This window comes from Klebsiella sp. 7-CIP_Kleb., assembly GCF_050378655.1.
Lineage (GTDB): Bacteria > Pseudomonadota > Gammaproteobacteria > Enterobacterales > Enterobacteriaceae > Klebsiella > Klebsiella quasipneumoniae.
Map to the genome: position 1 here is coordinate 447,723 of NZ_JBNRLJ010000001.1, position 56,781 is coordinate 504,503.

The following is a 56,781-nucleotide window of genomic DNA, read 5'->3' on the forward strand; positions in this document are numbered from 1 at the left end:
TTTCCGGCGGCCAGCGGCAGCGGGTGGCGATTGCCCGGGCGCTGATCCTCGAGCCGGCGATCCTGGTCCTTGACGAAGCGACCTCGGCGCTCGACGTCACCGTTCAGGCGCAGATCCTCGCCCTGCTAGAGCAGCTACAGCAGCAGCTTGGTCTGAGCTATCTGTTCATTACCCACGATCTGGCGACGGTGAGGCGGATTGCCGACAGCGTCACGGTGCTGCGCGCCGGCCAGGTGGTGGAGCATGGCGACGTTGGCCGCCTGTTCGCCGCCCCGCAGCAGGCCTACACCCGCGAGCTGATCGCCGCTATCCCCCAGGTTTCCCCCCGCTTAGCGCAGCCCTATACGGAGAACGCATAATGCCTAAACGCCTCGGCTTTTTTACCCGTCTGCTCGATCAGGGCTCTGCGCAAACGCGGTACCGGCTGGCGGCCGAACAGATCCGCCACGCGGAGCGCGTCGGCTTCGACAGCGCATGGATTGCCCAACACCATTTTCATGAACAGGAAGGCGGCCTGCCTTCCCCGCTGGTGTTTCTCGCCCACGTGGCGGCGCAGACTGACCGCATTCGCCTCGGTACAGCCATTATCACGTTGCCGATGGAAAATCCGCTACGCGTCGCCGAAGACGCGGCGGTGCTGGATTTACTCACCGACGGGCGTCTGGAGGTGGGGTTTGGCTCCGGCGGCACGCCAACCTCATTTCTGCCCTTCGGCCTGACCAGCGAGCAGCGCGGAGCGGTGTTTGCCGACCATCTGCACCTGATCCACAGCGCCTGGCGCGGCGACACCCTCAGCCACCCTGACAACCATCTCTATCCGCCGGCGCCGCAGCTGGCGGCGCGAATCTGGATCGCCACCTTCTCGGTGGAGGGCGCCATCCGTGCCGGTCAGGCGGGACACGGGCTGATGCTGTCCCGCACGCAGCCCCGGCCGCCCGGTGAGCCGCGCCTGCCGCTGGACGCCATTCAGAACCCGATCATCGACGCCTATCTGTCGGCGCTGCCGGACGGCGTTGCGCCGCGGATCCTCGCCTCGCGCACCGCCTTTGTCGCTGACAGCCACGCCCACGCCCTGCAGGTCGCCGAACCCGGCCTGCGCAAACAGGCGGCACAGCACCGGGAAGCGGGTCATCGGATAGAAGGTGACAGTGTCACTGACTATCTGCAGCAGCTGGATGCCCACGTCGGCGATCCTGAGCATGTTATCGCCTCCCTGGCGCAAGACAGCGTACTGGCCCGCGCTACCGATATTTCGTTTCAGGTGCACTCGGTGGAGCCTTCGCACCGGGATACGCTGCGTTCCATTGAGCTGATCGCTCAGCATATTGCCCCCCACATCAGATAAGGAGTCACCATGACGCTGAGTCAGGATATTCTGGCCGAACTGGCGGAGATCGCCATCGGCTCCCCGCTCGATCAGGCGCGCGCAGTCCGCGACGCCGCCACCCGTCACGCCCAGGGAAGTTATGAAGTGCTGTTCAGCCAGCAGGATACTGACTTTCCTCTTGATGAACGCTTCGCCGTGGCCGCGAAGGTGGCGAAACTGCACCAGGCGGACGCGCTGGCGGCGCACTATGCCGGCTTCGGCCTTGCCGACCCGACCACGGACCGTCTGGTTCCGGCGCTGGCCTTTGCCCGCCTGCTGACCTTCACTCCTGTCGAAGCGACCCCCGCCGCGCTGCTGGCTCTGACAAAAGCAGGCTGGAGCCTGCGGGGCATCGTCACCCTGGCGCAGCTGGTGGCCTTTATCGGCTTCCAGAGCCGCCTGCTGCTGGGCCTGCGGGCGCTCAACCATCAGCCCATCGTCAGCGCCGACACGCCGGTGGTGGCCGGGTACTGGCACACCACCCCACAAACTCAAAGCGGCAAAGCGGCCCCGGTGCGTTTCACCCGTGATGAACTGCATTGGGAACCCTGGCTGGCGGATAAACCGCTGGCGGAATTTAGCCCTGAAGAACAGGCGATCCTGGCAAAATATGGCCATAGCGATTCGCCTTACTTCCGCCTGCTGGCGCGCAACCAGCCGGTGCTGGAGCAGCGGACGCTGACTGATAAAGGCATTTTCTATACCCCAGGGGGGTTGCCGCGCGCCGAACGTGAACTGGCCGCCACGGTGGCCAGTAAAATCAACGGCTGTATTTACTGCGCCTCGGTACATGCCCGCAAAGCGGCGCAGCTGGCGAAGGACGAGACCGCCGTCGACACGCTGCTGGCGGTGACGCCGGGAGACGATCTGCGCGGCGGGCAGTCGCCGCGCTGGCAGGCGGAGATCGATGCCGCCGCCGCGCTGTCGGTGACGCCGCCCGCGCTGAAAGCCAGCCATCTGGCTGCGCTTGATGAGCAGGGCTTAGATACCCTGGCCCAGCTGGATCTGCTGCAGTCAGCGGCCTTTTTCGCCTGGGCCAACCGGCTGATGCTGACGCTCGGCGAACCCTGGCGTGAGTAAGCGTCGTTAGCAAGCCTGTCGGCGCTGATGGCGACCGTAGATGAGCAAGGCGCTCATCGCCAGAAACGACAGCGTGGCGGCGGGAAGCGCCACGCTGTTCCAGCCGAACCCCCGGGCAATCATCATTCCGCCGCAGAAGGCGCCGATGGCGCTCCCGAGGTTAAAGGCGATCTGCCCCCCTGCCGCCCCCAGCATCTCGCCGCCTTTGGCGTTCTGCAGCAGCAGGATCTGCAGCGGCGCCGACAGGGCAAACAGCCCGGCACAGCAGAAAAACGCCAGCGTCAGCGAAGCGACTTTATGCTCCCCGAAGGCAAAGATCAGCAGCAGCGTCACGGCGATCGCCCCGTCAGTCATGGCCGCGATGCGCAGCGGACTGTAGCGCCCGGAAATTTTACCGCTGAACAGATTGCCAACCACCATACCCAGCCCCGCCAGCATCATAATCAGCATCATCCGGCTTTCGGCAAAGCCGGAGACGTTGAGCATAAAGGGCTTGATATAGCTGAACCACGCGAACACCCCGGCGTTACCGAACATGGTGGCGGCAAAAATCAGCCACGGCGCCGGGGAAGCCAGAAAACGGAACTGCTCGCGCAGCCGCGTGCTGGCCCGGTCATACAGCGTGGGCACCCAGCAGCAGATGGCCAGAAACACCGCGACGTTAAACACCGCGATAAGTGCGAAGGTATAGCGCCAGCTAAAGTGATGCCCAAGCCAGGTGCCGCCTGGGACGCCCACCAGGTTAGCGATCGTCATGCCGCCAATCATCCCGGCCACCGCGGCGGTCACCTTCCCTGGCGGCGCGATTTTCGACAGGATAATCGCGCCGACGCCAAAGAACGCCCCGTGGGGAAACCCGGAAACCAGCCGGCCTAGCGCCAGCATGGCGTAGCTACTGGAGAAGGTAAACAGGGTATTGCCGAGAATGCACAGGGCGGCGAGAAACAGCATCACCGATTTCAACGAAAACCGACTGGAGAGCAACGCCATGATCGGCGCGCCGATCACCACGCCGAAGGCATACCAGGCAATCATATTGCCGGCGGCGGGAATGGAAATCCCGACATCGCGCGCCATGTCCGGCAGCACGCCCATAATGCCAAATTCCGCCATGCCGAGTCCGAAAGTGCCCAGCGCCAGTGAAAAAATCGTTTTTTTCATACATCTTATAGGGGTATTGAGAGACGGCCGGCATTATTGACCATCCCGCCTCGCCACACCAGCTAAAAACGCCCGACGGCAGTATCCTCCATATAACGGCCTGATTCGTTCATGCGCTCGCCAGCGCCACTGTTGGCTTTCCTGCCGACGGCAGAGGCGCCTGGCGGTGGATAATCCCCTGTAAAAATTGGTGGGCACGCAGGGATACATCGCGGATTGATCTCAAGTTAACTTGAGGTTGTAAAGTCGAGACATCGTTCACCTCGGGAGAATCATCCATGCAAAATGTTGATGTCGGCTTTACCCATGTCGCCTTTACCGTCCGCTGTCTGGCCAGCAGCATCGATTTTTATACCCGCTATACGGCGATGACCGTTATTCACCAGCGCGAACCCGACCTCCCCTCGGCGCGTAAAGTGGCGTGGCTCAGCGATCGCACCCGACCTTTCGCCCTGGTGCTGGTGCAAAGTGATGACCCTGCCGACACGCCGCTGGGTCCGTTCGGCCATCTCGGCGTCGCCTGCGCCACCCAGGCGGAGATCGATGAGAAAGTCGCTCAGGCGCGGCGGGAAGGCGTTTTGCGTCGGGAACCGGAGCAGTTGGGCGATCCGGTAGGCTATTTCGCTTTCTTTGCCGACCCGGACGGTAACACCCTTGAGCTGTCGTGGGGGCAGCGGGTGGGACTGGAAGTCATCGCCGCGGGGAGCGCCCGCTAACCCGTCCCGGGCGGAATATTTTCCACCGCCTCGCCGGTGAAGGATTACACTTCAAAGGGATACCTCGGCAACACGGAGCATGGCGATGGGTAATAAGAAAAGCGGTAATCCGGTCGACGCGGCGGTGAAGATCGCCCCGCTTGACAATAAAGCGTATGAGAAGGCGTTGCGCAAGCTCCACGTGGAGCTGGTGAAACTGCAGCGCTGGGTGGTGCATAAAGGGTTGAAGGTGTGCATCGTCTTTGAAGGCCGGGACGGCGCCGGCAAAGGCGGCACCATTAAGGCGATCACCGAGCGCGTCAGCCCGCGTATCTTCCGGGTCGTCGCCTTACCCTCGCCCACCGAACGCGAGAAAAGTCAGCTCTATTTTCAGCGCTATATCAAGCATCTCCCGGCGGCTGGGGAAATCGTGATTTTCGATCGCAGCTGGTACAACCGCGCCGGCGTCGAACGCGTGATGGGCTTTTGTACCCCGGAGGAGGTGCAGAAATTTCTCGACGGCGCGCCGATGGTGGAGCGCGGCATGGTCGAGTCGGGCATTATCCTGCTCAAGTACTGGCTGGAGGTCTCCCCGCAGGAGCAGGAGCGGCGCCTGCGGGATCGCATCGACGACGGGCGCAAGATCTGGAAGCTCTCGCCGATGGACATCAAGTCTTTCAATCGCTGGGATGAATATACCGCCGCCCGCGACGCCATGTTCGCCGCTACCGACACCGCCTGGGCGCCGTGGTTCGTCGCCCGCTCCGAGGATAAAAAGCGGGTGCGTCTGAATATCATCACCCACCTGCTGTCGCAGATCCCCTACGAAGCCTTGCCAGTGGAGCATGTCACGCTGCCGAAGCGCAAAATTGGTAAAATGAAACAGACCAATTTTCCCTTCCGCTTTATTCCGGAGAAGTTCTGATTATTTCCCGCCGCGCTGGTAATACCAGCGCCGGGTTTATTACTATAACCATTAATATTTCAGGCGGTTACTTTCCTCTGGAAGCTGCCTCGCAAAATAAACATTAAAATTACTGCTGGCATTTATCTTTTAGTGAGTAAAGTGAATAATCACAGAACCAACCGCAAGGAGCCTATGATGAAAAGTAATACGCTACGTAAAAGACCCACTGACGTACCCGTCCAGAAGGTGTCAGTACAGCCAGGTAAGGATTTACGAGAAGCAGATAAACAGAGACAGCACAAGGAATTCATTGCCGCAATGAATGAATTTATTGCAAAAGGAGGCACTCTTACTGATGATGAATTTTTCAGGGTACTATGATGCTTGAACAATTCAATGTTTATCGAAATTGTTCTGCTCAGACAAATAAAACCCTGCCATATTATATGATTGTGCAGAATGATTATTATGCAGAACTGGCCACGAGAGTCATTATTCCTTTAATGCGACCACAACAGTTACCACGCTGGCATCAGCATGTCGTACCAAGGATAAATATTGAATTTGACAGCTTTTTACTTTGTACGCCAATAATCAGTAAATTAAATAATAAACGGATCCAGCCACAGGATTTCGTCTGCAATCTGAGTCATGCGCGCCAGGGCGTTATCGATTCAATCGATACACTTATCACGAACTGCTGACTGCCGGGAACCCGCTCCGACATCTCCGGAGCGGGTTTCGCGCCGTGAAGGCTTACTTCATCCCTTCGCGACTCTCTTTCATCGCTTCAAGGCGTTCGACATCGCGATACCAGCGCGGGTGGTGTTTCTTCGCCCAGCGGCGGCTGACTTTGCCTTCAATCATCCCCTTAATCGACCCCTTCACCCAGAACGCCATATACATATGGATAAGGATGGCGTGGATCAGAATAATGGCCGAAGTGGCGTGTATCAGCAGGCTATAGCGAATCACCGGAATCGGGAAATATTGGGCAAACCAGGGCCGCCAGATAATCACCCCGGTCACCAGCAGCACGAAAATCATGCTCATGATGGTCCAGAACATCATCTTCTGCCCGGCGTTATATTTACCGACCCGCGCCACCTTATGCTCGTTGCCTTTCAGCACCTCGACGATACCTTTCAGCCACGGAATATCCTGTTTATCCGGGATGTTGTGGTGGACAAAACGCACGAACATAAACATCAGGGCGACAAAAATCAGCACCCCAAAGAACGGGTGCAGGATACGCCCCATCTGCGGCGTGCCGAAGGTTTCCGTCAGCCACTGCAGCGTCGGGAAGAAAAACGATATTCCCGACAGCGCCACGAGGAAGAAAGCGATTACCACCGTCCAGTGACAGGCGCGATCGATAAAGGTCGTGCGCACTATCATCTTCGATTTACTCATCATGCTCCTCCTCGTCGTCGTCAACTTCCTTGTTCGGCCCGATACCGATGTAGTGATAGATAAGCCCGGCAAAGGTGGCGATAAAGCCCGCCGCCGACAGCGGCTTCAGCGCCCCCTTCCACAGATTGATACTGGTATCGATCTGCGGTTCCTTCGGCAGCTTGTGATACAGCTCGGGCTGGTCGGCATGATGCAGGACGTACATCACGTGGGTGCCTCCGACGCCCTGCGGGTTGTAAATCCCGGCCCTGGCATAACCGCGTTTTTTCAGCTTAGCCACCCGCTCCTCGGCCACCTCCAGCATCTCTTTCTTCGTACCGAAGTGGATCGCGCCGGTAGGACAGGTTTTCACGCACGCCGGTTCCTGACCGACGCTGACCCGGTCCACGCACAGGGTGCATTTATAGACCCGGTTATCCTCTTTATTGAGACGCGGTACGTTAAAGGGACAGCCAGCAATGCAGTAGCCGCAGCCGATGCAGTTTTCCTGCTGGAAATCGACGATGCCATTGGCGTACTGAATAATCGCCCCGGCGGATGGGCAGGCCTTCAGACACCCCGGCTCTGCGCAGTGCATACAACCATCCTTGCGGATAAGCCACTCCAGCTTGCCGTTCTGTTCGGTCTCGCTAAAGCGCATTACCGTCCAGGATTTGGCGCTAAGATCCGCCGGGTTATCGTACACCCCGACGCAGTGCCCCACGTCATCGCGGATGTCATTCCACTCGGAGCAGGCCACCTGGCAGGCTTTACAGCCCACGCAGGAGGAGACATCGATAAGCTTGGCGACTTCCGCCTTATGGTCCCGCGCGCGCGGCGCGGGGGTGATCGGGTTGGTCGCGGAGCGTTTAATAATGTCTTGTGTTTCCATCGCCATTGAATCGCTCCTTACGCTTTCTCGATGTTGACCAGAAACGCCTTATATTCCGGCGTTTGCGAGTTGGAATCGCCAACGTTCGGCGTCAGGGTGTTAGCGATATAGCCTTTGCGAGCCACGCCTTCAAAACCCCAGTGCAGCGGGATCCCGACGGTCTCCACCTGCTGGCCGTTGACGTTGAGCGTTTGCAGGCGACGCGTCACCACCGCTACCGCGCGAATAAAGCCGCGCTGGCTGCTGACTTTAACCCGGTCGCCGTTGGCAATCCCTTTCGCTTTTGCCAGCCCTTCGCTAATTTCGACAAACTGTTCCGGCTGCGCGATGGAATTGAGCAGCGCATGCTTGGTCCAGGTATGGAAATGCTCGGTCAGACGATAGGTGGTCCCGACATACGGGAACTTATCCTTCTTACCTAAGCGGATGGCGTCCTCTTCATACAAACGCACCACCGGGCTGGAGACCACCTTCGGGTGCAGCGGGTTAGTGCCAAGCGGGGTTTCCATCGGCTCGTAGTGTTCCGGGAACGGTCCTTCCGCCAGCTTATCCAGCGCGAACAGGCGACCCAGCCCCTCCTGCTGCATGATAAATGGCCCGGTGTTACTCCCCGGCGGCGCGGTATTGAAGTCCGGAATATCATTCCCGACCCACTTGCTGCCGTTCCACTGGATCAGCATCCGCTTCGCATCCCACGGCTTGCCGTTGATATCGGCCGAAGCGCGGTTATAGAGCACCCGGCGATTAAGCGGCCACGCCCAGGCCCAGCCCAGCGTATTGCCCAGACCCGAAGGGTCGGCATTATCGCGATTCGCCATCTGGTTGCCCTGCTCCGTCCAGCTGCCGGCATAGATCCAACAGGAAGACGCCGTCGTCCCGTCGTCACGCAGCAGCGCGAAGCTGTTCAGCAGCTGGCCTTTTTTCGCCACCAGGGTGCCGTTGGCGTCATAAAGATCCGCCAGCGCGTAGCCGTTGTTCTCTTTCGCGACTTCTTCCGATTCCGGATGGTCCGGCTGCTTATAGCGCCAGCTCATCTTCAGCAGGGGTTCCGCACCCTTCCCGCCTTCGGTGCGGTACAGTTCGCGCAGGCGATGGTAAATCCCGGCCAGGATCTCGCCGTCGTTACGTGCTTCACCTGGGGCATCCTGACCTTTCCAGTGCCACTGCAGCCAGCGGCCGGAGTTGGCGATCGAACCGTCCTCTTCGGCAAAGCAGGTCGATGGCAGGCGGAAGACTTCCGTCTGAATCGTCGACGGGTCGACGTCATTAGACTCGCCGTGGTTCTGCCAGAAAGTGGAAGTTTCGGTGACCAGCGGATCGATAACCACCATATACTTCAGCTTGCTCAGGCTGCGAACCACTTTGTTTTTGTCCGGGAAGGACGCGACCGGGTTAAAGCCCTGGCAGATATAGCCAGTGACTTTGCCGTTATCCATCATGTTGAAGTATTTGATAACGTCGTAAGCCTGGTCCCACTTTGGTAACCACTCAAAGCCCCAGTCGTTCTCTTTTTGCGCCGCCTCGCCGTAGAAGGATTTCATCAGGCTGACAAAGAATTTCGGGTAGTTGCTCCAGTAGTTCACCTGGTCCGGTAGGGTCGCTTTTGGCGTGTTGGCCGCCAGGTACGTCTGCAGATCCGGCTGCTTTTCAGAAGGCAGGGTCAGGTAGCCTGGCAGGCTGGTAGACAGCAGGCCAAGGTCGGTCAGCCCCTGAATATTAGAGTGACCGCGCAGGGCATTCACGCCACCGCCGGCCATGCCCATATTGCCGAGCAGCAATTGGATCATCGCCATGGTGCGAATGTTCTGCGCGCCGACGGTGTGCTGCGTCCAGCCCAGGGCATACAGGAAGGTGGTGGTGCGATCGGCGGCGCTGGTTGAGGCCAGCACATCGCACACCTTGAGGAAGTCCGCTTTCGGCGTACCGCAGATGTTTTCGACCACCTCTGGCGTGTAACGGGAAACGTGCTGCTTCAGCAGATTCCACACGCAGCGCGGATGGCTTAGCGTCTCATCGCGTTTAGCGTAGCCGTTTTCATCGAACTGGTAGTTCCAGGACGATTTATCATACTGGCGTTTGTCCGCATCATAGCCGCTGAACAGCCCCTCTTCGAAGGCAAAATCATCCCGCACCAGCAGGCTGGCGTTGGTGTAGTGCTTCACGTACTCGGCATTGATTTTGTTATGTTCGATCAGGTACAGCAGCACCCCCGACAGGAAGGTAATATCGGTACCGGAGCGAATCGGCGCATAGATATCGGCCACCGACGCAGTGCGCGTAAAGCGCGGGTCGACGACGATAAGCGTGGCGTCGTTGTTGTTCTTCGCCTCCATCGCCCAGCGGAATCCCACCGGGTGGGCTTCCGCGGCGTTACCGCCCATCACCACCACGACGTTCGCGTTTTTGATATCCACCCAGTGGTTAGTCATCGCACCGCGACCAAATGTTGGAGCAAGACTTGCTACCGTTGGTCCGTGTCAGACGCGCGCCTGGTTGTCTACCGCCAGCATGCCGAGCGATCGCACAAATTTTTGCGTCAGCATGCCGGTCTCATTACTCGCCGCCGAGGCGCACAGCATACCGGTGGAAAGCCAGCGGTTAACCGTCGCGCCCTGCTCGTTCTTTTCCATAAAATTGGCGTCGCGGTCGGCTTTCATCAGCCGGGCAATGCGGCTGAAGGCTTCATCCCAGGAGAGTCGCTGCCATTTATCGGATCCCGGGGCGCGGTACTCCGGGTAGCGCAGGCGGTTATCACTGTGGACATAGTCCAGCAGGCCGGCGCCTTTCGGACATAGCGCGCCGCGGCTCACCGGATGGTCCGGATCTCCTTCGATATGGTAAATCGCTTCTTTAGCGTTTTTCGCGCCGTCGCCGAGGCTATACATTAATAGCCCGCAGCCAACGGAGCAGTAAGTGCAGGTGTTGCGGATCTCTTTCGCACGCAGCAATTTGTAGTTGCGTGCCTGAGCCAGCGCCATTTTGGGGGCAAAGCCCAGGGCGGCAGCTGTGGTTCCGGCCATACCGCCTGCGCAGATCTTAAAGAACTTTCTGCGGCTGACGTCCATTGCATTCCTCCATGCAGGATGTTGATTCATCGCGCGGAGGAAACTAACAGTAAAATCCCGGGAAAATTTGCGTCAAATCAAGGAGCAAAACCCACTCCCCCTTAATCGCCAGCCGCGGCCGTTTTCACTAATCCCCAGGGGTTACCCATGGCGGAAAATTTCACCCCGCGGCGGTCAAAAGATGATATATATGCCGGCTGCATTCGCGTAACCCTCAGGATAAGCATGGAGAAAAAGAGAGCCACGACTATCGGCTTCGCCGCCATTATTTTATGGAGCACGATGGTCGGATTGATTCGCGGCGTCAGCGAAGGACTGGGACCGGTCGGCGGCGCGGCGATGATTTACAGCCTCAGCGGCCTGCTGCTGATTTTTACCGTCGGTTTCCCTAACCTGCGCCAGATCCCGCGCCGCTATCTGCTGGCCGGCAGCGTGCTGTTTGTCAGCTATGAAATCTGCCTCGCGCTGTCCCTGGGCTATGCCGCCAGCCGTCAACAGGCCATTGAGGTGGGGATGGTCAATTATCTGTGGCCCAGCCTGACCATCCTGTTCGCCATCCTGTTTAATGGTCAGAAAAGCAGCTGGCTGGTGATCCCCGGTTTGCTTCTCGCCCTGCTTGGCGTCGGCTGGGTGTTGGGGGGTGAGCACGGCCTGCAGCTGGAGGAGATTATCAGCAACGTCATCTCCAGTCCGCTCAGCTATCTGCTGGCCTTTGTCGGCGCCTTTATCTGGGCGGCCTACTGCACGGTGACGGCCAAATATGCCGGCGGCAAAAATGCCATTACCCTGTTCGTCCTGTTAACCGCGCTGACGCTATGGCTGAAGTTTCTCGCCACGCCGCAGCCGCCGATGGTCTTCAGCTGGCCGGTCAGCATCAAGCTGCTGACGGTAGCGGTGGCGCTCGGTCTGGCCTACGCCGCGTGGAACGTGGGGATCCTCCACGGCAACGTCAGCCTGCTGGCGGCGGCCTCCTACTTCACCCCGGTGCTCTCCTCCGCGCTGGCGGCGATCCTGCTTAGCGCCGCGCTATCATGGTCGTTCTGGCAGGGGGCCGGGATGGTGTGTCTCGGCTCCCTGCTCTGCTGGTATGCAACCCGCCGTTAGCCGAGATCGCCGCCCGCCACCGGGAGGGTGACGCCGGTGATATAGCTGGCCTCATCGCTGGCGAGAAACAGGATCGCGTTTGCCTGTTCCGCCAGCGTGCCGTAGCGGTGCATCAGACTGCTGGCCACCGTCTGATCGACCACCTGCTGATACCACGCCTTCTCCTGCTCACTGGGCTGCTCGTCGTTACGCGGCGTCAGGCGCGGCGGCGCCTCCGTCCCGCCCGGCGCGACGGCATTGATGCGGATGCCGCTGCCACTGTACTCCATGGCAATCGACCGGGTCAGCGCATTGACGCCGCCTTTCGCCGCCGAGTAAGGCACCCGGTTGACCCCTGCTGTCGCCACCGACGAGATATTGACGATGCAGCCTTTGCCCTGCTTCAGCATCCACGGTAGCGCCGCGCGGCAGCCCCACAGGGTAGGAAACAGCGAGCGGCGGATCTCTTTCTCAATCTGCTCCGGTTGGTATTCGGCAAACGGCCGCGCCCAGATGGTCCCCCCGACGTTATTGATTAACACATCGATGCGGCCAAAATGCGCCACCCCGTCGGCAAACGCCTGCTCGGCGCTCGGCCACTGTTCCAGGTCCGCCTCCAGCGCCAGCACCTGACTGCCGGACTGATCCAGCGTCGCCGCCAGCTCATGCACCCTGGGCGAACGATCGATGAGCAGCAGAGCCGCGCCTTCCGCAGCCGCCTGCTCCGCGGTTTGTCGGCCAATGCCCTGGGCCGCGCCGGTGATGGCGACCACTTTATCGCTAAAACGCATACTGCCTCCTTATGCCGCCGCGCTCTGGCTGGCGATAAATTTCTCGTACCAGAAGCCCGCCGGGGTGATCCCTCGCTCACGCAGCGCCGTGGCGACCGCGTTGACCATCGGCGGCGGTCCGCAAAGGTAGATATCGACCTCGCCATTATTCAGCATGGCGTCGTCAAGATGATCGGTGACGAAGCCGCGCTGCGGGCAAGGACTGTTTTCCTCCGCCACTACCGGTAGCCAGCGAAAGTGGTTTAACTGCTGACGGAATGCCTCCAGCGCCTCGGTCTTCACCAGATCCGCGTCGCGCGTGACGCCATACATCAGGGTCACCGGGCGCGCGGCGTTCTGCGCCTGCAAGGTCTCGAGCATGGAGAGCAGCGGCGCCAGCCCGGTACCGCCGGCCAGCATCAGCAGCGGACGTTCGCCGTGGCGCAGATAGAAGCTGCCCATCGGGCCGCTGAGGGTAAGACGATCGCCGGGCCGCGCCTGCAGGGTTAACCACTGGCTCATCATGCCGCCGGGCACGTTACGGATCAGGAAACGCCCTTCTGCCGAGCCTGGCCGTGAGCTGAAGGAATAGGCGCGAACGTGCGGCGTGCCTGGCACCTGAATGTTGACGTACTGCCCCGCCAGGAAGTCCAGCGGCTCATCGAGGGCGACCACCAGCTCGATGGCGGTATCGGACAGACAATTCACCTGTCGCACCTGCGCCCCGGTGTTCGTCAGGGCGGTTTTACACTGCGCGGCGGCCACCGGCACATCGACAACGCAGTCGCTGGTCGGCACCATCTGGCAGGTCAGCACCTGGCGGGCCTGCGCTTCCTCATCGCTTAACGCCTCGTCGAGATACTCCTCGCCGAGATCGTATTCCCCGCTGGCGCAGTGGCATTTGCAGGTGCCGCACACGCCGTCCGAGCAGTCCATCGGCAGATTCACCTTCTGCCGATAGGCAGCATCCAGGACTTTCTCTCCGGCATGGCATTGAATAAAGCGGGTGATACCGTCCTCAAAATTAAGAGCAATAGTGAAGGTCATAGGCGCCTCTTAAATGTGGTAAACGTCAATCACCTGACGGATATAGTCGTTATTCAGGCGCACGGTTTTGCGCACGATCTGCGGCCGGCCGTCCTGCTCGGTCAGCGTGCAGCAGGTGGCGCCGAAAAAGGCATCGGTGTGCTGATAGCGGTGGCTCCAGGTCACCCAGCTGTAACGCACCTCCAGCCCCTCGTCGCTCTCCCCCAGCAGTTCGACGTTGCTGATGATATGGGTGGTCCGCGGCTCCGGCGTGCTGGCCCCGGAGCGCTCGGTTTTAATGCGGTAGACGCGATCCTCCAGCCCTTCCCGGTTGGGATAGTAGATAAGCGAAATCTCTTTTTGCGGGTCGCGCGTCAGCTGATCGTCGTCGCCCCACGCCGGCATCCAGTAGATCACCTGCGGGCTGTAGCAGCTGAGCCATTCATCCCACTGACGGTCATCCAGCAGACGGGCTTCGTGATAGAGAAACTGGCGTACCTGTTCGAGGTTCAGCATCAGGCCACCTCCACACGCTGGGTGATCGACTGGTCATAGCGCTGCTGCTCTTGTTCAATCGCCGCGAGCATCAGCGTCTGCCAGTGATGGTGATGGGCGATGTACAGCGCCTCGTCCTCCGATTTCACGCCGCTTAAGCGCGGATTAAATCCGGCGTGCTGCGCATGCTCATCCGGACCATCGACCCAGCGCAGCGCGCCGCGGCTGAGATCGCTCCACGCCAGATTTTCACCGAGATAGCCGCGCTGACAGGCGCTGAACTCTTCGAGATCGTCCGGGGTGCCCATCCCGCTAACGTTAAAGAAATCTTCATACTGGCGGATACGCAGGGCCCGCGCCTGGTCGGATTCCCCCTTCGGGGCAAAGCACCAGATAGTGACTTCGGTTTTGTCGACCGCAATCGGGCGGATTACGCGGATCTGGGTAGAAAACTGATCCATCAGGTAGACGTTGGGATACAGGCACAGGTTGCGGGTTTCGTTGACCATCTGGTCGGCGCGCCGTTCGCCGAATTCCGCCTGCAGACGCTCGCGATGGGCATACACCGGGCGCACCTCCGGATTCAGCGCCCGGGTCCACAGCAGCATATGGCCGTTATCAAATCCGTAGCCGCCGCCGAGGCTTTTTGACCAGCCGTTGGCGTCCACCGCATGGGTGCCTTGCGCTTCATAGTTGCGTCGCGACATGGTGGAGGCGTAGTTCCAGTGCACCACGCTGACATGGTAGCCATCAGCGCCGTTCTCCGCGCCCAGCTTCCAGTTGCCTTCGTAAACGTAGCTCGACGAACCCTTGAGCACTTCCAGCCCCTCCGGCGCCTGGTCGACGATCAGATCGATGATTTTACAAGTTTCCCCGAGATAGGCTTCCAGCGGCTGCACGTCGGCATTGAGGCTGCCGAATAAAAAACCGCGATAGGACTGAAAACGCGGCAGCTTTTGCAGGTCGTGAGATCCTTCCTGTTTGAAGGTGTCAGGATAAGCGCCGGTGCTTTCATCTTTGGCTTTTAATAATTTGCCGTTATTGCTGAAGGTCCAGCCGTGAAACGGACAGGTAAAAGAGTTTTTATTCCCGGTTTTCCTTCGACATAACATGGCGCCGCGATGAGCGCAGCTGTTAATTAACGCATGCAGCTCATGCTTTTTATCGCGGGTAATAATCACCGGCTGACGCCCCAGCGTCAGGGTATAATAATCACCCGGTTCGGCAATTTGGCTTTCATGGGCGAGAAATACCCAGTTACCTTCGAAGATATGCTTCATTTCAAATTCAAACAGCTGCGGGTCGGTAAATATCGACCGATGGCAGCGGTAAATATGATTTTCACGATCGACAATTAAGGCGTTGTTAATTTTGTCTTTAAGCGCTGATAGCGTTTTTTGCATGAGTCAGTCCCTCCTGCAGTATTCAGGATGAAATAAACCGGGTGAATTGTTAGCTTTCAGGTGCAATGTCTGGCCCGGGCAACCGCGTGCCCGGGGCCGTTACAGCAGATTACGCTTTGGCGCGCAGGCGGGCGCCGCGCTGCTCTTCGTCGGCGCTGAGCGCTTTACACAGGGTGAAATCAAAACAGACCTCAGTGTGCTCTCCCTCAAGGTCGCGCTGCGCGATAGTCTCGCGGTCCGTCACTTTAATCGGGTCGGCAATCAGACCGTCGCGGGTGGCGAAGGCAAAATCATCCCACAGGTATTTATCGCCGCTGAGGTTGATCTGGCTGGTGAGATGTTTATGCCCCGGCGCGGAGACGAAGAAGTGAATATGCGCCGGACGGTTGCCGTGGCGGCCTAACTGATCCAGCAATTTCTGCGTTGGTCCATCCGGCGGACAGCCGTAGCCGGAAGGCAGGATGCTGCGCACGCTATAGCGGCCATCGGCGCCGGTACGGATCCGACGGCGCAGGTTGTATTCGCTCTGGCTCGGGTCGAAGAAGGAGTAATTGCCGAGGGTATTGGCGTGCCAGATATCGACGATGGCGTTGGCCACCGGCCGGCCCTCCGTATCTTTGACCTGGCCATGCAGCCACATCACTTCCCCTGGGTCGGCGCCATCATCCATCCGGGCGTGACCTTCGGCCAGCGGCGCATTGGCCAAATACAGCGGCCCTTCGATGGTGCGCGGGGTGCCGGTTTCCCGGCGCGCCGCTGCGTCAATGGCATCCTGACGCAGGTCGAGGAAATGCTCCAGACCCAGCCCTGCCGCCAGCAGCGCCGCCTCCTGACGACCACCCAGCGCATGCAGATAGTTCACCGCATGCCAGAACTCTTCTTCGGTGATGTTATAGTCGTCGATCAGCGTACAGATATTCTCCAGCAGACGGTGAATAATGGCTTTAAAACGTTCGTTTCCGCCAGGGACATGTAAACCCGCCCCTTCACGTAATAATTTCTGCACGGCTTCTTGTTGTACGAAAGCATTACTCATTATTATTCTCTCTTATCGTTGTAGGGTATTTACCGGGTCACCCCGGCATGAGGTCAGGTGTTATTATTAGCTATCATCGTCACGAACAGACGAGGGATGGCGGCACAGCGCCTCGACGCGAATATCCATAAAAGGATACAGCGGCAATCCCATTAATATTTGATGTAACTCTTCGGTATCTTTGACATCGAAAATACTGACATTGGCGTAAAGACCGGCGACGCGCCAGATATGTCGCCATTTGCCTTCCCGCTGTAATTGTTGCGAATAGGCTTTTTCGCGTTGTTTTATTTCCTCCGCTTCGGCGACGGGAAAGCCGAGCGGTATATTCACGGTCATATCCACTTTAAATAGCATCTGTTTCTCCTGTTTCCCGCTACGCCTCGCGGGTGTAAAAACGCAGTTTGTCTTCATCCAGCTCGACGCCAAGACCCGGGATTTGCGGGAGCACCACCTCGCCGTCGGCAAAGGAGAGCGGTACGCTGACGATATCGTCTTTCAGCAACAGCGGGCCGAACATTTCGGTGCCCCACTGCAGCGGCAGCGTCGACCAGGCGTGTAGCGAGGCGACAGTCCCGACGGTCCCCTCCAGCATGGTGCCGCCATACAGGCCAATACCCGCCGCCTGGGCGACGCGGGCCAGCGCCAGTACGCTGTTCGGTCCGCCGGCCTTGGCGATTTTCAGCGCGTAAGCGCCAGTAAAGCCCTGCTGCGCCAGTTGATAGCCATCGTAAGCGGTGGCCACCGCTTCGTCGGCGAGGATCGCGGTTTCAATATGCTGGCTTAACCGCACCAGCGCCGCGTTGTCGTGGGCGCTGACCGGCTGTTCGATGAGGTCGACGCCCATCGCCGCCAGCTCGCGGCAGCCTTTCGCGCCGGTTGCGGCGTCCCAGGCCTGATTGACGTCGACGCGGATGCTGGCGCGATCCCCTAGCGCCTCCACAATGGCGCGAGTATGGCGCAGGTCGGTCGCTAATTCGCGTGCGCCAATTTTCAGCTTGAAAGCCTGATGGCGCCGCTCGGCTAACAGTTTTTCCCCTTCGGCAATATCTTTCGCGGTATCGCCGCTGGCTAACGTCCACAGCACCGGCAACGCCGTTTGCAGCGCGCCGCCGAGCAGCGCCGACACCGGCAGCCCCAGCGCTTTGCCCTGGGCATCCAGCAGCGCGGTTTCAATGGCGGACCTGGCAAAAGTGTTGCCTTTAATGGCGCTGTTCATGCGGGCGGTCAGCGCATTCAGGTTATCAGCCGGTTGCCCCAGCAGCAGCGGCGTCAGGTAATGCGTTATCGCCGACGAGATAGTCTCCGGGCTCTCGACGCCATAGCTCAAGCCGCCGATGGTGGTGGCCTCGCCAATGCCGCAGATGCCGTCGGAGCGGGTAAGGCGCACGATCACCAGCGTCTGACATCCCATGGTGGTCATCGACAATTTATGTGGCCGGATGGTTGGGACATCCACAATCCAGCTCTCAATACGTTCTACGGTGGCAGTCATTTTCGCTTCCTGATGAGATGTATAACTTTTTGTACCCACATCCATAACGGGGAGGGCTATGCCATTGACAATAGGGTTCGGCCTGGCGGATGGTCAACGGCGATAATCGAAATGTTGTGCGATTATCGACGCGTTTGTTAAAAGACGGTTATTAATGTGATCGTGGTGGTAAAACCGGCACAATTCAGCGCGCCCCATTTTGCGCAAGGTATAGTGATCTGCCGTGAGCTTTACGCTGCAACGGAGAAGGATGCGATGAGCGACAATATCCCCAATACGCTGAGCGCCAGGCAGGCCGAGCACGATCCCAACTTTATGCTGTCTCTGGCCCGCGGTCTGGAGGTGCTTAACGCCTTCACCCCACAGCGTCAGCGGCTGACCATTTCCCAGTTAAGCCAGAAAACGCAAATTTCCCGCGCGGCGGTACGCCGCTGTCTGTATACCCTCGCCGCGCTGGGCATGGTCCATAGCCCGGATGGCCGCCATTATGAGCTGCTCCCCCGGGTGCTGGCGGTGGGCCATGCCTATCTCGCCGGCACCCCGCTGGCGAAAGTGGCGCAGACGGCGCTGGACAGCCTCGGCAAAGCCCTCGGCGAATCCTGTTCGGCGGCGACACTCGACGGGGATAACGTGCTCTATATTGCCCGCGCGGCGGTGAATAATTTATTGAGCGTCGATATCGGACGCGGCAGTCGCCTGCCGGCGTGGGCGACGTCGATGGGTCGGGTATTGCTCAGCGCGCTGCCGGAAGAGCAGCTGGAGGTGACACTGTCACGTGCCGTGCTCATTCGCTACACCCCACACACCCTGTGCGATATGGCCGGGCTACGCGCGGAGATTGATCGGGTGCGCATGCAGGGCTATGCCCTCGCCGACCGGCAGATAGAGGTGGGCCTGTGCTCGCTGGCGGTGCCGGTGCTGTCGCGTCATGGCCAGGTGGTGGCCGCGCTGAATGTCGGGGTGCCGGCCGCGACGGTCAGCGCCGCGGCGTTAAAAGAGAAAGCCCTCGCCCCGCTACGCCGCGCGGCGATGGACCTGTCGCTACAGCTATAGCGCCGTCTGCGGCTTCGTCACCGTGGCGAGGCTGCGCCAGATCCCGGCGGCCAGCAGCAGAAGCATGACCCCCGCTGTCGCCAGCACCAGACTGTGCGCCTGGGTAAAGGCCGCCTTCGCCGCCGCCATCAGCGCCTCCGCCACCCCGGCGGGTAGCGCCTGGGTCAGGCTGACCGCCTCGCCGATCGATGACGACGCCCGCTGCGCCATGGTCTCATTCAGCCCGGACGGTAGCACAATAGTGGCGCTGTAGCTGCGGGTCAGGATCAGGCCGAACAGGGCAATGCCGAGGCCAGCGCCCAGCTCATAGGCCATGGTTTCGATCGCCCCGGCCGCCGCCGCTTTCTCCTTCGGCGCCGCCGCCATAATGGCGGAGCTGGAGGCCAGCAGCGCGCTGGCGACGCTAAAGCCGAGCAGCGTCATCAGCCCCCAGGCCAACCATTGCTGAGTGCTGAAATCGGTCAGCGCCAGGCCCAGAAAGCTGAAGGCGCTGAGCAACATCCCGCCGGTCGCCACCTCGCGCAGCCCGAGCTTCGACACCAGCATCCCGGCAATCGGCCCGCTAAAGCCGCTGGCCACCATCACCGGCAGCATAAACATCCCCGCCTCGAACGGCGTTTTCTGATGCACAAACTGCAGCTCCTGAGCCATCAACAGCTCAAAACCCACCAGGGTAATCAGGGCGGTCATCGCCATCATCACCCCGCTTAAAATAATGCGATGAGTGAACAGTCGCATATCCACCATCGGCCGGACCGCCGACAGCTGTTTGCGGATAAACCAGGTGAGCATCGCCGCCCCGCCGATCGCCACCAGCGCGGTGAGCCACAGCGCCAGCTGGCCCTTCAGGGCCGATTTGGCGCTAAACACCAGCATCAGGATCGCCGCAATCAAAATGAGCGCCTGCAGCAGGTTCAGCGGCTGGTCGCGACGCGCGGGCTGACGCGGCACCACTTTGGCGTTAATGGCGATAACCACCAGCACAATCGGCACGTTGATCAGGAACACCGATCCCCAGTAGAAATGCTCCAACAGCATGCCGCCCACCAGCGGGCCAAAGGCCGCGCCGCCGGAGCCCACCGCCGCCCACAGCCCCAGCGCCATATTGCGCTGGCTGGCCTCGGCAAAGGTGCTGCGGATCCCGGCCAGCGTCGCCGGGACGATCATCGCCGCCCCCACCGCCAGCAGGGCACGGGAGGCAATCAGCGTCAGAGCCGTCGGCGACAGTGCGGCGCACAGCGAGGCGACGCCAAAAATAGCGCTGCCGAGCAGCAGCAGACGTTTAAAGCCGATTTTATCGCCAAGGGCGCCCATCGGCAGCACCATCCCGGCCATCACCAATGAATAGATATCAATGATCCACAGCAGCTCATTGCCGCTGCTGCCCAGCGCGACGCTGAGGGTCGGCGCGGCCACATGCAACACCGTGGCGTCAATCGCCACCGGAATATAAACCAGCAAAATCGCCATCAGCGTCATCCATTGCCGTGACATAGCTTGTACCTCAATGTTAGAACTTGGACACACGTCCAGGATGGCGATCCTGCCGGATTGTTGAACGCATGTCCAACTTTTTGTTACACTCGGCCAAAGCCAGATATCAGCGGGGTTCTATGCACTATTTACAGCGGGATGAGCGACGGGAAGGGATTATGCAGGCCGCCATGCGCCTGGCGCTGCGCGGCGGCTTCAGCGCCATGACCGTGCGGCAGATCGCCCGCGAAGCGCAGGTGGCCGCCGGGCAACTGCACCACCACTTCGCCTCCATCGGCGAGCTGAAGTCCCAGGTGTTCATCCGTCTTATCCGCGAGATGCTCGACATGCCGCTGGTGGCCGAGGACGCCAGCTGGCGCGAGCGGTTATTCTCGATGATCGGCAGCGAGGATGGCCGGCTGGAACCCTATATCCGCCTGTGGCGGGAAGGCCAGGTTCTGGCCGACAGCGACCCGTACATCAAAGCGGCCTACCTGCTGACCATGACCATGTGGCATGCCGAGACCGTGGCGATCGTGGAACAGGGTCTCGCCTGCGGAGAGTTTCACTCGAGCGAGCCGCCGGGGGATATCGCCTGGCGTTTTATCGCCCTGGTGTGCGGCCTCGACGGAATTTACGCCCTCGGCACCCAAACCCTGGACGAGACGGCGTTTAGCCGTTACGTCAATAAGATGATTACGCTGGAGTTATTTTAGTTAAATTTTACATTTAGTAACAATTAATCCCGCTACGCTCTCCACGTGCTCTCCGACAGCACGTTTTTTTTATCTACGCTTTTTAGATAACGCCAATTAAGGGTTATTCACCGTCACCTTGTATTCAGCTGTTGACCTTATTTATTTACTCCATTCCGGGCAATTAGAGGGCAATATGTCGGTACAAAATGAGAAAGATAATCATTACCTTTTGAAAAGCTGGCGGCCAGAAAATAAGGCCTTCTGGGAATACAAGGGTCAGGCCATTGCGAGAAGAAACCTCTGGATATCAGTCATCTGCTTACTACTTGCTTTCTGCGTATGGATGTTATTCAGCGCCGTGGCGGTCAACCTTAATAAGGTCGGTTTTCATTTCACTACCGACCAGCTTTTTTTATTAACCGCACTTCCTTCACTTTCCGGCGCGATATTACGGGTCCCCTACTCCTTTATGGTACCCCTCTTCGGCGGGCGCTACTGGACCGTATTAAGTACAGTGATCCTAATTGTGCCTTGTATTTGGTTAGGCGTGGCGATCCAGAATAGCGCTACTCCATTCTGGGTATTTATTGTTATTGCGCTGCTGTGCGGTTTTGCCGGGGCTAATTTTGCTTCCAGTATGGGAAATATCAGTTTCTTTTTTCCCAAAGCCAAACAGGGCAGCGCGCTGGGGGTCAACGGCGGCTTGGGCAATCTCGGGGTCAGCGTGATGCAGATGGTCGCCCCGGCGGTGATCTTTCTGCCGATCTTCACCTTCCTCGGCGTCCATGGCGTCACCCAGCCCGATGGCTCGACCATGGCCCTGAGTAATGCGGCGCTCGTCTGGGTACCCCTCCTGCTGCTTGCCACCGCTGCCGCCTGGTTCGGTATGAATGATATCGCCAGTTCGAAGGCCTCGATTCGCGATCAGCTTCCCGTACTCAAGCGCCCGCATATGTGGCTGTTGAGCCTGCTCTATCTGGCGACTTTCGGCTCATTTATCGGCTTCTCCGCCGGCTTCGCCATGCTGGCGAAAACCCAGTTTCCTGCGGTCGACATTCTCAAGCTGGCTTTCTTTGGACCGTTTATTGGCGCGCTGGCGCGCTCATTCGGCGGGATCATCTCCGACCGTCTGGGCGGTGTGCGGGTGACGCTGGTCAATTTCGTGCTGATGGCGCTCTTTACCGGTCTGCTGTTCCTCACCCTGCCGGGCAGCGGATCCGGCAGCTTCCTCGCCTTCTACGTGGTGTTTATGGGGCTGTTTTTAACCGCCGGACTCGGCAGCGGCTCCACCTTCCAGATGATCGCCGTCATCTTCCGTCAGCTCACCATCGACAGCGTGAGGCAGCGCGGCGGCAGCGAAGAAGAAGCGCAGCACGAAGCCGTAACCGATACCGCTGCCGCGCTGGGCTTTATCTCGGCAATTGGCGCCATCGGCGGCTTCTTTATCCCGAAAGCCTTCGGCACCTCGCTGGCGATGACCGGTTCGCCGGTCGGGGCGATGAAGGTCTTCTTCGTTTTTTACGTGGTTTGCGTATTGGTGACCTGGCTGGTCTACGGCCGACGTAAACCCGCTTAACCATAACGATTTATCTGCCGGATGGCGGCTTACGCCTTATCCGGCCTACGCGTTCGTTCGCTCATCCGGCCGGGTGGCACGATGCCGGACATCATCGGAGCAGGAGAAATGTCATGAGTAAACTACTGGATCGCTTTCGCTACTTTAAGCAGAAAGGCGAGACCTTTGCCAACGGCCACGGTCAGGTCTACAACAACAACCGTGACTGGGAAGACAGCTACCGTCAACGCTGGCAGTTCGACAAAATTGTCCGCTCCACCCACGGCGTGAATTGCACCGGCTCCTGCAGCTGGAAAATTTATGTCAAAAACGGTCTGGTGACCTGGGAAACCCAGCAGACCGATTATCCGCGTACCCGCCCGGATCTGCCGAACCATGAACCACGCGGCTGCCCGCGAGGCGCCAGCTACTCCTGGTATCTCTATAGCGCCAACCGTCTGAAGTACCCGCTGGCGCGTAAACGGCTGATTGCGTTGTGGCGCGAAGCACTGGCGCAGTTTCCCGACCCGGTGCAGGCCTGGGATAGCATCATGCAGGATCCGGCCAAAACCTCCAGCTATAAAGCGGCGCGCGGCAAAGGCGGCTTTGTCCGCTCCAGCTGGAAAGAGCTGAATCAGCTTATCGCCTCCGCCAACGTCTGGACCATCAAACACTACGGTCCGGACCGCGTCGCCGGGTTCTCGCCGATCCCGGCGATGTCGATGGTCTCCTACGCCGCGGGTACCCGCTATTTATCCCTTATCGGCGGCACCTGCCTTAGCTTCTATGACTGGTACTGCGACCTGCCCCCCGCCTCGCCGATGACCTGGGGCGAGCAGACCGACGTGCCGGAATCCGCCGACTGGTACAACGCCAGCTACATTATCGCCTGGGGCTCCAACGTGCCGCAGACCCGGACCCCGGATGCCCACTTCTTCACCGAAGTGCGCTACAAAGGCACCAAAACCATCGCCATCACTCCGGACTATTCGGAAGTGGCCAAACTGTGCGACCACTGGCTGGCGCCGAAGCAAGGTACCGACAGCGCGCTGGCGATGGCCATGGGCCACGTGATCCTCAAAACCTTCCACCTTGATAACCCGAGCGATTACTTTCTTAACTACTGCCGCACCTATACCGACATGCCGATGCTGGTGATGCTTGAGCCGCGCGACGATGGCAGCTATGTGCCAGGCCGCATGCTGCGCGCCTCCGACCTGCTGGATGGACTGGGCGAAACGAATAACCCGGAATGGAAAACCGTCGCCTGCACCGCCGACGGCGAACTGGTGGCGCCAAACGGTTCCATCGGCTTTCGCTGGGGCGAAAAAGGGAAATGGAACCTCGAACCGCTGGCTGACGGCAAAACGGTGGAGCTCACGCTGTCTCTGCTGGATATTCGCGACAGCGTGGCGTCAGTCGCCTTCCCCTACTTCGGCGGCAATGAAAACCCGCATTTCCGCAGCGTGCCGCAGGCACCGGTAACCCTTCATCCGCTCCCGGTGAAACAGCTGACGCTGGCCAGTGGCGAAAGCGGCCTGGTGGTCAGCGTATATGACCTGATTCTGGCTAACTACGGCCTGGACCGAGGGCTTGATGATGTCAATGCGGCGAAAGATTTCGCCGAGGTTAAAGCCTATACCCCGGCGTGGGCGGAGCAGATCACCGGCGTGCCGCGCCAGCATATCGAACAAATCGCCCGCGAGTTCGCCGATACGGCGCATAAAACCCATGGCCGTTCGATGATTATCCTCGGCGCCGGGGTAAACCACTGGTACCACATGGATATGAACTACCGGGGGATGATTAACCTGCTGGTGTTCTGCGGCTGCGTCGGCCAGAGCGGCGGCGGCTGGTCGCACTATGTCGGCCAGGAGAAGCTGCGCCCACAGACCGGCTGGCTGCCGCTGGCGTTCGCGCTGGACTGGAACCGCCCGCCGCGGCAAATGAACAGCACCTCCTATTTCTACAATCACGCCAGCCAGTGGCGCTATGAAAAACTGACCGCGCAGGAGCTGTTGTCGCCGCTGGCCGACGCCAGCAAATTTAGCGGCAGCCTTATCGACTTCAACGTCCGCGCGGAACGGATGGGCTGGTTGCCTTCTGCGCCACAGCTCAACGTCAACCCGCTGGCCATCAAGCAGCAGGCCGAGGCCGCCGGGCTATCGCCCTCGGCGTTCACGGTGCGGTCGCTAAAATCCGGCGAGATCCGCTTTGCCGCCGAGCAGCCGGACAGCGGCAAAAACCATCCGCGGAACCTGTTTATCTGGCGCTCTAACCTGCTGGGATCGTCCGGTAAGGGGCATGAGTACATGTTGAAATACCTGCTCGGGACCGACAGCGGTATTCAGGAGGATGAACTGGGCGCCAGCGATGAGGTGAAACCTGAGGAAGTCGAGTGGCAGACGGCGGCTATCGAGGGCAAACTCGACCTACTGGTGACGCTGGATTTCCGCATGTCCAGTACCTGTCTCTTTTCCGATATTGTTCTACCGACCGCCACCTGGTACGAAAAAGACGATATGAACACCTCGGATATGCATCCGTTTATCCACCCGCTTTCCGCCGCCGTCGACCCGGCGTGGGAGGCAAAGAGCGACTGGGAGATTTACAAAGATATCGCCAAATCCTTCTCGCAGGTCTGCGTCGGCCATCTCGGGAAAGAGACCGACGTGGTGCTGGTCCCGCTGCAGCATGACTCTCCGGCTGAGCTGGCGCAGCCGTTCGAGGTGCTTGACTGGCGCAAGGGCGAATGCGATCTGATCCCCGGGAAAACCGCTCCGTCGATTGCCCTGGTGGAGCGCGACTATCCCGCCACCTGGGAACGCTTCACCTCTCTCGGGCCGCTGCTCGATAAGCTTGGCAACGGCGGAAAAGGCATCTCGTGGAATACGCAAAGCGAAGTCGATTTCCTCGGCAAGCTTAACTACCTCAAGCAGGACGGTCCGGCCAAAGGCCGGCCGCGGATCGACAGCGCCATTGACGCCTCAGAAGTTATTCTCAGCCTCGCGCCGGAAACCAACGGCCAGGTGGCGGTGAAAGCCTGGCAGGCGCTGGGAGAATTTACCGGTCGCGACCACACTCATCTGGCGCTGAATAAAGAGGATGAGAAGATCCGCTTCCGCGATATTCAGGCGCAGCCGCGCAAGATCATCTCCAGCCCAACGTGGTCCGGACTGGAAAGCGAGCACGTCTCCTACAACGCCGGTTATACCAATGTGCACGAACTGATCCCGTGGCGCACCCTCTCCGGGCGGCAACAGCTGTATCAGGACCATCCGTGGATGCGGGCTTTCGGCGAAAGCCTGGTGGCTTATCGCCCGCCCATTGATACCCGCAGCGTCAGCCAGATGAAGGCCGTGCCGCCGAACGGTTTTCCGGAGAAAGCGCTGAACTTCCTGACCCCGCACCAGAAATGGGGGATCCACTCCACATACAGCGAAAACCTGCTGATGCTGACGCTGTCGCGCGGCGGGCCGATCGTCTGGCTCAGTGAAACTGACGCCAGAGAGCTGGGCATTGAAGATAACGACTGGATTGAAGCGTTCAACGCCAACGGCGCCCTCACCGCCCGGGCGGTGGTGAGCCAGCGCGTGCCGCCGGGGATGACCATGATGTATCACGCTCAGGAGCGGATTATGAATATCCCGGGTTCGGAAGTGACCGGCCGCCGCGGCGGCATTCACAACTCCGTTACCCGCGTCTGCCCGAAGCCGACGCACATGATCGGCGGCTACGCCCAGCTGGCCTATGGCTTTAACTACTACGGCACCGTCGGCTCCAACCGCGACGAGTTCATCATGATCCGCAAAATGAAAAATATTGCCTGGCTGGATGACGAAGGTCGCGATCAGGTACAGGAGGCGAAAAAATGAAAATCCGTTCTCAGGTTGGAATGGTGCTGAATCTGGACAAATGCATCGGCTGTCACACCTGCTCGGTCACCTGTAAAAACGTCTGGAGCAGCCGGGAGGGCATGGAGTACGCGTGGTTCAATAATGTGGAAACCAAACCGGGCATTGGCTACCCAAAAAACTGGGAAGACCAGGAGAAGTGGCAAGGCGGCTGGATCCGCGGCATCAGCGGTAAACTGACGCCCCGCCTCGGCAATCGGGTTAGCGTGCTGTCGAAGATATTCGCCAACCCGGTGCTGCCGGCGATTGACGATTACTACGAACCCTTCACCTACGATTACCAGCACCTGCACAACGCGCCGGAGGGAAAATATCTGCCTACCGCCCGCCCACGCTCGCTGATCAGCGGCGAGCGGATGGATAAAATTGACTGGGGCCCGAACTGGGAGGAACTGCTCGGCGGTGAGTTCGAGAAACGCGCCCGCGACCGTAACTTCGAAGCCATGCAGAAAGAGATGTACGGCCAGTTCGAAAACACCTTTATGATGTACCTCCCGCGCCTGTGCGAGCACTGCCTCAACCCGAGCTGCGTGGCCACCTGCCCGAGCGGCGCCATCTACAAGCGTGAGGAAGATGGCATCGTGCTGATAGACCAGGACAAATGCCGCGGCTGGCGGATGTGCATCAGCGGCTGTCCATATAAAAAAATCTACTTTAACTGGAAGAGCGGTAAGTCGGAAAAATGCATCTTCTGCTATCCGCGCATTGAGTCCGGGCAGCCAACGGTGTGCTCCGAAACCTGCGTCGGGCGCATCCGCTATCTCGGCGTCTTGCTGTATGACGCCGACCGTATCGAAGAGGCTGCCAGCGCCGAGCATGAAACCGACCTCTATGAGCGCCAGTGCGAGGTATTCCTTAATCCAAACGATCCGGCGGTCATCGAGGAAGCGTTAAAACAAGGCATCCCCCACAATGTCATTGAGGCGGCGCAGAAATCGCCGGTCTATAAGCTGGCGATGGACTGGAAGCTGGCCCTGCCGCTGCATCCGGAGTATCGCACCCTGCCGATGGTCTGGTATGTGCCGCCCCTGTCGCCGATCCAGTCGGTTGCCGACGCCGGCGGCCTGCCCAACAACGGCGCCATCCTGCCGGCGGTGGAGAGCCTGCGCATTCCGGTCCAGTACCTGGCGAACCTGTTGAGCGCCGGGGATACCGGACCGGTATTGCGCGCGCTGAAACGGATGATGGCGATGCGCCACTACAAGCGCTCGCAAACCGTTGAGGGCGTGACCGATACCCGGGCAATTGAAGAGGTGGGACTCAGCGTTGAGCAGGTCGAAGAGATGTATCGCTATCTGGCGATCGCCAACTACGAAGACCGCTTCGTGATCCCCACCAGCCATCGCGAACTGGCGGAGGATGCCTTCCCGGAACGCAACGGCTGCGGCTTTACCTTCGGCGACGGCTGCCACGGGTCAGATACGAAATTCAACCTGTTTAACAGCCGGCGGATTGACGCCATCGACGTCAGCGGCGTGCGTAAGCATGGGGAGGGAGAGTGATGCGGATCCTGAAAGTGCTCGGTCTGCTGCTGGAGTATCCCGACGAGGTGCTGTGGGAGAACCGCGACGAAGCCCTGGCGCTGGTCAGCGCCGATATCCCTTCCCTGACGCCCTTTGTCGGGGAGCTGCTGGCGGCGCCGCTGTTGGATCGCCAGGCCGACTGGTGCGAGGTGTTCGAGCGAGGGCGCGCCACCTCGCTGCTGCTGTTTGAACATGTGCATGCTGAGTCCCGCGACCGTGGCCAGGCGATGGTGGACCTGATGAATCAGTATCAGCAGGCAGGTCTGCTGATCGATTGCCGTGAACTGCCCGACTATCTGCCGCTGTATCTGGAGTATCTCAGTATTTTACCCCTCGCCGACGCCCGCGAAGGGCTGCAGAATATCGCGCCGATTCTGGCGCTGATCGGCGGCCGCCTGAAGCAACGAGAATGCTCGTATTATCAACTGTTTGACGCCCTGCTGGCGCTGGCAAAAAGCCCGCTCACCAGTGACAGTGTCACCAAACAGGTGGCGGGAGAAAAGCGCGACGATACCTCTCAGGCGCTGGACGAAGTGTGGGAAGAAGAGCAGGTGAAGTTTATTGAAGATAATGCGACCGCTTGCGACAGCTCGCCTATGCAAGCTTATCAACGACGCTTTAGCCAGGATGTGGCGCCGCTGTACGTCGACATCCGCGCCGGAGGCCCGAAATGATCCAGTATCTGAACGTCTTCTTTTACGATATCTACCCTTACCTTTGCGGCGCCGTGTTTCTGCTCGGCAGCTGGCTACGCTACGACTATGGGCAGTATACCTGGCGCGCGTCATCCAGCCAGATGCTGGATAAACGCGGGATGGTGCTATGGTCGAACTTGTTTCATATCGGCATTCTCGGCATTTTTTTCGGCCATCTCTTTGGCATGCTGACCCCGCACTGGGTCTACTCGTGGTTCCTGCCGATGTCGCAGAAGCAGCTGATGGCGATGATCCTCGGCGGCGTGTGCGGGGCGCTCACCCTGGTGGGCGGCATCGGCCTGCTGGCGCGCCGCCTGACCAACCCGCGCATTCGCGCCACCTCCACCACGGCTGATATTCTGATCCTGTGCATTTTGCTGATTCAGTGCGCGCTGGGGCTGACGACGATCCCCTTCTCCGCCCAGCATCCGGACGGCAGCGAAATGCTCAAGCTGGTGGACTGGGCGCAGGCGGTGGTCACCTTCCACGGCGGCGCCTCGGCGCATCTGGACGGCGTGGCGTGGATTTACCGCGTACACCTGGTGCTGGGGATGACCATCTTCCTGATCTTCCCGTTCACCCGTCTGGTTCACGTCTGGAGCGCGCCGGTGGAGTATTTCACCCGCCGTTACCAGGTGGTGCGCTCCCGACGCTGACGGCGTTTATCATTCATCCTTACCAGTAGCCCGGACGAGGCGCTCGTGCCGACTCCGGGTCATATTTATCGGCCCCGGTTCCAGCCTTTATGCCGGATGGCGGCTACGCCTTATCCGGCCTACAGGATCCACTCACAGGCTCACACCCCGTAGGCCCGCGCAAGCGCAGCGCCGCCGGGCAAGATATCAGGCACGGTATCCTTGATTTCGCCGGGTGACGGCTGCGCCTTACCCGGCCTACGTTCCCGGCCTACGGTTCGTGCGACCTGCCGTTAATTTATTCACCATTGTTGCTGAAACTGCCGGTGCTGGCGGCCTCAAAATCGCTGAGACGTTCCCGGCAGGCCGGGGCAGCCCGCATGGATGCGGGCTGAGGGCCGTGTTTTGCAAGGACGCTGCCTCGGCCCGACCCGAAGCCTGCCGGGATAAGTCGAAGGCACCACGCAGTGGCGATTTTGCTGGCCGGAGCCCGGGGGTACAGGGGGCGGCGGCGACTGGCCGCCCCCTGTGCGCTCCCTGCGCCTTAAGAGACATAACGCAGACAATTAACCGGGAGCGCAAACTACGCTGAAGCCACAGATAACATAAACAACCACACTGCAGTGCTTCCCCTCACCCTGGCCCTCTCCCGGAGGGAGAGGGAACCGTCCGGCTGGCGTTCAGGCCCGTGCAAGCGCAGCGCCACCGGGCGATGACTGTGGGCACGGAGCCACTTTTATGCCGGGTGGCGGCTACGCCTTACCCGGCCTACAGGATCCACTCACAGGCTCACACCCCGTAGGCCCGCGCAAGCGCAGCGCCGCCGGGCTAGATATCAGGCACGGTATCCTTGATTTCGCCGGGTGGCGGCTGCGCCTTACCTGGCCTACAGGATCCACTCACAGGCTCACACCCCGTAGGCCCGCGCAAGCGCAGCGCCGCCGGGCAAGATATCAGGCACGGTATCCTTGATTTCGCCGGGTGGCGGCTGCGCCTTACCCGGCCTACAGGATCCACTCACAGGCTCACACCCCGTAGGCCCGGCCGCCGGGCATGAGGAAATTTACTTCCCGGCTTCCGGATGCGTATCGAACGCCGCCATTACCGCCGCCAGCGCCGCTTCACTAAAGCCATGTTTAGGATCGTCCACGCCCAGGCCGAAGCGGGTTTGCAGCCCTTCGTACAGCGCGGAGACATCGGCAAAATCGACCTTCTCCACCACGTGGTTATTCTCCCAGTGGGTAAAGTGGAAATTGGTGAGGGTCATTTTGCCGCCGTCAGGCAGATGACGGCACATCAGCAGGTGGTGACGGAAGTGGGACTGCGGCCAGTGCGCCGACCAGAAGTTACCCATCACATAATCAGACGCATACTGGCGGCCTAAATCGAAATGGTACATCGACTGCCAGTGTTCGTGATGGTTGAACTGCAGCGTCCACTCATCCCCTTCATGCACCAGACGATAGCTGCCGTGCGGCGTCTGCTGCGGGATATCGGCCAGCAGCTTAATCGGCGCGGTCAGCGTCTGGCCGCCGAAGCCAACGTCGGCGATCCAGCGCTCACCCGCCACTTCCACCAGCAATAAACGATGGGTGCGCGGCGGCATCTGCGGCGGATTGGCCAGCACCACCCGGCCCAGCAGGCTGCGGACATTAAAACCTATTTCGCGCAGCGCGCGCTCCAGCAGGCCATTTTGTTCAAAACAATACCCCCCGCGTCGGCCGGCGATCAGCTTCGCTTCCAGCGCCAGGTCGTCAAGATGGATCTCGCGCGGCAGCAGGACGTCGAGGTTTTCGAAAGGGATAGCGCTGTTATGCTGCAGATGCAGTTGGCGCAAGGTATCAATAGAAACATCAGGCTCTCCCGTCCAGCCCAGACGGGAAAAATAGGCGCGTAAAAAGGGACTCATCAGGGTCTCCAGCTGTTGGTGTCCGACATTTATAGCCTATATTCCCGCGCCGACCCTCTTTTTTGTGCGCTTGTCGTTAACCGCGCGTGCTGCGCTGCATCAGCGCCAGCGCCGTCAGCATCAGGAGCAGACCGGTCAACAGCGTCAGGCTGGCCATCGCCATGCCCTGACCAACGGATCCCTGTTCGAACTGGCGCCAGATAAACACCGCCACGGTCTGCGTGCCGGCGGGCGCCAGCAGCAGCGAGGTCACCAGCTCCCGGGACGCCACCGCAAACACCATCAGCATCGCCGCCAGCAGCGCCGGAAAGACCAGCGGCAGAACAATTAGCCGCAGCGCCTGCAGCGGCGATGCGCCGTGGACCCGGGCGGCGGGCTCAAGATTGGGGCCGAGTTGGCGCAGCGCGCTGCCGACATAGCGCACCGGCCAGGGCAGCAGCAGGCAACAATAGGAGAGCAGCAGCATCCACAGCGTGTTGTAGGGCGAGCGCGGCCAGAAGGGCTGATTCCACAGCAGGATCAATCCCACCCCCACCACCACGCCCGGCAGCGCCGCCGGCATCAGCGACAGCGCATCCACCACCCCGCGCCCTTTGATCTTCTGCACCATCACCAGCCAGGCGGCCAGCAGCCCCAGCGCGCCGACGATCAGCGCCGAACCTAGCGCCAGAGACAGGCTGACGCCGAGGGCCGACAGGGCATCGCCCTGCTGGTCGAATAGCGCCGCGAAATGACGCAGCGTGACATTCTCCAGGCTGACTCCGCCCGAGAGGGTGCCCATCAGGCTGGTGAGCATCATCGAGGCGGCGGGGACCCCGACCGCCAGGCCGCCGACGGCCGCCATCGCCAGCAGCGCGGGCAGCGTCATCCAGCCCAGCGACGTCCCACGGTTTTCTCCCGGTTTGCCGGTGACGCTGGTGACCTCCTTCTCCCCCACCAGCCGCGTTTGCAGCCACCAGGCGAACAACGCCACCGCCATCAGCAGCAGCGACAGCAGCGCAGCACCGGTGAGATCCACCGGCCAGTCGGCCAGCTTTTTCTCAATGCCCACCGTCAGCATCACCACTCCCGCCCGGCTGCCCAGCGCCGCCGGTACGCCAAACTCCTCGATGGCGAGAGTAAACGCCAGCAGCATCCCCGCCGCCAGCGCCGGGGAGAGCATCGGCAGCGTCACGTGCCAGAAGGCGCGCCAGGCGCTGGCGCCATGGACCCGGGCGACCATCGCCAGCCGTTGCCCGCTCGCCAGCAGGCTGCGGGAAACGGCAAAGTAAACCACGGGAAAAATATTAAAGGTCATCACCAGCACGATCCCGCTGCGGCTGAATAGCAGATCGTTTAGCTGCCAGCCGGTCAGCTGCTGCAGATAGCCCTGGCGTTGCAGGGCCAACATCCACGAGAGCGCCGAGATATAGGGCGGCGTCAGAAAGGGGATCAAAAACAGCAGGTCCCATAGCCGGGGCAGCGGCAACGAAAACATACCGCGCAGAATGCCGAGCGGCAGGCCGATGAGGACGCTGGCCAGCGCCACGCCGCCGGCGATCCACAGCGTACCGCCGAGCATCGACATCAGCTGAGGGTCCGCCAGCAGCGGCGAGACGCCGCCAAAGGCGTCATGGAGCGAACCGGCGCTAAAATGGGGAAAAATCGCCTGCAGCAGAATAAACAACAGCGGTAACGCGACCAGCAGCGTCAGGGCAGCAAGGGTCACGCCGGAAAGGAATTTTTGTTTCACAGCGGTTCCTGAAACGAAGCGTTCTCCGGCGGCCAGCGCCGGAGAACCGTGTCAATTAGTGGGCATACAGCTGACTGAAGCGGGTCAGGACGGCGCTACGCTCGCTACTCCCCTCGCCGCTGGTGGGCAAGACCTTCAGCGCGTCCAGCAGCGGGCGTTTAGCGGCCACATCGCGGCGAGCGGGCATCAGCCAGGCGTCGGCGACCCGCGCCTGACCTTCCGGCGACAGCACGTAATCGATAAAGGCTTTGGCGTCGTCGGCATGCTGGCTGGTTTTGAGGATCATCATCGGGCGTGGGGCAATCACCGTCCCGCTGGGCGGGAAGATCACCTTCAGCGACTCGCCCTGCTGAATATTGCCGTAGGAGACATAATCCACCGCGCCGAACACCGCCGCTTTCGCCCCCTGCATCACCGGCGTCACCGCCTGGGCGTTGGGGCCGCTGACCACCATGCCGTTCTTTTTCAGATCGTCAAACAGCTGCCAGGCCTGGTCGCCCATGCTGTTTTGCAGGCCAATCAGCAGATCCAGCGACGCGCCGGAGAGCGCCGGGTCAGGCGTCGTCACCTTATCTTTAAACGCCGGCTGGGTGAGATCCCGCCACTCTTTCGGCTCCGGAGTGCCGCTTTTGCTGTTCCAGACGATGCCAAGCGCCGAGACCCCCTGGGCGATATAGTCCGCCGATTTCAGATTAGCCGGTACCTTGTCGGCATTGGCGCTGTGAAAAGGCAGCAACCAACCCCGCTGGTGCAGATCCTCCGCGGTATCCCATGAAGCGGAGATCAGCACATCCGCCTGTGGGTTGGCCTGCTCGGCCTCCAGACGGGCCATCACTTTGCCGGTGGTGGCCTGGAAAACGGTCACCTTCACCCCGGTCTGTTGTTCAAAACCGCTGGCCAGGCTTTTCGCCAGCGAGCCAGGGCCGGCGGTGTAAACGGTCAGCGCATGGGCGCTTGAGAGCATCATGGCGGAGAGAGCCATCGCGAGTACCACTCCTTTCTTAACGGTCATAACGGTGTTCATACAACGTCCCCTGAGGTTGGCGTAACGGCGCGGACAGCGGCCACGCGGCCCGCGGATAAATGGACTATCCGGTCGGCTAACAGCTCGGCTTCACGGCGGTCATGGGTAACATACACGGCGGTGATGCCGAGCTGGCGCAGCAGGCGGCTCATTTCGCCACACAGCGATTCGCGCAGTTCGCTGTCCAGGTTGGAGAGCGGCTCATCAAACAGCAGCACCCGCGGCGCGGCGACGATCGCCCGCGCCAGCGCCACCCGCTGCTGCTGGCCGCCGGAAAGGCCTGAAGGTTTACGTTCGGCAAAGCCGTCGAGGCCCACCCGCGCCAGCGCCTCGCTCACCCGGCGCTCGCGTTCGGCGCGGGCAATGCCGCGCATGCGCAGCGGAAAGGCGACGTTCTGCGCCACGCTCATATGCGGCCAGAGGGCGTAATCCTGGAAAACCATGCCGATATCGCGTTGTTCCGGGGGCAATCCCCAGCCTGCGCGGGCCACCAGCCGATCGCCAAAGCGGATTTCACCGCTGGCCGGCACGCTCAGCCCCGCCAGCAGGCGCAGCAAGGTGCTTTTGCCGCAGCCGGACGGGCCCAGCAGCGCCACAATGCTGCCGGGTTCGATATGCAGCGAGAAGCGATCGAGAATGGGGGTCTCTGCGAAGGCGAATGAGACCGCCTGCAGAGTGATAGGGGTCAGCGCGCGCATTGTCGCCCTCCCTTGCGGGAAAGCAACCCCTGCCCGGCGGTCGACATCCGACGGGACGCGCTCACCTGGGATAACATCAGGGGAGCCAACATATTGTGATCCTCTTTGGGACTTTGTGCTGGCGACTATAGTCAGACGAGATGACGTATTGATTACATTTTCATTGCGGCTTAACGTATTACCCGCCAACCGACCCATTACTCAAGGAACGCCTATGAGCCGCTTTCGCCACGTGGAACTGCAGTATGCCAGCCGCCTGCTCAACCACGGTCCGACCATTTTGATCACCAGCTACGACGCTGCGTCCGACCGGCGCAACGTCATGGCCGCCGCCTGGTCGATGCCGGTGGAATTCGCCCCACCGCGGGTGGCTATCGTGGTGGATAAAAGCACCTGGACGCGGGAAATCATCGAGCGCAACGGCACCTTCGGCATCGTGGTTCCCGGCGTGGCCGCCGCCAGCTGGACCTACGCCGTCGGCAGCGTCAGTGGCCGCGATGAAGACAAATTCAATGCTTACGGAATTCCGGTGGTGACCGGTCCGGAGCTGGGCCTGCCGCTGATCGAGGAGAAGTGTCTGGCATGGATGGAGTGCCGTCTGCTGCCGGCGACGGCGGCCCAGACCCAGTACGACACCCTGTTCGGGGAGGTGGTGTCTGCCGCCGCCGATGAACGCGCATTCGTCACCGGACGCTGGCAGTTCGACGACGATAAGCTCAATACCCTGCATCATCTTGGCACCGGCAATTTTGTCGCCAGCGGTCGTCATGTGCGGGCAAACTCCCTCGACGAATAAGCGTGACCTGCCGCGGGTGGCAGATTTTTCCCCTGCCCGGCCTGCGGCCCCCCTTTTAACCCGGTGGGCGGCGGCGATCGGCGCTTGGGGTCAGGCCAAACACTTTTTTATACAGGGTGGTAAAGTGGTTGCTGTTGGCGAAGCCGCACAGATAAGCCACTTCGGTAATGGTCATCTCCGTTTCGCGTAATTTGACCCGCGCGGAGACCAGTCGCAGACGTTTCAGATAATTATCCGGCGTTAATCCGGTGGCCTCTTTAATATGGCGAAACGCCGTGCGGGTGGTGAGATGAAATTGCTCCGCCAGCTGCTGCCAGTTATGTTCTTCGAAACAGTGCTCCTGCAGCCAGGTGAGTAATTTATGCAGTTTATAGCGGGTGCTGCTATATTCGGCTTCCGACTCGGCTGTGAGAATGGTGGTCACCAGCTGGAAAAAGAGAGACTCCCGTTGCGGGGTATTATCCGCCGCCCTCAGCGCCGGGGAAAATATCTTTTCCACCAGTTCCCGACAATAGCTGCGGGTCTCCGGTGCCAGCCAGCCATAGCAGGCGGCGCGCTGCGCCGATAATTGCTGCAGCAATCCCTCCATCTGCTGTAAATAGCGAAAGGCCACCGCCGGATTAATTAAGACATTAATCAACTTCAGCGTCCCCAGCTCATCATAATAGTGGACATCGCCAGGCTGGACATAAAATACATCGCCCTGCTGGATATACAGCGGGCGGCCATTAATAACGTGTAATCCATGCCCCTCCTCGACGATCACCAGCTCGGCAAACTCGTGGCCATGTTCCTGGCTATTATCTTCCGGGTCGCTGGCGTACATGCCGAGCTTATCCTGGGGGTGGGTGAAATAATACTCAACGGTCAGTGTCATCATTACAGCAAATCCTGAACAGCCTGGTGCGCAGGGGCACGATAATCTATTCCGGCCCTCGGCACGCGCCCGATGTGCGGATTTGTGATCGCCAGCGCCCCCACCTCATTATTCCTGCCATTTTCACTGACGGTTTGGCATTGCCAGAGTGGTGGTGCCGCCGGACGACGGCCTATGCTGCGCCTAACCTAATGGAGAGGACGCAGTATGTCACAGGCAATTCAATACAATTCCAGTGTGGCGATGACCCGCCATCCGCATTTATTAGAGCGTGCGGCCGCCCTAACGCCCGCGCTACATCGTCAGCGCCAGGCGCCGCAGGCCATCGTCGAGGCCGTCGCCGATCCGGCGGCGCTGAACGGCTGGCGGGGACACACCGTCTGCACGCCTGAGCAGTTTTATCAGCAGCCGCTTCGCGTCGGCGACAGCATCATCATTGACTTTGGCAGCCATTTTGTTGGCTACCTGCAGTTCAGCTGCCGCAGCGTCGGCAGCCCGCCGGATGCCCCGGCCCATCTGCACTTCACCTTCGGCGAAACGCTGAGCGAAGTCTGCGAGCCGTTCAGCGAGTACCAGGGGTGGCTGAGCAGTAGCTGGTTGCAGCAACAGGATCTGTGGCTCGACGTCCTGCCCGCCCGGGTTGACCTGCCGCGTCGCTACTGCCTGCGCTACCTGAAGGTGGAAATCAAAGCGCTGTCGCGCAAATTTCGTCTGCAGTTCGATGAGATAGCCCTGGAAACCGTTACCTCAGCCGGCAGCCCGCAGCCGGCGGTCATCGCCGATTCGGAGCTGAAAGCCATTGATGACGTCGCGGTTCGCACCCTGCAAAACTGCATGCAGGAGGTGTTTGAGGATGGGCCGAAACGCGACCGTCGGCTGTGGCTCGGCGACCTGCGCCTGCAGGCGCTGGTCAATGACGTGACCTTCGGCCACCACGATCTGGTCCGCCGCTGCCTGTACCTGTTTGCCGGCCATACCCGGGAAGATGGCATGGTCTCCGCCAATGTCTTTGTTCAGCCTGACGTGCGCGCCGATGACACATTTCTCTTTGATTATTCATTATTTTTTGTCGACGTACTCTATCACTACCTGCAAAGCACTGGCGACATGGAAACCGCCCGTGAACTGTGGCCCACGGCGCGACGGCAAATCGAGCTGGCGCTGACCCGCTGCGATACCCGCGGCCTGGTACGTGACAGCGATGACTGGTGGGTATTTATCGACTGGCAGGCGGAACTGAATAAACAGTCGTCAGCGCAGGGGGTGCTTATCTACTGCCTGCAGCGTGCCCTCTGGCTGGCGCAGCGTGTTGAACCGCAGCGGGTAGCCGACTACACCGCTACGCTCGCGCAGCTGAAAGAGGCCGCCCTCCGCCACCTGTGGGACAGCGAGCGGCAGGTGTTTATCAGCGGCGCCGCGCGCCAGGTCTCATGGGCATCGCAGATCTGGCTGGTACTGGCGGAGGTTGGCACCGCCGGGCAGCGGCAAGCGCTGATGCGCCGCCTGCAGCAACATCCGCCCGCCATTGCCATGAATACCCCCTACTTGCGCCATCATCACATTGTCGCCCTGCTGCAATGCGGCCTGCGCGAGGAGGCGGTAGCGGAGATCAAGGCCTACTGGGGAGCGATGGTCGACTACGGCGCCGACACCTTCTGGGAAATTTTCGATCCGCAGCATCCTGACTTTTCCCCCTATGGCAGTAAGCTCATCAATAGTTACTGCCATGCGTGGAGCTGTACGCCGGCCTGGTTTATTCGCCAGTACGGACTTTAACAACAACGATAAGCGAGTGATTTATGGCAGAAACAACGTTTACCCTGTGGCGGCAGCGCCTTGGCTATGGCATTGCCGATCTCTCCTGCAACCTTGTGTGGCAGATGATCTCTCTGTATCTGATGTTTTTTTACACCGACGTGATGGGCCTCCCGGCCTATTATGTCGGGCTGATGTTTCTGGTCACCCGACTGGTGGACGGCGTGGCCGACGTGCTGATGGGGCTGGTAATCGACAATACCGCCACCCGCTGGGGGCGCTGCCGTCCGTATCTGCTGATTGGCGCGATCCCCTTTGGACTGCTGTGTATTCTGGCCTTCTACGTGCCCGATTTCGGCACCACCGGTAAGCTGATCTACGCTTTTGTCACCTATTTGTGCCTGTCGTTTCTCTATACCCTCGTTAATATTCCATTCTGCGCCATGCTGCCGTTTCTGACGAACGACTCGCGAGAGCGCACGACGCTGTCGGCAGTGCGTATTCTGCTCGGCTCGCTCGGGGCGACCATTGTCGCGGTCGCCACTCTGCCGCTGGTTGGCGCGCTGGGCAAAGGCAATCAGGAGCACGGCTTCTTCTATACGGCGGTAGTTTTCGGCGTTATTGCCACCTTTTTTCTGCTGGTGAGCTTCCGGAACGTTAAGGAAAATATCAGCATTACTCAGGAGCGCATGACCTTAAAACGCGCCTGGGTCAGCCTGCGCGCCAATCGACCGTGGTTCGTCTTCGCCATCAACATTTTCCTGATGTGGGGCGCGTTTTTCTTCCAAACCGGGGCGCTGGTCTACTTCTTCCATTATTACGTCGGCAATAACGAACTCACGGCGGTCGTCGCCGGGATCTCGACCTTCGTTCCCCTGCTGGGCACCCTCACCGTGCCGCTGCTCGCCAGCCGGATGAAAAAGCGCCACGTGTATCTGGTCGCCAGCGGGATCAACCTGGTCGGCATGGGTATGATGATGGCGGCAGGCGTTAACAGCTGGGGTCTGGTTGCCGGAGCGGTCGTGTTATCGCTTGGCGCCGGACAGCGCACGGCAATTTACTTTTCCATGCAGGCCGATCCGGTGGATTACGGGGTATGGAAAACCGGCATCAATACCGCCGGCATTTTAACCTCCATCAACGGCTTTCTTGGTAAGGTGGCTATGGCGGGCGCAGGAGCCATTACCGGGGTACTGCTCTCATCCGCCGGTTATATCGCTAACCAGACGCAAAGCGACGGCGCGATGCTGGCGATAAAAGCCTGCTACCTCTATATCCCCGCGCTGCTGATTGTGGCCTCAATGTTGTGGATGGGTCGCTTCTACCGCCTCGACGACCAGTACGAGCAGATCCGCGCTGACCTTGACGCTGGACGCCGTGCGCCGTCGAACGCATCGTCTGTTGGTGGAGAAAACCACGCCCTGTAAGGCGCAGCACACCCTTCATACCTCTGAAAAAATAAGGATTGATATGCGTATCTCTTTGATAAGCGCAGCGGTTTGCTGCGCCCTTTTTTCGGCTTACGGCGCGAGTGCGGCCCCACTCACTGTCGAGCAACGGCTGGCTCTGTTGGAGGCCCGGCTAAATCATGCGGAGCAGGAGGCGGGAGAAGCTAAACGCCGGGCGCAGCAGGCGGAGCTGCGCACCAGCGCCGCGGAACAGCGCGCGGCGGCAGCGGAAAAGCAGGTGCAGGCGCTCAGCCAACAGACCACGGCTCGCGAACAAAAACAGCAGGCCACCAATCAGCAGCTGAGCGAGCAGCTGGCGAAACGCGCCCCGGACGATGGCTTTACCTTTAACGCCTACGCCCGTTCCGGAATGTTAGTCAACAGCCACGGCAAAGGCGCCCGCGGCGGGCCAGGTATCTCCCCGGCCAGTTCGCTCAACGGCGATGCCCACGTCGGCCGTCTCGGCAACGAAAAAGATAATTACGCTGAGCTGAGCTTTGGCAAAAAGCTTACCTTCAACGATGGCTCATGGGCGCGCTTTAAGACCATGCTCGCCGACGGGGCCACCAACCCGGATCCGTGGGTTCAGGATAACGACAGCCACCATCTGAACATTCGTCAGCTGTACGTCGAGATGGGCGATTTCGCCGAGTTCACCGGGCCGTTAAAACGCGCCTCGATCTGGGCCGGCAAGCGCTTCGATCGGGATAACTTCGATATCCACTTTACCGATAGCGACATCATGTTCCTCGGTGGCACCGGCGGCGGAATCAATGATGTCGACTGGGGAAGCGGCCTGCGCGGCGATTATTCGGTGTATGCGCGTAACTTCGGCGACCTTGGCAGCGATAATTACGCGGATAATGACATCCAGAATCTGCTGTTCACCGCAAACCATTTTTACGGCAACTGGCAGCTGATGACCACGGTGATGACCGCCCAGGGCAACGATGACCTGAAAGATAATACCTCGACCACCGGGAGCTATGCCCTGCGCAGCGATAACACCGCCAAAAACGGCTACTACGCGATGCTGGCCCTCCACGACAAACAGCAGTTCTACGGCCTGGCGCCGGGGGTGTCGGAAAGCGCCCTGCAGTACGGCGTCGGGCTGGGCGCCGAAGCGCGTCAGCCGGGGAGCGATGGCGACCTGACCGAGAACGCGGCCTCCCTGCGCTTTGCGTCGTACGGGATCCTGCCGCTGGGGAAAAACTGGCAGCTGGCGCCGTCGGTGATCGCCCAGCACAGCGAAGACCGCTATCGCGACGGCGACCGCTACGACTGGGCGACGTTTAACCTGCGGGTATCGCAAGGGATCTCCGCTCACTTCGCCCTGCTGTATGAGGCCTCGTGGCAGTATATGGATCTCAATCCGAACGGGCGCAGCTATCGCTATAATGACAACGTTTATCAGTATCAGGCGGTGCGCGGTGATTTCTACAAGCTGACCTTCGCCCCCACCTTTAAAGTGGGCGATGTGTTTGATATCAAAGCGCGGCCGGAGATACGTTTCTTTGTCACGTGGATGAACTGGGATAAAGACCTGGATCGTTATGCGATCAACGATGATTTCGGCAGCAAAGGCTTTACCGCTGGCGGGACATGGAACTTCGGCGTGCAGACGGAGATTTGGTTCTGACCGAGCGTCACTGGCGGGCATCATGCCCGCCAGTGGCAATTACATGCTATAACCCGGCTTCTTAATCAACTGCGCCATCTGCGGGGCGATCTCACTATCCCACACCGCCTGCCACGCGTCCGGCTCAACCTGGGTGAGCGCGACGCTGACCGCGCTCTCTTTGCTGTTCAGATGACGGATCAGCACCTCGGTAATGTCGGCGGCCAGCGCGGTTTTTTGTTCGTCAGTCAGTTCACGGGGAAAACATTTAATATCTACATGCGGCATAGCAAAGACTCCTTGTGGTCAGAGCCATAACGCTACCACAGAATGGCCGTTCTGGTTGCCATCGCGTGCGTTAAATCAGCTTGTTACGGCGTAGCGCCACGGCCAGCTCCGGTCGCTGACAGACCGCCCGGGCGATGGCGGCGAATTTTGGCGCGTGGTCGTCAAACCACGCCTGTCGCGGCCCCCAGCTGTACATCGCCGCGATATAGCAATCCAGCAACGTTACCGACGCGCCCAGCGCCCACGGCCCGGCGGCAAGCTGCTGTTCGAACCAGAGATAGAGATTTTTCCGGTACTGGCGACAATTCTCCACCAGCTGCTCCGCGGCGGCGGGCGCCCAGCGTTCCGGGTAATCGGCATAGGTAAAGGTAGGATAGACATTGGCCACCAGCCAGACCAGCAGACGCTGGAACTGTTGACGCTGCGGCGTCCCCGGCGCGGGGGCCAGGTCGGGACGCTGGTCGAGGATCATCAGCGCGATGGCGGCGGTTTCGGTCATGATGTTGCCGTCGGCCAGCCTGAGGGTGGGCACCTGACACAGCGGGTTAATCTGCCGCAGGCGCTCGCGCGCCGGGCCGGGCTGGTCAAAGCCCTCAACGTCAACCACCTCGTAGGGAATATCGGCCAGGGAGAGCATCAGCTCGCTAATCGTCGAGCCCCATCCCGGCACGCCATAAACGGTAATCATGGTCTGCCTCCAGGATAAAGCCTAAGTGTAGGCAGAAAATTACCGCTCACCCAACCGGCATACCATGGCCCGGGTGGTTAGTAGGTGATCCCCGGCGGGTTGACCACCGACTGCGCCACCGCCTCGCCCTGCTCTCCCCAGCGCGCCAGCACCTGCTGATATTCACCGCGGGCGATCGCCCCGTCGAGGGCTGCCTGCAGGGCAAAGACCAGGCCGTTGCCTTTTTTGGTGGTCGTCGCCACCCACGCTTTTTTCGGCCCCAGGCCTACCACCCGGGTCTGGCCATTAAGGGCCGCTTTATAGGCGGCCACCGACTGCGGGCCGAAAAAGATATCCGCCCGCCCGGACTGGATATAGAGGTTGCCGGAGGCATCATCGGTCAGGTAGACCGGCTGGGCCGGCGGCCGCCCGGCGGCCCGGTTGTCCTCATTCCAGCCCAGCAGGATCCGCTCCTGGTTGGTGCCGGACCCGACGATCACTTTGCGCCCGGCGAGGTCTGCGGGTCCGTTTACCGCGGCGATGTCGCTGGTGGATTTCACCGAGAAGGCCAGGGAGTCCACCCGGTAGGTGGCGAAATCGAACTTCTCTTTGCGCTTCTCGGTTACCGCGATATTAATCAGCGCCACATCGTAGCGGCCGGCGGCGATGCCCAGCGGCCAGTCCTCCCACGCGGTGGGCACCAGCCTGAGTTTCAGGCCAAGGCTTCCGGCCAGCAGGCGGGCCATATCCGGGTCGCTGCCGATCCGCGTGCGGTTGTCGCTGGCCAGCAGCGCCAGCGGCGGCGAATTGAGCGCCGAGATCGCCACCGTCAGCGTCCCCGGTTCCACGAAGCGATAGCCCGGTGGAATTTTCGCTATCGCCTGCGGGTCGCGGGTGACCGGCAATGGCTGCTCATTGGCGCGCAGATCCAGCGCCGCGTGAGCGTCCAGCGCCAGGGCGCTGAATACCAGGGTCGCTATCGCTCTGTTCATGACGGCAGCACCCTGGATAAAAACTGCCGGGTACGCGGATGCTGAGGATGGTTGAGCACCTCGTCGCTGCTGCCCTGCTCGACGATCCTGCCGTCGACCATAAACACCACCTGATCGGCCACCTCGCGGGCAAAGCCAACCTCGTGGGTGACCACCACCAGAGTGGTGCCGGAGCGCGCCAGCTTCTTGATGACATCCAGCACCTCGCCCACCAGCTCCGGATCCAGCGCCGAGGTGGGCTCATCAAACAGGATCACCCGCGGGTCCAGCGCCAGCGCCCGGGCAATAGCGATACGCTGCTGCTGGCCGCCGGAGAGATGCCGCGACCAGGCATCTGCTTTATTGCGCAGTCCGACCACGTCCAGCAGCTCCCAGGCACGGGCAATGGCCTCTTTGCGCGTGACCTGCTTGTGGGCGATCGGCGCCTCTATCAGGTTCTCCAGCACCGTCAGGTGCGGAAACAGGTTAAAGTTCTGAAACACGTAGCCGACGTTGATCCGCTGGCGGAGGATCTCCTTCTCTTTCATCTCATACAGCTTGTCGCCTTTGCGGCGATAGCCGATATAGTCGCCATCAATCTGAATAAACCCCTCATCAACGCGCTCGAGGTGATTAATGGTGCGCAGCAGCGTGGACTTGCCCGAACCGGAAGGGCCGAGGATCACCGTCACCGTGCCCGGAAGTATCTCCAAGGACACATCGTCCAGCGCTTTGTGGCGGCCATAGTATTTGCTGACGCCGGTGATAGAGATATGGCCATTACGAGAGCTGGGCATGGACGGCCTCCTGGGGCTGTGGTTGACGTGCGGGTTGATTCAGACGGCTGCTGCGGGCGCTGTTCACCGCCGAGCGGCGCTCGCTGCGCGCCAGTCCACGTTCTACCAGGTACTGTATGGCGGAGAGAACGCTGGTGATCGCCAGATACCAGGCGGCGCCGACCATCAACAGCGGGATCACCTCCTGGGTACGGTTGTAGATCATCTGGATGGTGTAGAACAGCTCCGGCATCGCCAGGACATACACCATCGCCGTTCCTTTCGCCAGACTGATGATCTCGTTGAAGCCGGATGGCAGAATGGTGCGCAGCGCCTGCGGCAAAATAATGCGCAGCGTGCGTCGCCAGGCGGGCAGCCCCAGCGCGGCAGCGGCCTCATACTGCCCATGGTCAACGCCGAGGAAGCCGCCGCGAATAATCTCCGCGGTATAGGCGCTCTGCACCAGGGTCAGGCCCACCACCGCCGTGGAGAATTGCCCCAGCACGTTTATCGTCTGGTAGCTGGCCCAGGTGACGCCGGTAAACGGGATCCCCAGCGACAGGGTGTCGTAAAGATAGGAGAAGTTGTAGAGAATGATCAGCACTACAATCAGCGGCAGCGAGCGAAACAGCCAGATATAGCTCCAGGCGAGGCTGCTGAGCAGCCAGGATGAGGACAAGCGGGCCAGCGCCAGCAGGCCGCCGAAGATCACGCTCAGCACCGTGCCGAGCAGGGTCAGAAGCAGGGTTTGTCCCAGCCCTTCGAGGATCACCGGGTCAAAGAACCAGCGGGCGAAGACGCCCCACTCCCAGCGCGGGTTGAAGGCCACCGACTGGATCACTACCGCCAGCACCAGCAGGGCCACCAGGGCTCCCACCACCCGCAGCGGATAGCGCGCCGGCACCACTTTTATCGTTTCAGATGTATGCATAATGCCTCCTCAGGCGCTGTGGCTAAAGGCGCTCACCGCCAGCGCTTTAGTGAACCGCAGCCGGCCATCGTAAGGCGGCTGACTGTACTCTTCCGGGTCTCGCGCGAGGTCAAACTGCGCCTCATACCCCTGGCTGAGATAGAGCTTTACCGCCTCCGGCTGGCGGAAGCCGGTGGTCAAGTAGATATGGCTGTACCCGGCCAGCACCGCCCGCCGCTCCAGCTCCTGAACCACTTTCGCCGCCAGCCCCTGCTGGCGCAGACGGCGGTGCGTCCAGATACGTTTGATCTCTGCGGTGTGGCGATCCTTAGGTTTATAAGCGCCGGTGGCGATAATTTCGCCCTCACGCTCAAGGACGATAAACAGCCCCTGCGGCGGCAAATACCACTCGCTCAACTCCACTTCCGCATCGCGGGAAAAATAGTCGCCGTAGCGGGCGGCGTATTCAGCAAACAGCCCGCTAATAATCGGCTTCAGCTCCGGTGCGTCCGGAGAAATATCGCGGAATGCTTCGCTCATCGCGCCTCCTGTCAGTCGCCCAGCCCGGGCGGGTTGATTTCCGATTGCGGTATGCTTTCCACCCCTTCGCCCCAGCGGTTAAGCACTTTGGCGTAGTCCCCGCTGGCGATAGCGCCGTTCAGCGCCGCCTGGACGGCATTCACCAGCCCGCTGTCTTTTTTCAGCGTTACCGCGATATGCGCCGCTTTCGGCCAGCCGCCATCGACGCTGCCCACCAGTTTGGTTTTGCCGGTCAGCGCCGCCTTCCATGCGCCAATTACGTTAGGGCCGAAAAAGGCGTCGGCTCGCCCGGTCTGCAGCGCCAGCGTCTGGGCGGCATCATCCTTGGTGTAAACCGGGGTAAACGGCTTCAGCCCCTTCTTGACGTTCTCCGCGTTCCACGCCAGCAGGATCGCCTCCTGGTTAGTACCGGAGCCGACGATAATCTTCAGCCCGGCGATGTCCTCCGCCTTGTCAATTTTGTTCAGCGGACTGGTGCTTTTGACGTAGAAGCCCAGCGAATCTTTGCGGTAGGTGGCGAAATCGAACTTTTCTTTTCGCTCTTTGGTGACGGTAATATTGCTGATCGCGGCATCATATTTGCCGGAGGTGACTCCCAGCGGCCAGTCTTCCCAGGAGGTGGGAACTACGTTCACCTCCAGCCCGAGACTCTCCGCCACCAGCCGGGCGATATCCGCCTCGCTGCCGAGCAGGGTTTTGTTGTCATCGGCGAAGACCGTCAGCGGCGGTGAGTTCAGGGCCGCCACCGCGACGGTGAATTTCCCCGGCACCGCCAGATGCAGATCTTTCGGCAACAGGGCAATGGCCTTCGGGTTTTTCGCTGTGTGAATCGGCGTTTTGTTGGCCTCCAGGCTTACCCCGGTGCCATTGATCTTGACGTCCTGTGCCCACGACGAGGCGCTAAATGCCAACGCGACGGCCAGCAAGAGTGTTGTTTTCTGCATAGCGTGATTCTCTTTTCTTATTTTTGGAATTGATTAGCGGGTAGCGCCAGGCCCAGACTTTCCCGCAGGGTGGTGCCCGGATAGTCGCGACGGAACAGACCGCGCGCCTGTAACAGAGGCACCACCTCGTCAACAAAGCGCGGGAAGGTTTCCGGCGTGCCGCCCTGAATGATGAAACCGTCCGCCGCGCGCTGTTCGAACCACAGCTGCAGGCCATCGGCGACATCGCTGGCGGTGCCGGTAAAGCGCGGACGTGGGCTCGCGGCCTCCAGGGCCACCTGGCGCAGGGTTAATCCCCGCTCGCGGGCGTGACGTTTAATCTCGTCGGTGGTGCTGCGGAAGCTGTTTTGTCCCAGGTCGCCAATATCCGGGAACGGTTCATCAAGCGGGTACTGCGAAAAATCATGGTGTTCGAAATAGCGCCCAAGATAGTTCAGCGCATCCTCGATGGAAACCAGCGCCGCGGTAGTCTGGTACTGACGTTCCGCATCCTCGGCGTCATCCCCGACGATGACGCTGACGCCCTGGAAGATATGCAGTTGGTCCGGGGTGCGCTGCCATGCCGCCAGCTGGCTTTTGACATCCTGATAAAATGCCTGCGCCTCGGCCAGCGATTCCTGATGGGTAAAAATGGCATCGGCGTGGCGTGCGGCTAATTTCTTGCCGTCGTCCGACGCGCCAGCCTGGAAAATAATCGGCCGTCCCTGTGGCGTGCGGGCAATATTTAGCGGCCCGGCCACTTTAAAGAAATCGCCATGGTGATCGAGCGTATGCAGTTTATTTTTATCAAAGAACTGGCCAGTCTCCTTATTGCGCACAAAGGCGTCCTCTTCCCATGAATCCCATAAGCCTTTCACCACCTGCAGATATTCATCGGCAATGCGATAGCGCAGCGCATGATCCGGATGCTGGGCCCGGGAGAAGTTTTTCGCCGACCCTTCCAGCGGCGAAGTGACCACGTTCCAGCCTGCCCGCCCCTGGCTTAAATGGTCAAGGCTGGCGAACTGTCGGGCGGTGGTAAACGGCTCGCTGTACGAAGTGGATAAAGTCCCCACCAGCCCCAGCCGCCGGGTAACCGCGGCCAGCGCGGAAAGCACCGTTAAGGGCTCGAAGCGATTTAAAAAATGGGGAATCGATTTTTCATTAATATATAAACCGTCGGCGACAAAAATAAAATCCAGCTTACCCGCTTCCGCTTTTAACGCCGTCTCTGTAACAAAATCAAAATTAATACTGGCGTCGGCCTGGGCCGCCGGATGACGCCATGCGGACATATTTCCCGATGCACCATGTAATATGGTTCCCAGACGCAATTGTCGATTTTCAGACATAGCTACCCCTTCCCCTGCCATCCGTTAAATGTGTTGTAACGCTTCTTCCGCGAGCCGGGCGAAATAATGTGCCGCGGGTGCAATCAGCCGTTCGTCCGGATTAAATGCCGGATGGTGCAGACCATATTCGCTTGCGCTGCCGATGCTGACGAACGCCCCGGGAATATGCTGAAGATAGACCGCAAAATCTTCGCCACCGAGATGCAGATCGGCGTGATGGGTGCGGTACCCGGCCTGGGCCGCCACGTCGCTGGCGAAGTCGGCCCAGCGGGCGTCATTGACCAGCGCCGTCGGGCCGGCATACCAGAAGACGTCAATCTGTGCGCCAAAGGCGCTGGCGAAACCGGCCGCGATCTCGCTGACCCGGGCCTTGACCCGCTGCTGCACTTCACTGCTGTGGGTGCGCAGCGTCCCCTCAAGTTCGACGCTCTCCGGCAGCACGTTCCAGGTATTGCCTCCCTGGATCCGCGTCACGCTGAGCACCACTGAGTCGAGGGTGTTCACTTCCCGGCTGGCCACGCTCTGCAGCACCGTCACCAGCTGGCTGGCCAGCAGGATCGCATCCTTTCCTTCATGTGGGCGGGCGGCATGCGCCCCCTTCCCGGTCACTTTGAAAACGAAGCGATCGACGTTGGCGTAGAACGCGCCGCCGCGGGTGGCAAATTCGCCCACCGGCAGGCCGGGCTCATTGTGCATACCAAAGATCGCCGACACGTCCTCCAGCGCCCCGGCGCGGATCAGGGTTTTCGCGCCGCCAAAATTTTCCTCCGCCGGCTGAAACAGGATCCGTACCCGCCCCGGGAGTTCCGCTTCCCGCTCCTTCAGCAGCAGCGCCGCCCCCAGCATCACGCTGGTGTGAATATCATGGCCGCAGGCATGCATCACCCCTTCATTTTGCGAGCGGTAAGGCAGACCGGTCGCCTCCTCGATGGGCAACGCGTCGATGTCCGCCCGCAGGGCAATCACCTTGTCGCCGCTGCCGACTTCGGCGACCAGCCCGGTTTTCAGATCGAAGGGCAGCAGAGTCAGCCCGCCGCTCTGCAGCCAGTCGCGGATCCGCGCGGTGGTGGCTACTTCCTGTAGGGAGAGCTCCGGGTTCTGGTGCAGCTCGCGCCGCCAGCTAATCAGTTGTTGTTCAAAGGACATTCAGCACCTCCTTGCCGTAGTGAGCCTGCGCCAGCAGGCGCAGAGAGTGCAGGCGCTCTGGCCCGTCGCTAATGGGGGTATCAATGATGAGTTCATCCAGCCGATCTTCCGCCTGCAGCGCGTCAAGCCGGGCTTTAACCTGTTCGGGAGTACCGGAGATCAGTGAAGATTCGCGGCGGTGGATGCGTGTCGGCCGGCTGCCAGCCTGGCGGGCAAAGGCGACGGCCTGAGCCTCACTGCCGACGGTCACCCGCTGGCCGTTCTCCAGCTCGACGCCCCACACCTCGACCTGCTGCGCCAGCGCAGCGGCGGTGGCCGGATCGTCAGCCACCACCACCTGCACGGCGACGATCGCCTCACGCGGGCTGAGCTCGCGCCAGCGGTTGATCACCGTGCGGCGCAGCGCGCTGTCGCCATTGAGATGGGCGGCAAAGACAAAGTTCCAGTCAAGACGGGCGGCCAGTTCCGCACTCTCCAGGCTGGCGCCGAGCAGAAATCCGTCGGCCCGGCGCGGCGGGATCGGCGTGGCGCGCAGGCTCTCCTCTCCCCCTGGCTCAGTCAGTGACAGCCAGTTATCCAGCTGCGCCAGCTGATCGGCAAAGGTCCCTTTCTCCTCCTGATGCAGGCCCTGCTGCAGGGCGCGGGTGGAGAGCGGCAGGCCGCCAGGCGCCTTGCCCACCCCGAGATCGATGCGACCCGGCGCGAGGGCGGCCAGCAGGTTAAAGTTTTCCGCGACTTTATAGGGGCTGTAGTGCTGGAGCATGACGCCGCCGGACCCAAGACGAATGCGCCGGGTGTGGCCCAGCAGCCAGGCGATAACCAGCTCCGGAGAGGGGCTCGCCAGCTGATCGGTATTGTGGTGTTCGGCGACCCAGAAGCGGTGATAGCCCCAGGCTTCGGCGTGTTGCGCCAGCGTTAATGTGCGCGCCAGCGCCTGCGCGGCGGTTTCCCCGGCGGCAAGCGGACTTTTATCCAGGATACTGATTCGATAAGACATTTCGCAGGCTCATATGAAAGTACGTGCCTGCATTATTAAAATCTCTGCTAACTATTGAGAAACAATTAATTCACATGTGTACTGCTGAAAATTAGATATGCCCGCCTGACCGCTGCGCTTCCAGCTCGCGGAGCAGCGCCTCAGCCTGCCGCGGACTGCGCAGCCGGACGAAGCGAATATGCCGATATTGCGGAGCCTGCATATCGGCCAGATAGCGTCGACGATTCTGCCGCCAGGTCTTCAGCGTCCAGAGGATGATGGATTCCCGGCTGCAGAACGAACGGCGGAAACTCTCGCGGTTGCCGGTGCCCGGCCATAGCTCCTGTTGTCGCCACGCCCGGCTCGCGGCCCGCCACACCGCCTGGCGCAGCGTGCGCCAGAGGCCATAATCCAGCCAGATCACCAGATCCACCTCGCGCCATTTGACCCCGCGGCTGCGATTGTAGTTGCCGTCCAGCACCCAGCCCGGGGTGGCCGTCGCGGCGGCAATGGCGGCGAAAAACGCCTCATCAGGCGTGCCCTGCCAGTTTGGCCGCCAGTACAGGCGATCGAGCTCGATCCAGGGTAGTCCCAGCCGGTGCGCCAGGCGCCGGGCCAGAGTGGATTTGCCTGAGCCGCTGGTGCCGACCACGTTGATGTTCATCTCTGTTTCTCCCTGGTAGCCAAACGAATACTTATTTCAATGTTAAATGGCGTATATAGTAGTGATGTTTATCAATGATAAAAGGTGTTTTCAGGATGAACCCCTATGAAGCCCGCTACAGACAACTGTTAGCCAACGGAGCCAGCGCCTGGGCGGGTGATGGTTTTGCCAGGGCAAAGATACAACAAGAAAAAACATTTCATTGGCTGGATGCCCATGGCTATTTACCCGCTCCCGGCGCGCCGGTACTTGAACTGGGATGTGGCAATGGTGCCATGGCAGCCCAGTATCTGGCGGAAAGAGGCTATGCCGTATCGGGTGTTGATGTGTCCGAAACGGCGATCCGCTGGGCAGAAGACCGTTTTCAGCAAGCGGGTCTGGACGCCACATTTTTCGTCGGCAACGTCTGTCATCTTTCTCAATGTGAGGATGCCCAGTTTGCCTTAATCATTGATGGCAGCTGTTTACATTGTCTGCTGGAAGATGAGCGTCGCCGTTTTTTCGCCGAGGCGAGAAGATTGCTGAAACCCGCAGGCCGGCTGGTGATCGGCTCGATGTGCGGGCTTCCTCGTTATGCTGAAGACCTCGCCACTTACGATCCTGTCAAGCATCATCTCCTGAAAGAGGGGCAGCCCTGGCGTACGCTTAAACCCCTCCCGGCTTTACTGAATGAGATACAGCAGGCGCAGTTTAGCGTCCTTACCACCAACGTTAAGCACAATGCCTGGTGGGATCATGCCACCATCGTTTGTTCGGCAAACGGGCCGTCGGCGGATCCTGAAGGGGCTTAATGTCAGGCTTACCGCCCCCTCTGTCATGCCTCGTCATTGAAGATGACGCCGCCGCCAACAAAGCAGTCTTTATCCAGCGTCAGGCTGGCGATTTTATGCACCGGGCCACGCATACGGACCTGAAAATCTGCGTCGAAGGTGATGTGCAGCTGACCACCAGGCATGTTGACATCCACCCGATCGTCCACCTTCCCTAACCGGCGCATGGCGCTGGCCGCCGCGCAGCTGCTGCTCCCGGAGGCCATCGTAAACCCGGCGCCCCGCTCCCAGATACCAATCTTCAGGGTATGGCGATCGACAATTTCCACGAACTGCACATTGCAGCGTTTGGGGAATAAGGCATGATGTTCAATTTGCGGTCCTAAACGATGAACCTGTTCCAGGTCGAGCTTATCCACGAGGACAACGCAGTGGGGATTGCCCATGGAGACCAGCACGACGGACAGGGTTTCATCCGCCAGCGTCAACGGATAATTCACCGCCTCGGGCAAATTCACTAAGGCGGGTAACGCCGCCGGATTGAAATTCGCCCGCCCCATATCCACGCTAATCTGATGAAAATCACTCTCCACGGTGCAATAGACATCTCCGCCCGCCGTGTGCACTAAAAAAGGCTCATGGCCGACGCGACCGATATCAAACAGATAGCGCGCATAGATCCGTAGCCCATTACCGCTTTTCTCCGCCTCGGAGCCGTCCGGATTGATTATACGCAGCGTGGGATGGGTTTGATCGCCGCTGTCGATCAGCAGACCATCGGAACCAACGCCATAGTGGCGATGGCACAGAATTCGAATATGCTCGTTGCTCAGCTGGTCGGCAACGGCGCGATGGCATACCAGGTAATCATTACCCAGTCCGTGATATTTATGAAAGTGTAAGGGGGTCATTGTGTGGGGTCGCCTGGCGCTATGGGTCTGATCTTGCATCTTACAATACCTGCGCCGCCAGAATGAATTAAACACTAAGGCTTAACCGCTCTGTTCATTCTGCTCTTCGGCAGGCAGGCGTCATGCTTCTCCCGTCTGCGCATCCCCGCCGTGACTGACGCTGAAGCCATTTATGCTGGAATATCCGGATATTAACATCAAAAGCACTGATGATAATGGCCAAACGGTGGTCGTCGATGACCGGTTAAACGCTGGGCTGCGACTCGGCGAACAGCTGGCTATCGCCTGTGGCCAACGAATGCGCCAGCAGGCGAACTGGCCCCACGCCGTCCCCGGACAGCCTCGCTATTACCCCAGTCGACGCCAACATACCAGCGCTTTCATTCTGTTGCGGGAAACTCTGCGACGCTGATCTCATTGATAAATCTGTCAAATGCTATCGGTAAATGTTTTAGGTGCGTAACTATTAGGTTACGTGTAGGATTCAGCGCCATGTCTGAGCTTATCTCCTACGTCAGAATGATGAGAAAGCCAGCATAATGTGCCAGCCGTCCTCCACACCGGCTGCAAACATGGGCATTGACAGGAAACTGATACATCAATGAATACGAAACACGACACTGCAGCGGAGCACCATGCTGCAAAACGCCACTGGCTCAACTCACACGAAGCGGGTTATCACAAAGCGATGGGCAACCGTCAGGTACAGATGATTGCCATCGGCGGCGCCATCGGTACCGGTTTGTTCCTCGGCGCCGGGGCACGTTTACAAATGGCAGGGCCAGCGCTCGCACTGGTCTATCTGGTCTGCGGCATCTTCTCTTTCTTTATTCTTCGCGCGCTCGGCGAACTGGTTCTCCACCGCCCCTCGAGCGGCAGCTTCGTCTCTTATGCCAGGGAATTCCTCGGCGAAAAAGCCGCCTACGTGGCCGGCTGGATGTACTTCGTTAACTGGGCGATGACCGGGATCGTCGATATCACCGCCGTGGCGCTGTATATGCACTATTGGGGCGCCTTTGGCGATGTGCCGCAGTGGGTCTTCGCCCTTGGCGCGCTAGCCATCGTTGGCACCATGAACATGATCGGCGTGAAGTGGTTCGCCGAGATGGAGTTCTGGTTCGCACTGGTCAAAGTACTGGCGATCGTCGCGTTTCTCGTGGTCGGTACCATTTTCCTCGGCTCCGGTAAGCCGCTGGACGGTAATGCCACAGGCTTCCACCTGATCACCGATAACGGCGGCTTCTTCCCGCACGGCCTCCTGCCGGCGCTGGTGCTGGTGCAGGGCGTGGTCTTCGCCTTCGCCTCCATTGAGCTGGTGGGCACCGCGGCCGGTGAGTGTAAAGATCCGGAGAGGATGGTGCCGAAGGCCATCAACAGCGTGATCTGGCGTATCGGCCTGTTCTACGTTGGGTCGGTGGTGCTGCTGGTGCTGCTGCTGCCGTGGAACGCCTACCAGGCGGGACAGAGCCCGTTTGTTACCTTCTTCTCAAAACTGGGCGTGCCGTACATCGGCAGCGTGATGAACATCGTGGTATTAACCGCCGCCCTCTCCAGCCTTAACTCCGGCCTCTACAGCACCGGACGTATTCTGCGCTCCATGTCGATGGGGGGCTCCGCGCCGAAGTTCATGTCGAAGATGAGCCGTCACCACGTCCCTTACGCCGGGATCCTGGCGACGCTGGCGGTGTACGTGGTCGGGGTGTTCCTCAACTATCTGGTGCCGTCGCAGGTGTTTGAGATCGTCCTCAACGTCGCTTCGCTGGGGATCATTGCTTCCTGGGGCTTTATCGTGGTGTGTCAGATGCGTCTGCGCAAAGCGATTAAGGAAGGGAAAGCGGCTCAGGTGAGCTTCAGAATGCCGGGGGCGCCGTTCACCTCGTGGCTGACGCTGCTGTTCCTGTTTAGCGTGCTGGTGCTGATGGCCTTCGATTATCCGAACGGCACCTATACCATCGGCTCCATCCCGTTGCTGGCGGTGCTGTTGGTGGCGGGCTGGTTTGGCGTGCGTAAGCGCGTGCATGCGATTCACAGCACAGCGCCGACGCTCAAGCAGTAAATGGCAGGACTCCCGGTTTGTCCATCGCGGGCAAACCGGGAGGTCAGGACTTAGTTATCCTCAACCAACTGCGACACGTCGCTGCTGTTAATCTCCCGCTTATTACCAGACTCATCGATATAGCTGGTCATCCCCGTTTCTTTATCCAGCTGCGGCTTGCCGTGAGTCACGATCGTCTGACCGCTTTTGGTGGTCATAACGTAGTTGGACGAACAGCCTGCCAGCAAGGCCAGCATCGCGCCGGCGCAAATCACCATGAATGGCTTTTTCATTTTATCTCCACTGATTACCACTGCCCGCGCGAGGCGGGAAAGGGGTAAGTGTATAACCATCTGGTTTATCAGGCCAATACGCGTTTGTAACAGAGGGTGAGATGCCGGGCGCGACCACCGGTGGCAGTGGTCGTCGCGCCCGGGGACCTTACAGCGCGATGCGGATCACATCGTCCGGGGCGGTGGCCTCTTTCTCACGGCTGGAAGCTTGTTTCACGCTGACGTACAGCGTTTTGCCGTCATCAGAGAGCGCCAGGCTGTTGGGATGGGTCGGCGTTTTAAAGGTCTTCACCACCTTATAACTCTTGCCGTCGATAACGCTCACCTCCCCCGCTTTACGATGCGTCACATAGGCTTCGTTGCGGGTGGGGTTGAACAGCACCGCCAGCGATTCCGGCGCGGCGATTTTCTCCAGCACCTTACCGTCGCGGGTATCGACCACCAGCACTTCCGGCTGCTTGCTGTCGGTAATAAAGGCGCGGTGGCCGGCGGTATCGAGGCTCAGGTTAAGGTAGAAATGCGCCTTGCCGTCATCCAGCAATTTTTTGCGCGACACAATGGTGTTGTTCTCGCTGTCGATGGTCAGCAGTTCGCCGTCGGCGTTGGTGGTATAGAGACGCTTATCCTGCGGGTCGATCGCCAGGCCGGTGGCCATCGCCCCGGTGCCGGTAATGGTCGTTTTCAGCTTCAGGGTAGCGCCGTCCACCACCCAAATCACGCTCTCTTTGCCCAGACCGGTAATGTAGACGGTGTTGGTTTGCTCATTGACCGCCAGCTCGCGCGGCTGCAGCGGGCGCACGGTTTCACTGCGCTGACGCTCGTCCAGCACCAGTCGCCCCTTCACGGCGCCGGTTTTGGCGTCAATGGCGGTGATGGTGCTGTCAACGGTATTGCCAAACCACAGCGTACCGGTGGCATGGTTGATAGCGGCGCCGAACGGCTTCAGATCGTTGTGAATAATCTGCGTCACGTCGAGGGTGGTGGGGTCAAGACGATACACAATCCCGCCCTTGTCCAGCGAACGACTCTGCGAAGTGGCAACCCATAGCGCGTTCTCCTGCTGGCTGTAGGCCATTTCGTAGGCCCCTTTTCCGACGGCCTTGCGCAGCATCTCTTCCGCGGCGTGGGCGCTAAAGCTGCCTGCCAGCAGCAGAGAAGTGAATAACAGTGAATGGCGCAGACGCGGCGCGGCAAACTGACGTAATGACATGACGACTCCCTTTGATAAACCTGTATGTGCTGACCCGACATCGCTTCCGGCGGCAAAGTCATGGCTCTACCTTGTTTTGAATGAGAATAGTAATCATTATTCTTATTAAAGTGGAGCGCTAATTGTTGTTGTTCGGTAAATTCGTCAGCCTTGAGCACTATCCGTTAACCAACGGCAGTTAATAATTTTCAAATATTTTACAAACGAGGTAACATATATACATATGTTCCATTTGGTTCGTCTCCCGAGTACTATCGATGAAAATCCTATCCGTGCGACATGCGGCCTTGCCGGCCCTGCTGCTGCCGCTCATCGCCGCCGCCCAGGCCGCCGATGAACAAACCATGGTGGTGACCGCTGCGCCAACCACCGTTTCTGAACTGGATACCCCCGCCGCCGTCAGCGTGGTCAATGGGGATGAGATGCGCCAGGCCGCGCCGCGCGTCAACCTCTCTGAATCGCTAGGCGCCGTGCCGGGCCTGCAGGTACAGAACCGGCAAAACTATGCCCAGGATCTGCAGCTGTCGATTCGCGGCTTTGGTTCCCGCTCCACCTACGGCGTGCGCGGGCTGCGCATCTATGTGGACGGCATTCCGGCGACCATGCCCGACGGCCAGGGGCAGACGTCCAATATCGATATCGGCAGCGTCGACACCATTGAGGTGCTGCGCGGCCCCTTCTCTGCCCTCTACGGTAACTCGTCCGGCGGGGTGATCAACGTCACCAGCCAGACCGGCACCCAGCCGCCCACCGTGGAAGCCAGCAGCTACTATGGCAGCTTTGGCACCTGGCACTATGGAATGAAAGCCACCGGCGCCGTTGGCGACGGCAGCCACGCGGGCGATGTGGATTACACGGTGTCGACTAACCGCTTCACCACCCACGGCTATCGCGATCACAGCGGCGCGCGCAAAAATCTGGCCAACGCCCGGCTGGGGGTGCGTATCAACGACGTCAGTAAGCTGACTCTGCTGCTGAATAGCGTCGATATCAAAGCCAATGACGCCGGCGGATTAACCGCCGATGAATGGCGCGATAACCCGCGCCAGTCGCCGCGCGGCGACCAGTATAATACCCGCA

Annotated in this window: 51 protein-coding genes and 2 pseudogenes (2 of these 53 running past the window's edge); 23 read left to right on the plus strand and 30 right to left on the minus strand. The window is 60.0% G+C overall.

Annotation, left to right across the window (positions count from 1 at the left end; translation table 11 throughout):
* The 3 genes in view from ACQUTI_RS02190 to ACQUTI_RS02200 are tightly spaced (at most 9 nt apart) and all read left to right on the plus strand, a layout consistent with a single transcriptional unit that may run on beyond the window.
* On the plus strand, positions 1-359 hold the 3' end of the coding sequence (locus ACQUTI_RS02190; protein ID WP_017900523.1) for a dipeptide ABC transporter ATP-binding protein. It extends 1,258 nt beyond the left edge of the window; the window shows 359 of its 1,617 coding nt (coding positions 1,259-1,617); its start codon lies beyond the left edge, outside the window; the stop codon is at positions 357-359.
* Positions 359-1,345 carry a putative FMN-dependent luciferase-like monooxygenase gene (locus ACQUTI_RS02195; RefSeq protein WP_023318360.1) on the plus strand — a complete coding sequence of 329 codons (987 nt, stop codon included), beginning with the start codon at positions 359-361 and terminating at the stop codon, positions 1,343-1,345. The genes ACQUTI_RS02190 and ACQUTI_RS02195 overlap by 1 nt, the downstream gene beginning before the upstream one ends.
* A 9-nt stretch (positions 1,346-1,354) precedes the next feature.
* Positions 1,355-2,446 carry an alkylhydroperoxidase domain protein gene (locus tag ACQUTI_RS02200; protein WP_122542526.1) on the plus strand — a complete coding sequence of 364 codons (1,092 nt, stop codon included), beginning with the start codon at positions 1,355-1,357 and terminating at the stop codon, positions 2,444-2,446.
* 6 nt (positions 2,447-2,452) lie between these two features.
* Here ACQUTI_RS02200 and araJ read toward each other — a convergent pair whose 3' ends face one another.
* Positions 2,453-3,607, minus strand: coding sequence for an MFS transporter AraJ (araJ, locus tag ACQUTI_RS02205; protein WP_122542528.1), 1,155 nt, complete (start codon positions 3,605-3,607; stop codon positions 2,453-2,455).
* 278 nt (positions 3,608-3,885) lie between these two features.
* Between araJ and ACQUTI_RS02210 the strand changes: the two genes are divergently transcribed.
* From ACQUTI_RS02210 to ACQUTI_RS02225, 4 genes are all read left to right on the plus strand, one after another.
* A complete protein-coding gene (locus tag ACQUTI_RS02210) occupies positions 3,886-4,323 on the plus strand; it encodes a VOC family protein (RefSeq protein ID WP_004202671.1) in 438 nt (145 codons plus the stop codon).
* Between the two features lie 85 nt (positions 4,324-4,408).
* Positions 4,409-5,227 (plus strand): polyphosphate kinase 2, encoded by an 819-nt coding sequence (gene ppk2 / locus ACQUTI_RS02215; protein ID WP_004202673.1) that lies wholly within the window; start codon positions 4,409-4,411, stop codon positions 5,225-5,227.
* A gap of 177 nt (positions 5,228-5,404) precedes the next feature.
* Positions 5,405-5,590 (plus strand): hypothetical protein, encoded by a 186-nt coding sequence (locus ACQUTI_RS02220; protein ID WP_004202675.1) that lies wholly within the window; start codon positions 5,405-5,407, stop codon positions 5,588-5,590.
* On the plus strand, positions 5,587-5,913 hold the full coding sequence (locus ACQUTI_RS02225; RefSeq protein ID WP_428923192.1) for a CcdB family protein: 327 nt from the start codon (positions 5,587-5,589) through the stop codon (positions 5,911-5,913). Before ACQUTI_RS02220 ends, ACQUTI_RS02225 begins: the two co-directional genes overlap by 4 nt.
* Before the next feature lie 52 nt (positions 5,914-5,965).
* On the opposite strand, the gene fdnI is transcribed toward ACQUTI_RS02225, so the two are convergent.
* Genes fdnI through fdnG form a run of 3 tightly spaced genes read right to left on the minus strand, consistent with a single transcriptional unit; the run spans position 5,966 to position 10,558 of the window.
* Positions 5,966-6,622: a formate dehydrogenase-N subunit gamma gene (gene fdnI, locus ACQUTI_RS02230; protein ID WP_023318366.1), complete on the minus strand. Its 657-nt coding sequence runs from the start codon at positions 6,620-6,622 to the stop codon at positions 5,966-5,968.
* Positions 6,615-7,499 (minus strand): formate dehydrogenase subunit beta, encoded by an 885-nt coding sequence (fdxH, locus tag ACQUTI_RS02235; RefSeq protein WP_023318367.1) that lies wholly within the window; start codon positions 7,497-7,499, stop codon positions 6,615-6,617. The genes fdnI and fdxH overlap by 8 nt, the downstream gene beginning before the upstream one ends.
* An 11-nt stretch (positions 7,500-7,510) precedes the next feature.
* Positions 7,511-10,558, minus strand: coding sequence for a formate dehydrogenase-N subunit alpha (gene fdnG, locus ACQUTI_RS02240; RefSeq protein WP_085956532.1), 3,048 nt, complete (start codon positions 10,556-10,558; stop codon positions 7,511-7,513).
* 225 nt (positions 10,559-10,783) lie between these two features.
* Here fdnG and yddG point away from each other — a divergent pair, with 225 nt between their 5' ends.
* Complete coding sequence (gene yddG, locus ACQUTI_RS02245; RefSeq protein ID WP_004202687.1) at positions 10,784-11,662, plus strand: aromatic amino acid DMT transporter YddG; 879 nt, start codon at positions 10,784-10,786, stop codon at positions 11,660-11,662.
* On the opposite strand, the gene benD is transcribed toward yddG, so the two are convergent.
* The 7 genes from benD to ACQUTI_RS02280 all read right to left on the minus strand — a co-directional run bounded on the left by benD (position 11,659) and on the right by ACQUTI_RS02280 (position 17,911).
* Positions 11,659-12,432, minus strand: coding sequence for a benzoate diol dehydrogenase BenD (gene benD / locus ACQUTI_RS02250; protein WP_096833371.1), 774 nt, complete (start codon positions 12,430-12,432; stop codon positions 11,659-11,661). The two genes, yddG and benD, sit on opposite strands and share 4 nt — an antisense overlap.
* Positions 12,433-12,441: 9 nt before the next feature.
* On the minus strand, positions 12,442-13,458 hold the full coding sequence (gene benC, locus ACQUTI_RS02255) for a benzoate 1,2-dioxygenase electron transfer component BenC (RefSeq protein WP_004202691.1): 1,017 nt from the start codon (positions 13,456-13,458) through the stop codon (positions 12,442-12,444).
* 9 nt (positions 13,459-13,467) lie between these two features.
* Entirely contained in the window at positions 13,468-13,953 is a 486-nt protein-coding gene (benB, locus tag ACQUTI_RS02260) for a benzoate 1,2-dioxygenase small subunit (protein ID WP_004202692.1), read from the minus strand.
* Positions 13,953-15,335: a Rieske 2Fe-2S domain-containing protein gene (locus tag ACQUTI_RS02265; protein WP_062914239.1), complete on the minus strand. Its 1,383-nt coding sequence runs from the start codon at positions 15,333-15,335 to the stop codon at positions 13,953-13,955. The genes benB and ACQUTI_RS02265 overlap by 1 nt, the downstream gene beginning before the upstream one ends.
* Positions 15,336-15,444: 109 nt before the next feature.
* Positions 15,445-16,371 carry a catechol 1,2-dioxygenase gene (gene catA / locus ACQUTI_RS02270; protein WP_122542929.1) on the minus strand — a complete coding sequence of 309 codons (927 nt, stop codon included), beginning with the start codon at positions 16,369-16,371 and terminating at the stop codon, positions 15,445-15,447.
* Positions 16,372-16,437: 66 nt separating this feature from the next.
* Positions 16,438-16,728, minus strand: coding sequence for a muconolactone Delta-isomerase (catC, locus tag ACQUTI_RS02275; protein ID WP_004202698.1), 291 nt, complete (start codon positions 16,726-16,728; stop codon positions 16,438-16,440).
* A 19-nt stretch (positions 16,729-16,747) separates the two neighbouring features.
* On the minus strand, positions 16,748-17,911 hold the full coding sequence (locus ACQUTI_RS02280; protein WP_200785114.1) for a muconate cycloisomerase family protein: 1,164 nt from the start codon (positions 17,909-17,911) through the stop codon (positions 16,748-16,750).
* A gap of 117 nt (positions 17,912-18,028) precedes the next feature.
* On the opposite strand from ACQUTI_RS02280, the gene ACQUTI_RS02285 reads away from it, so the two are divergent.
* Complete coding sequence (locus ACQUTI_RS02285) at positions 18,029-18,919, plus strand: IclR family transcriptional regulator domain-containing protein (RefSeq protein WP_072140467.1); 891 nt, start codon at positions 18,029-18,031, stop codon at positions 18,917-18,919.
* Here the strand turns inward: ACQUTI_RS02285 and kmrA are convergent.
* A complete protein-coding gene (kmrA, locus tag ACQUTI_RS02290) occupies positions 18,914-20,413 on the minus strand; it encodes an efflux MFS transporter KmrA (protein ID WP_004202702.1) in 1,500 nt (499 codons plus the stop codon). The genes ACQUTI_RS02285 and kmrA overlap by 6 nt on opposite strands.
* 119 nt (positions 20,414-20,532) lie before the next feature.
* Here kmrA and ACQUTI_RS02295 point away from each other — a divergent pair, with 119 nt between their 5' ends.
* The 6 genes from ACQUTI_RS02295 (at position 20,533) to narI (ending at position 29,433) form a co-directional block, all read left to right on the plus strand.
* Positions 20,533-21,108, plus strand: a complete 576-nt coding sequence (locus ACQUTI_RS02295) for a TetR family transcriptional regulator (RefSeq protein WP_048295819.1) — start codon at positions 20,533-20,535, stop codon at positions 21,106-21,108.
* A gap of 175 nt (positions 21,109-21,283) precedes the next feature.
* A complete protein-coding gene (gene narU, locus ACQUTI_RS02300) occupies positions 21,284-22,666 on the plus strand; it encodes a nitrate/nitrite transporter NarU (RefSeq protein WP_200785113.1) in 1,383 nt (460 codons plus the stop codon).
* A 113-nt stretch (positions 22,667-22,779) separates the two neighbouring features.
* A complete protein-coding gene (locus ACQUTI_RS02305; RefSeq protein WP_254465543.1) occupies positions 22,780-26,520 on the plus strand; it encodes a nitrate reductase subunit alpha in 3,741 nt (1,246 codons plus the stop codon).
* Positions 26,517-28,061 (plus strand): nitrate reductase subunit beta, encoded by a 1,545-nt coding sequence (narH, locus tag ACQUTI_RS02310; protein ID WP_087770997.1) that lies wholly within the window; start codon positions 26,517-26,519, stop codon positions 28,059-28,061. Before ACQUTI_RS02305 ends, narH begins: the two co-directional genes overlap by 4 nt.
* Complete coding sequence (narW, locus tag ACQUTI_RS02315) at positions 28,061-28,756, plus strand: nitrate reductase molybdenum cofactor assembly chaperone (RefSeq protein WP_049092371.1); 696 nt, start codon at positions 28,061-28,063, stop codon at positions 28,754-28,756. Before narH ends, narW begins: the two co-directional genes overlap by 1 nt.
* The gene (narI, locus tag ACQUTI_RS02320; RefSeq protein WP_049092370.1) at positions 28,753-29,433 is read left to right on the plus strand and encodes a respiratory nitrate reductase subunit gamma; all 681 of its coding nucleotides are present in this window, start codon (positions 28,753-28,755) and stop codon (positions 29,431-29,433) included. Before narW ends, narI begins: the two co-directional genes overlap by 4 nt.
* A 1,042-nt stretch (positions 29,434-30,475) precedes the next feature.
* Here narI and nhoA read toward each other — a convergent pair.
* From nhoA to ACQUTI_RS02340, 4 genes are all read right to left on the minus strand, one after another.
* Positions 30,476-31,321 (minus strand): N-hydroxyarylamine O-acetyltransferase, encoded by an 846-nt coding sequence (gene nhoA, locus ACQUTI_RS02325; protein WP_004202712.1) that lies wholly within the window; start codon positions 31,319-31,321, stop codon positions 30,476-30,478.
* Positions 31,322-31,397: 76 nt separating this feature from the next.
* The gene (locus ACQUTI_RS02330) at positions 31,398-33,053 is read right to left on the minus strand and encodes an ABC transporter permease (protein ID WP_032456128.1); all 1,656 of its coding nucleotides are present in this window, start codon (positions 33,051-33,053) and stop codon (positions 31,398-31,400) included.
* Between the two features lie 55 nt (positions 33,054-33,108).
* Positions 33,109-34,077: an ABC transporter substrate-binding protein gene (locus ACQUTI_RS02335; RefSeq protein WP_192079878.1), complete on the minus strand. Its 969-nt coding sequence runs from the start codon at positions 34,075-34,077 to the stop codon at positions 33,109-33,111.
* Positions 34,074-34,775 carry an ABC transporter ATP-binding protein gene (locus ACQUTI_RS02340; protein WP_004202717.1) on the minus strand — a complete coding sequence of 234 codons (702 nt, stop codon included), beginning with the start codon at positions 34,773-34,775 and terminating at the stop codon, positions 34,074-34,076. Before ACQUTI_RS02340 ends, ACQUTI_RS02335 begins: the two co-directional genes overlap by 4 nt.
* A gap of 214 nt (positions 34,776-34,989) precedes the next feature.
* Between ACQUTI_RS02340 and ACQUTI_RS02345 the strand changes: the two genes are divergently transcribed.
* Positions 34,990-35,571, plus strand: coding sequence for a flavin reductase family protein (locus ACQUTI_RS02345; protein WP_032456131.1), 582 nt, complete (start codon positions 34,990-34,992; stop codon positions 35,569-35,571).
* Between the two features lie 55 nt (positions 35,572-35,626).
* Here the strand turns inward: ACQUTI_RS02345 and ACQUTI_RS02350 are convergent, their stop codons facing one another.
* Entirely contained in the window at positions 35,627-36,451 is an 825-nt protein-coding gene (locus tag ACQUTI_RS02350) for a helix-turn-helix domain-containing protein (protein ID WP_004202721.1), read from the minus strand.
* Positions 36,452-36,655: 204 nt separating this feature from the next.
* Here ACQUTI_RS02350 and ACQUTI_RS02355 point away from each other — a divergent pair, with 204 nt between their 5' ends.
* The 3 genes from ACQUTI_RS02355 to ACQUTI_RS02365 are packed head-to-tail and all read left to right on the plus strand — an operon-like array spanning position 36,656 to position 41,290.
* Positions 36,656-38,224: a family 78 glycoside hydrolase catalytic domain gene (locus ACQUTI_RS02355; RefSeq protein WP_064187175.1), complete on the plus strand. Its 1,569-nt coding sequence runs from the start codon at positions 36,656-36,658 to the stop codon at positions 38,222-38,224.
* A gap of 23 nt (positions 38,225-38,247) precedes the next feature.
* Positions 38,248-39,630 carry a glycoside-pentoside-hexuronide (GPH):cation symporter gene (locus ACQUTI_RS02360; RefSeq protein ID WP_017900503.1) on the plus strand — a complete coding sequence of 461 codons (1,383 nt, stop codon included), beginning with the start codon at positions 38,248-38,250 and terminating at the stop codon, positions 39,628-39,630.
* Positions 39,631-39,673: 43 nt separating this feature from the next.
* On the plus strand, positions 39,674-41,290 hold the full coding sequence (locus ACQUTI_RS02365) for a carbohydrate porin (RefSeq protein WP_032425871.1): 1,617 nt from the start codon (positions 39,674-39,676) through the stop codon (positions 41,288-41,290).
* Positions 41,291-41,329: 39 nt separating this feature from the next.
* Here ACQUTI_RS02365 and pptA read toward each other — a convergent pair whose 3' ends face one another.
* The 10 genes and pseudogenes from pptA to ACQUTI_RS02415 all read right to left on the minus strand — a co-directional run bounded on the left by pptA (position 41,330) and on the right by ACQUTI_RS02415 (position 50,482).
* Positions 41,330-41,557 (minus strand): tautomerase PptA, encoded by a 228-nt coding sequence (gene pptA / locus ACQUTI_RS02370; RefSeq protein WP_002906690.1) that lies wholly within the window; start codon positions 41,555-41,557, stop codon positions 41,330-41,332.
* A 70-nt stretch (positions 41,558-41,627) separates the two neighbouring features.
* Positions 41,628-42,245 carry a glutathione S-transferase family protein gene (locus ACQUTI_RS02375; protein WP_182949316.1) on the minus strand — a complete coding sequence of 206 codons (618 nt, stop codon included), beginning with the start codon at positions 42,243-42,245 and terminating at the stop codon, positions 41,628-41,630.
* A 77-nt stretch (positions 42,246-42,322) separates the two neighbouring features.
* Positions 42,323-43,174, minus strand: a complete 852-nt coding sequence (locus ACQUTI_RS02380; protein WP_072140557.1) for a transporter substrate-binding domain-containing protein — start codon at positions 43,172-43,174, stop codon at positions 42,323-42,325.
* 38 nt (positions 43,175-43,212) lie between these two features.
* Positions 43,213-43,992, minus strand: a complete 780-nt coding sequence (locus ACQUTI_RS02385) for an amino acid ABC transporter ATP-binding protein (RefSeq protein WP_117131299.1) — start codon at positions 43,990-43,992, stop codon at positions 43,213-43,215.
* Positions 43,976-44,902 (minus strand): amino acid ABC transporter permease, encoded by a 927-nt coding sequence (locus ACQUTI_RS02390; protein WP_004202730.1) that lies wholly within the window; start codon positions 44,900-44,902, stop codon positions 43,976-43,978. Before ACQUTI_RS02390 ends, ACQUTI_RS02385 begins: the two co-directional genes overlap by 17 nt.
* 9 nt (positions 44,903-44,911) lie before the next feature.
* Positions 44,912-45,421: a GNAT family N-acetyltransferase gene (locus ACQUTI_RS02395; protein WP_236947520.1), complete on the minus strand. Its 510-nt coding sequence runs from the start codon at positions 45,419-45,421 to the stop codon at positions 44,912-44,914.
* A gap of 11 nt (positions 45,422-45,432) precedes the next feature.
* Positions 45,433-47,696, minus strand: a pseudogene (locus ACQUTI_RS02400) (NtaA/DmoA family FMN-dependent monooxygenase).
* A 24-nt stretch (positions 47,697-47,720) separates the two neighbouring features.
* Positions 47,721-48,842 (minus strand): M20 peptidase aminoacylase family protein, encoded by a 1,122-nt coding sequence (locus tag ACQUTI_RS02405; protein WP_049116192.1) that lies wholly within the window; start codon positions 48,840-48,842, stop codon positions 47,721-47,723.
* Entirely contained in the window at positions 48,832-49,839 is a 1,008-nt protein-coding gene (locus ACQUTI_RS02410) for an MsnO8 family LLM class oxidoreductase (RefSeq protein ID WP_428923193.1), read from the minus strand. Before ACQUTI_RS02410 ends, ACQUTI_RS02405 begins: the two co-directional genes overlap by 11 nt.
* A 91-nt stretch (positions 49,840-49,930) precedes the next feature.
* Positions 49,931-50,482 (minus strand): shikimate kinase, encoded by a 552-nt coding sequence (locus tag ACQUTI_RS02415; protein ID WP_254465460.1) that lies wholly within the window; start codon positions 50,480-50,482, stop codon positions 49,931-49,933.
* Between the two features lie 95 nt (positions 50,483-50,577).
* Between ACQUTI_RS02415 and ACQUTI_RS02420 the strand changes: the two genes are divergently transcribed.
* A complete protein-coding gene (locus tag ACQUTI_RS02420) occupies positions 50,578-51,273 on the plus strand; it encodes a class I SAM-dependent methyltransferase (RefSeq protein ID WP_049116190.1) in 696 nt (231 codons plus the stop codon).
* Positions 51,274-51,296: 23 nt separating this feature from the next.
* Here the strand turns inward: ACQUTI_RS02420 and dapF are convergent, their stop codons facing one another.
* Complete coding sequence (gene dapF / locus ACQUTI_RS02425) at positions 51,297-52,163, minus strand: diaminopimelate epimerase (protein ID WP_186601900.1); 867 nt, start codon at positions 52,161-52,163, stop codon at positions 51,297-51,299.
* Between the two features lie 160 nt (positions 52,164-52,323).
* Here dapF and ACQUTI_RS02430 point away from each other — a divergent pair.
* Together ACQUTI_RS02430 and ansP are read left to right on the plus strand one after the other, a co-directional pair.
* Positions 52,324-52,443, plus strand: a pseudogene (locus ACQUTI_RS02430) (LysR family transcriptional regulator); the annotation flags it as partial.
* 321 nt (positions 52,444-52,764) lie between these two features.
* Positions 52,765-54,219 carry an L-asparagine permease gene (gene ansP / locus ACQUTI_RS02435; protein ID WP_004202744.1) on the plus strand — a complete coding sequence of 485 codons (1,455 nt, stop codon included), beginning with the start codon at positions 52,765-52,767 and terminating at the stop codon, positions 54,217-54,219.
* 50 nt (positions 54,220-54,269) lie between these two features.
* Here the strand turns inward: ansP and ACQUTI_RS02440 are convergent, their stop codons facing one another.
* Complete coding sequence (locus ACQUTI_RS02440) at positions 54,270-54,491, minus strand: YgdI/YgdR family lipoprotein (protein ID WP_002906779.1); 222 nt, start codon at positions 54,489-54,491, stop codon at positions 54,270-54,272.
* 148 nt (positions 54,492-54,639) lie between these two features.
* The gene (locus ACQUTI_RS02445; protein ID WP_048294943.1) at positions 54,640-55,701 is read right to left on the minus strand and encodes a YncE family protein; all 1,062 of its coding nucleotides are present in this window, start codon (positions 55,699-55,701) and stop codon (positions 54,640-54,642) included.
* 257 nt (positions 55,702-55,958) lie between these two features.
* Between ACQUTI_RS02445 and pqqU the strand changes: the two genes are divergently transcribed.
* Positions 55,959-56,781, plus strand: the beginning of a protein-coding gene (pqqU, locus tag ACQUTI_RS02450) for a TonB-dependent receptor PqqU (protein ID WP_017900492.1). Its footprint extends 1,283 nt past the window's final position; 823 of the gene's 2,106 nt are visible here — the first part of the coding sequence; the start codon lies at positions 55,959-55,961; its stop codon lies beyond the right edge, outside the window.

What these genes read in the sequence shown, in the direction of transcription:
- ACQUTI_RS02195 (WP_023318360.1), top strand. Translation starts at nt 359, where the DNA reads ATGCCTAAACGCCTCGGCTTTTTTACCCGTCTGCTCGATCAGGGCTCT.
- ACQUTI_RS02200 (WP_122542526.1), top strand. Translation starts at nt 1,355, where the DNA reads ATGACGCTGAGTCAGGATATTCTGGCCGAACTGGCGGAGATCGCCATC.
- araJ (WP_122542528.1), bottom strand. Translation starts at nt 3,607, where the DNA reads ATGAAAAAAACGATTTTTTCACTGGCGCTGGGCACTTTCGGACTCGGC.
- ACQUTI_RS02210 (WP_004202671.1), top strand. Translation starts at nt 3,886, where the DNA reads ATGCAAAATGTTGATGTCGGCTTTACCCATGTCGCCTTTACCGTCCGC.
- ppk2 (WP_004202673.1), top strand. Translation starts at nt 4,409, where the DNA reads ATGGGTAATAAGAAAAGCGGTAATCCGGTCGACGCGGCGGTGAAGATC.
- ACQUTI_RS02220 (WP_004202675.1), top strand. Translation starts at nt 5,405, where the DNA reads ATGAAAAGTAATACGCTACGTAAAAGACCCACTGACGTACCCGTCCAG.
- ACQUTI_RS02225 (WP_428923192.1), top strand. Translation starts at nt 5,587, where the DNA reads ATGATGCTTGAACAATTCAATGTTTATCGAAATTGTTCTGCTCAGACA.
- fdnI (WP_023318366.1), bottom strand. Translation starts at nt 6,622, where the DNA reads ATGAGTAAATCGAAGATGATAGTGCGCACGACCTTTATCGATCGCGCC.
- fdxH (WP_023318367.1), bottom strand. Translation starts at nt 7,499, where the DNA reads ATGGCGATGGAAACACAAGACATTATTAAACGCTCCGCGACCAACCCG.
- yddG (WP_004202687.1), top strand. Translation starts at nt 10,784, where the DNA reads ATGGAGAAAAAGAGAGCCACGACTATCGGCTTCGCCGCCATTATTTTA.
- benD (WP_096833371.1), bottom strand. Translation starts at nt 12,432, where the DNA reads ATGCGTTTTAGCGATAAAGTGGTCGCCATCACCGGCGCGGCCCAGGGC.
- benC (WP_004202691.1), bottom strand. Translation starts at nt 13,458, where the DNA reads ATGACCTTCACTATTGCTCTTAATTTTGAGGACGGTATCACCCGCTTT.
- benB (WP_004202692.1), bottom strand. Translation starts at nt 13,953, where the DNA reads ATGCTGAACCTCGAACAGGTACGCCAGTTTCTCTATCACGAAGCCCGT.
- ACQUTI_RS02265 (WP_062914239.1), bottom strand. Translation starts at nt 15,335, where the DNA reads ATGCAAAAAACGCTATCAGCGCTTAAAGACAAAATTAACAACGCCTTA.
- catA (WP_122542929.1), bottom strand. Translation starts at nt 16,371, where the DNA reads ATGAGTAATGCTTTCGTACAACAAGAAGCCGTGCAGAAATTATTACGT.
- catC (WP_004202698.1), bottom strand. Translation starts at nt 16,728, where the DNA reads ATGCTATTTAAAGTGGATATGACCGTGAATATACCGCTCGGCTTTCCC.
- ACQUTI_RS02280 (WP_200785114.1), bottom strand. Translation starts at nt 17,911, where the DNA reads ATGGATGTGGGTACAAAAAGTTATACATCTCATCAGGAAGCGAAAATG.
- kmrA (WP_004202702.1), bottom strand. Translation starts at nt 20,413, where the DNA reads ATGTCACGGCAATGGATGACGCTGATGGCGATTTTGCTGGTTTATATT.
- ACQUTI_RS02295 (WP_048295819.1), top strand. Translation starts at nt 20,533, where the DNA reads ATGCACTATTTACAGCGGGATGAGCGACGGGAAGGGATTATGCAGGCC.
- narU (WP_200785113.1), top strand. Translation starts at nt 21,284, where the DNA reads ATGTCGGTACAAAATGAGAAAGATAATCATTACCTTTTGAAAAGCTGG.
- ACQUTI_RS02305 (WP_254465543.1), top strand. Translation starts at nt 22,780, where the DNA reads ATGAGTAAACTACTGGATCGCTTTCGCTACTTTAAGCAGAAAGGCGAG.
- narH (WP_087770997.1), top strand. Translation starts at nt 26,517, where the DNA reads ATGAAAATCCGTTCTCAGGTTGGAATGGTGCTGAATCTGGACAAATGC.
- narW (WP_049092371.1), top strand. Translation starts at nt 28,061, where the DNA reads ATGCGGATCCTGAAAGTGCTCGGTCTGCTGCTGGAGTATCCCGACGAG.
- narI (WP_049092370.1), top strand. Translation starts at nt 28,753, where the DNA reads ATGATCCAGTATCTGAACGTCTTCTTTTACGATATCTACCCTTACCTT.
- nhoA (WP_004202712.1), bottom strand. Translation starts at nt 31,321, where the DNA reads ATGAGTCCCTTTTTACGCGCCTATTTTTCCCGTCTGGGCTGGACGGGA.
- ACQUTI_RS02335 (WP_192079878.1), bottom strand. Translation starts at nt 34,077, where the DNA reads ATGAACACCGTTATGACCGTTAAGAAAGGAGTGGTACTCGCGATGGCT.
- ACQUTI_RS02340 (WP_004202717.1), bottom strand. Translation starts at nt 34,775, where the DNA reads ATGCGCGCGCTGACCCCTATCACTCTGCAGGCGGTCTCATTCGCCTTC.
- ACQUTI_RS02345 (WP_032456131.1), top strand. Translation starts at nt 34,990, where the DNA reads ATGAGCCGCTTTCGCCACGTGGAACTGCAGTATGCCAGCCGCCTGCTC.
- ACQUTI_RS02350 (WP_004202721.1), bottom strand. Translation starts at nt 36,451, where the DNA reads ATGATGACACTGACCGTTGAGTATTATTTCACCCACCCCCAGGATAAG.
- ACQUTI_RS02355 (WP_064187175.1), top strand. Translation starts at nt 36,656, where the DNA reads ATGTCACAGGCAATTCAATACAATTCCAGTGTGGCGATGACCCGCCAT.
- ACQUTI_RS02360 (WP_017900503.1), top strand. Translation starts at nt 38,248, where the DNA reads ATGGCAGAAACAACGTTTACCCTGTGGCGGCAGCGCCTTGGCTATGGC.
- ACQUTI_RS02365 (WP_032425871.1), top strand. Translation starts at nt 39,674, where the DNA reads ATGCGTATCTCTTTGATAAGCGCAGCGGTTTGCTGCGCCCTTTTTTCG.
- pptA (WP_002906690.1), bottom strand. Translation starts at nt 41,557, where the DNA reads ATGCCGCATGTAGATATTAAATGTTTTCCCCGTGAACTGACTGACGAA.
- ACQUTI_RS02375 (WP_182949316.1), bottom strand. Translation starts at nt 42,245, where the DNA reads ATGATTACCGTTTATGGCGTGCCGGGATGGGGCTCGACGATTAGCGAG.
- ACQUTI_RS02385 (WP_117131299.1), bottom strand. Translation starts at nt 43,992, where the DNA reads ATGCCCAGCTCTCGTAATGGCCATATCTCTATCACCGGCGTCAGCAAA.
- ACQUTI_RS02390 (WP_004202730.1), bottom strand. Translation starts at nt 44,902, where the DNA reads ATGCATACATCTGAAACGATAAAAGTGGTGCCGGCGCGCTATCCGCTG.
- ACQUTI_RS02395 (WP_236947520.1), bottom strand. Translation starts at nt 45,421, where the DNA reads ATGAGCGAAGCATTCCGCGATATTTCTCCGGACGCACCGGAGCTGAAG.
- ACQUTI_RS02405 (WP_049116192.1), bottom strand. Translation starts at nt 48,842, where the DNA reads ATGTCCTTTGAACAACAACTGATTAGCTGGCGGCGCGAGCTGCACCAG.
- ACQUTI_RS02410 (WP_428923193.1), bottom strand. Translation starts at nt 49,839, where the DNA reads ATGTCTTATCGAATCAGTATCCTGGATAAAAGTCCGCTTGCCGCCGGG.
- ACQUTI_RS02415 (WP_254465460.1), bottom strand. Translation starts at nt 50,482, where the DNA reads ATGAACATCAACGTGGTCGGCACCAGCGGCTCAGGCAAATCCACTCTG.
- ACQUTI_RS02420 (WP_049116190.1), top strand. Translation starts at nt 50,578, where the DNA reads ATGAACCCCTATGAAGCCCGCTACAGACAACTGTTAGCCAACGGAGCC.
- dapF (WP_186601900.1), bottom strand. Translation starts at nt 52,163, where the DNA reads ATGACCCCCTTACACTTTCATAAATATCACGGACTGGGTAATGATTAC.
- ansP (WP_004202744.1), top strand. Translation starts at nt 52,765, where the DNA reads ATGAATACGAAACACGACACTGCAGCGGAGCACCATGCTGCAAAACGC.
- ACQUTI_RS02440 (WP_002906779.1), bottom strand. Translation starts at nt 54,491, where the DNA reads ATGAAAAAGCCATTCATGGTGATTTGCGCCGGCGCGATGCTGGCCTTG.
- ACQUTI_RS02445 (WP_048294943.1), bottom strand. Translation starts at nt 55,701, where the DNA reads ATGTCATTACGTCAGTTTGCCGCGCCGCGTCTGCGCCATTCACTGTTA.